Source organism: Paenibacillus sp. P13VS, from assembly GCF_015143645.1.
Classification (GTDB): Bacteria; Bacillota; Bacilli; order Paenibacillales; family Paenibacillaceae; genus Paenibacillus; species Paenibacillus xylanilyticus_A.
Genome location: NZ_WYEV01000003.1, coordinates 576,713 through 634,383 on the forward strand (window position 1 = coordinate 576,713; position 57,671 = coordinate 634,383).

Sequence of the window (57,671 nt, forward strand, 5' to 3'; positions counted from 1 at the left end):
CTTTTCTTCATACGGCTGAAGCCAGGTAAAATCGGGTTGGTTATCAGTGAATACGCCTGTCATTAATTCGATGTAAGGTCCGTCTTCATCCGTCAGACTTCGGTCCCAGGCTTGGCCGAACTCCCCGTTGCCCCACGTCCACTGCTTCTTGCCTGGGGAGATATGGTGGTTGGCTACATGCAGCAATCCTGCTTGTACGCCATGGTCGTAACCGCCTACAAAGTCGTAGTCGGATTTATATGCCATATAAGAAGTCGGGACCGGGATATTTTTATACCTGGAGATATCGACGCCTTCGGAATAATCCATTTTGTAATAAGTCCCTGTAGCAATCGGGAATTTGGATACATCCCTTTTTCCGTGATCAAAGACTGCTGTAACATCAGGTGGAAATACGGTCTGTGTATGATCATTAACAGCTACGGCCGGGTTGGCCCACCACAAAAAGGTTTGCGGCTCGGAGGTCCGGTTATACATTTGCGCCTTAATTTCGATATAGGCCTTACCTGGATGCAATGTGAAACCCGTCGTTACTTTTGTGCCGTACATGCGATCAATCTCACTAACCCATACGGTTGCGCTGCCGTCTTCATTCTCCGTTGCCGTGTGCTGTACAGGTCCAAACGTATTCGGTCGATGATGCTGCGGCCAGTTAAATTCGATACCTCCTGAAATCCATGGACCAGCAAGCCCAACGAGAGCCGGTTTGATAACACGATTGTAATACACGAAATCATAATTGTTTGTTTTATCTAATGCGCGGTAGATCCGCCCACCAATTTCAGGCATAATTTCGACGCGGACGTATTCGTTTTCAAGAATGGCCATGCAATAGGATTTGGATTTTTTCTCATCCAGGATTTTATCGATGACTGGATGCGGGTAGACTCGTCCGGAACTCCCCTGGTACACGCGTTTCTCCAGAAACATGGGGTTTTTGTCAGGTTTTCCTGTTTCGTAAGTGGGAATTTCAACCTGTACCTCCCATACCCGCACCTGATTAGAAACGGCTGATGAATCTGTTGTACTCATATCGAGATCCTCCTTTGTGTTATACGTTCAATGTAATGCCGCACCCCCTTTCATACAATTAACGAAAGTCGGTAGTTGATGGATTATCTTCTTAAACTTGATTGCACAAATGTGGGTAATGAAATAACCGCTCTATTCAATAGAGCGGTCTCTAATAAGTTAAATAACGATTAAATAGTGTGTTATTCTGAAGCCATGGCATCAGCTTTTGTTGGATGGACGGTGCCAAATGGATGTTGCGGTGGAGCGTAAATCACATAGACTTTAAGTGATTTGTTTCCTGTGTTCGTTATGTTATGCCACTTGCCAGCAGGTATCATGATTGCATAGTCTTCGAAGGCATTCACGACAAAATCGAGATTCTCTCTACGATCCCCCATCTGAACCAGTCCTTGACCTTCTTCAATCCGAATAAACTGATCTGTATTCGGATGAACTTCTAATCCGATATCTTCACCTACATTTATGTTCATAAGAGTTACTTGGAAGTGTTCCCCCGTCCATAAAGCTGTACGAAAATTATTATTAAGCTTAGTTACTTTTTCGATATCTACCACCAGAGGTCTCTTTCCGTAATCCTTTAGAAGCATCACTTGCTGGCCTGTATTTACCATACCCATATGAGATCCTTGGTCTAGTGAATGATTGTTTCTTTCTGTATAATTTGGATAATAATACGGATTATGTCCATTCGTGTATCCACCATATTGATGTGCTGGTGTGTGGTAGTAATACAATTTGCACCATCCCTTTACAAATATTATGCAGTCAGTATATGACTACATACGGGGAATGTGCCTAGCGAAACAAAGGGCTGAACTGGTTCCTCCGTTTTCATGGATACTTTTTTCGGCTGAAAATAGATTATCTGTATGATTCTCTAAATCTTAGAGAACCAGATTTCTCTCACACTGATTAATCAACGGAATCTTTGGGTCATCATTTCTTAAGTGGAGTAAAAGTTAAACACTCTAACCTCCATAGTTGCGCTGAAAAGGAGTGAGATTAATCGTATACAAAGCTTCTCCGTATGTACTTATGGTTGGTATTTTCATCATTATTTTGGACGGAATTTGGGTTGTGAAAACATATGATTCATATGATGTTTACCCGAAGGAGACATTTCTTCTTTTGCTTCTTGGCGCTTGTTTAATGATCCTTGCATATGGGACCTTATATATAAGGAGAAAGCATCTTACTCCAGACCTAAACAAGATAAAAGATACAGAAAGCGAAGAAGAGACCAATAGTCAGTTGTTTGTTAACCGGATGTGGGAGCAACGAGAGACAGTTGGAGGCAAATTACTTCTATTTGTTCTTACCTTCCTTGCCCTTTTGGCTATTTTTGATTGGGGTTTGGCTCTTAATATGCTGCAACCCATCCTATTTGTCGGAATGATTATATATTCATTTTTTTATATCATGCATGATGATACCGAGGATGCGAGTGAGGACGAGTTTCGACCTAAAAGTAATATTATGCTAATATTTTTGCGTCTAATAGATTACAGAACACATCCGTTTAGTATAGGACTTTTCTTGTTTACTGGTATAGTTCTGACACTTTTGCTTGCTAAACATTTTGATTTCAACCTAAGCCTTGAGACAGGTGGTAATCCCAGATATGTCATGAGTTTACCTACATCTGCTTTTATTTTGTCTGGTTTAACCGTAGCTTGTGGTTTGTTCTATATTAGTCAACAATGTCACTTTTTGGGACTGTCTCAGAAAAATAGGGGCACATACAAACTATTTCAGATTCATTTTTATGAAATCATTATTTGCGGAGCAACTTTTTTTATCTGGTTAACGGTAGTGGTTCTTACATGGGTTATCGGTTAAATAATCTTGAAATTACTAATGACAAAACCAAATGAGTTTCAATACAATTTTTAACTTATCATTCGTAACAAAAGCAGCCGATCATATGTGATTAGCTGCTTTCATTTTTATATCGCACTATTTTTTGTCTCTCAACAGTACCTAATATGAAATACCTACCCGTGTCTTGATATAAGAGTCATCTTTAATTTGCTTGTAGGTAAATTCAGCTGTATCACTCACGGATATCTCAGTCCCGCCTTCAGGCAAAACGTCACGCTCTACTCGGTATACGCCTAAATGTTCTCCGTCCGGTAAATACGTAGGACACACGATCGTCCAATCCAATGTTGATTCTTGAAGCAGAGAGTACACACGGTGATGCTCCTCGGCAGCGCGGGTGGATTTACGCCTCGATTCACTGGATTGATATCGTAGAATACTCGGAAAAAGCCTGCTTTGCAGAATACCCGCTGTCCCTACAGTAATAATTCGCTTTATCCCTTCTTCATACATTGCTTCAATGATTAATGGCATACTTTTGGATAGTGTATTGGTCCCGTCTGTGTTCAGTGCACTGAACACAACATCAGCTACATAGATAGCACGCTTAATATCTTCCTGATTCAAGACATTACCTTGAATGATTGTTAAATTTTCATCATTTACCTGACACTTTTCGGGTTGACGAACCAATACAGTTACATGATGCTTTTCCTTAAGTGCCCTGGCAACGATCTGAGTGCCTACTCGTCCAGTTGCACCCAATACTAGAATTTGCATAAAAGATTCACCCGCCCCTTTTTCTGAAAAATATGATGTTTCTCTTATGGCTCATTATTCTTCTTTCATTCGTTATGAAAGAAGAATAATGAGCCGCTTTTAAACGCTCTTATATAATTCCGAATAAATGTATATTATCATCAGCAGCCTTAATTTTGTAATTCGTCCAATGTTCCCGGCCGTCATCATGGCAAACTATATAGATGATACCACGTCTCTTAGAGAATTCTTAATCCATTCTTTTAATAAACAAACGAATCACGATGATTAGCATGGCAACATGATATAAGAATCCAATGCTAAAATAAATATACGAAGCGAAAAAATGACCCGATGTCCCTGTTAAAAAAACCAATGCTGGCCAATAGGTTGGAATCCACACCCCTACCCACAACCACGCATCTGGTACGAAAAAAACGATAATGGGGCCAACAATGAACAATAGCGAACCAATCTTATATAACGCTAACCCCTCTACTTTATTGGCTGAAAAAGCTGCAACCAAAAGTGCAAACCATGGTGCTTCCAAAGCCAACAACACTAACACAAACCCGATCTCCCAATAAAACCCCGTTAATCCTACAGATAAGATAAACATCGTTGTTAGTAGAGTACTTAAGATTGTAGGTAAAGTTAACCTGTAGGAAATATAGCCTCTTTTCATGAGTGGAGTTACAGCATAATAGGAGATGACATTCTCATCTCGTTCGTCCAGCATTAATAAACCTGTCATCATACCTAACAGCATGGGGATCGTTACCATAAGAAGAATTGCAGCAAAGTGTCTGTATACGGTCAGGTCGAAAGAGTAACTTGCCTCCAGCCACTGAGCTGTCATTGGAAATCCATATCGAGTAAGCAAGATCAACAGTATCGGTCCCAAAAAGCCAGCCATCAAGACCGGATCATGGCCTGCATGACGAATATCATTCAATAAAAGGACTCGGAATCGATTCAATTTCCAGTCCTCCCCTCTCCTATTCTTCCAAGAACATATTTCTTGAAAGAATGATCGGCCCAATTATACATTACGTAGTTCCAGATGAGCAGAATAAACAGAGCGTATATAGCCTCTCTCGCCGATAAGACAGAGAAAGCGGAACCTAAAAGAACTAATGTGCCTTCTGTTGGAAGAAGATACAACAGTCTAGAATTCCATAGCTCAAAAAAACCAAGCAAGGGAAGTAGTAAAGGAAGCGCAAAAACCTGAGACATCAGGATAAACCCGTTAATCGTCTGGTAACGAACGACTACCCCGATGGATAATAGTGTCATAAGACTCGAAGTTAACAGTACTCCAACTGAGAATAAAAGAGGAGATTGTGGAATTCCACTGGATGTTATATGAATTACCCAAGCAGCAGTTAGAGACAGAACCGATAATGAAGCCACTTTTGCTAACAGATAATCACGAGTACGGAGCGGCGTAACAAAAAGAGGATGATGAACTCCCTGGTCTCGCTCCAGAAGCAATATACCTCCAGCCAAGATCAACCCGAGTGCACTAGGATCACTAAACGTTAACAGAATGATGGCCTTTTCTAAATAATCGTTCGAAATAAAGTTCAGCAATATCCAATAACATGCACAAACCAGGGCATATACGATATAAAACCCATGACGCCACTGAAATTTGATGTCAAAGGCAAAAGCGGATAGGAATTTCATGTAAGCTCTCTCCCTGTAACTTCGATAAATATCTGCTCCAACGAAGCCTCCTGAGAATGGATGGTTTCAATCGTATGGGTTTTCAAAAGACTTAAAAATGAATCATTTTCGCCAAGTCCATGTTGGGGAAAAACGGCATGAACCAATTGCCCATCTTTACGGTACTCAATTTTAATTCGCTGTTGTCCCTTACGAAGCTTTAGCTCCCGCGGGGAATCGATCAGCTTGATTTGTCCATCGACGATAAAAGCTACCCGGTCACAAATATCCTCTGCGGCTTGCATGTTATGTGTTGTAATAAGAACCGTTTTGCCTTCATTCTTTTTTTCCAGGATCAGATCTTTCATCAGTTTGGCATTTACCGGGTCCAAACCTGAGGTTGGTTCGTCCAGAAAAAGAATATCCGGGTCATTCAGCAGGGCCCGACAAAAATTCAAACGCATCCTCATGCCTTTGGATAACTGGGATACCCTCAGATTTGCCGCTTTCTCCAAACCGACTTGTTCCAGCAACCTTTTTTGATCTACCGTTTTCCCTGTATACAGCGATCGAAAGAGATTTAAATTTTCCAAAACGGTAAACTTCGAGTAGAAGTTCGGAAATTCAAATGCCACTCCAATCCGCTCATAATAGTCAGGCCCGGTATCCTTGAGTTCTACGTGCGCCACTTGTACAGTGCCTTGATATCCCTTAAGTACACCAATCAATATTTTTTGCGTTGTACTTTTGCCAGCTCCTGAAGGACCCAGAAAGCCAAAAATTTCACCTTTTGGAATATAGAAATCCATGCTTCGAATCGTAGGCTCCCTTAGCCCCGGATAAGTAAAAGTAAGATTGCGCACATCGATCATAAAAAGTCCTCCCGTTTCGATTCCTATAATAAACGTATAATCTTGCGAAACACTGTTCCATCAGGCCACTCTCCAGACAGAAGATGTTCTTCTGTCCGACCTTCAAATACAAACCTCCTCTATAATGAGTGTTAACATCGCTGATAAGGGAAAAAAGACAAAAAGAGCCCGCAGTGTGCAGGCTCCTCCATGTAAACCATTTTTAATTTTCCATTTAATTACTGCTCTTAAGTTACCACGACCCAGATCATTTTGACAACATAAAATATAATTTACTTTGTTCATTATTTTCTATGAATTCACACTTCAGAAAATTCCAAGTTTTCACTTAATCACTGGATACGCCAAGCGCTTTGTTCCGTTCCTTAAGTCTCTCGTATAGAGGATGCAGCTCCGCAATATCAGGTCTTCTCTGAGCGAGCCATCCTGATGGAAAGGATCTATAACAATTAATTGGTGTTCTACTAAAAAGGACCAACATTTCAATCAGCCCCACCGTTCCTAAACTCAAGATATACGACTAACTTTGCTACATCATTCGAGTTTTTATTCCATTTTTCAACATCCATGTTAAAATCGATATAACTAAATAAACGCTAATAAGGAGTATATTTTTACATGAAAGCTATTCTTATTGACGATGAAGTTTTAGCGTTGTCTTATTTGGAGCTTCAACTACTTAAGATGGAAAACTTCAGCCTTGATATTATCGGTAAATTCACAAACCCTTACGATGCCTTGGATATCGTTGAACATGCCAAAGTGGATATAGCCTTTATTGATATAGAGTTACCTGAGATCAATGGTATTGAACTGGCGGAACGCTTGTTGGAGTATAACCCTGACCTGATGGTGGTATTTGTTACGGCCTATCAGGAATACGCTGTGGACGCTTTCGAATTAAACGCCATAGATTACATTGTGAAGCCGGTTCGCTTCGATCGGTTGTCCAAAACAATGAATCGCATATTGGGCAAGAGTACCGCCAGATTGGAGAACCCTGATCCCCATCAACCCCTCAGGATGACCATGTTCAAACAAGTCATGATTGAGGAGCCACAATCGCCTGGACAATTTACGTTGATGCAATGGAGAACCTTCAGAGCACAGGAGCTTTTCCTGTATCTGCTTCAGCATAGGGGACAGCTTGTTCGTAAATCGTTTATCGTTGACTTATTGTGGAGCAATACAGATGTGAACAAGGCCTACTCACAGTTATATACAACCATTTATCATATTCGCAAAACGCTTACTGCATATGGCAAGAGATTTCAGATTAAGAGTGCAAATGAAGGATATTTGTTGGAGCTGGACGATATCATTTTGGACGTATCACTATGGGAAGATTCGATGCAAACCATCGATATTTCAGAGGAGAACCTGGAGCTTCATCTGGAGAAGATAAACAGCTATACGGGTGAGTATTTGCAGGAATACGATTATTGGTGGGCAGAGGCAGAAAGACATAGACTTAAACAATTATGGCTAAACACAGCTCTAAGTGTCGGCAGTTGGTATGAGGATCAGCAGAGATTTGGCGATGCGTTGACTACATACTTGCAAATTCACCGCCTCTATTCATTAGAGGAAAAGTCTTCGTTTGCCTTAATGAAGCTGTATGACAAATTGAACGAGCCACAGAAAACGATAGAGTGTTATCAAGAACTCACGACACGACTAAAAGAAGAATACGATATTCTCCCAGGAAACGATATTCAACTATGGTTTAAGGAATGGCAAGAGAAACAACTGCCCTCTTAATCCGCATTTAAAATGTATAGCAAAAAGAGAGGCCTATTTACTAGCCCACTATAACGTATGACAAAGGATTGTTCATGTTGCCAACTTTCGCACCTATTAAGAAATTCATATCCAGACACAGGATGGCTTGGCTCATCCTCATATACTTAACAGCTTTAATTGGAGTAAGATTTTTCTGGTACACGGAGTTCTCCCCTCCGAATCAGCCACATGCAGCCCAGGGAGAACTTGATTTGTCCAACTTGAAATTTACGGATCAACAGACGATCACACTGAACGGGGAATGGAACTTTACTCCGGGTACCTTCATTCAGCCAAGCACATCCTTTCGTGATACATCACATTCTGCTCATTTGACAGAGGTTCCCGGTACTTTTAATGATACGAGTCCTGAATCCAATTTCGGAACGTATCGACTTCGTGTACTTTTGCCTACATCTAATGCGTCTTATGGCATTCATATTCCTGAAATTAAGACTGCGTATCGCTTATATGTTAATGGAAGCCTTCTATACGAATCAGGCCATCCTGATGACAACCCGGTTGGAACGATCTCTAAGGTTGTACCCTATACAGGTAACTTTACCGTGGAGCAGTCCACCATGGATATCGTCATTCATGTCAGTAATTTTCACTACCATAATAAAGGTGGCATTATTCAATCCATTAAATTTGGTACTCCATCTGCTATCTTGAATGAAATACATTTTAGCGAAGATATGCAGCTGCTCGTCGGAATTATTTTGCTGCTTCATATGTTATATATCGTTATTCTTCTTTTCGTAGGGCACCGACAGAAAGAGCTTCTTTATTTTGCCGGAATTATTTTGTTTGCCTTGCTGGTTACATTAATAGACGATGATAAAATGCTGCTTCAATGGTTACCAATCAACTTCGAATGGACAGTACGTATGAGGATTATTGGATACTCCGCCCTTTGTTACTGTCTAGTGTTATGTACAAAGCACCTGCTTGGCGTACATCGTTTTAAGAAACTGATTTTTATTTTCTCTATTTTCTTTTACACCTATGTATCCATTACACTTTTCTTTCCGATCAGTTGGCTGGATTATACCTCTAAGATTCTAGGAATTTTCATGGTTATAGCCATCTTACTCGTACCGATTATTTCAAGGCAGGCTGTGAGGAGTGGTCAAGAAGCTGCCACTTCAATATTACTTGCGGGCATTGCTGTATCATTTAATATAGCATTCAGTGGATTGTTCAAATCATGGTTTAATAAAGACCTGCCGTATTACCCAATTGACCTGATTGTAGCCTTTGTTGTGTTTGCATCCTTTTGGTTTGTACGCTTCACCAAAACAGCAATACGTGCCGAGAAACAAGCCGAAGCGCTCAAGAAAGTGGACAAACAAAAAGATGAGTTTCTCGCGAATACGTCACACGAGCTTCGTAATCCGCTCCATGCAATCATTAATATGGCCCAATCCATCATCATTCGGAAGAGCAGTAAGCTAGATACACCTGATCAAGAAGATTTGATGCTAATTACCAAAGTTGGACAACGCATGTCACATCTGCTCGATGACTTGATAGATATTACCCTACTGAAGGATAGCCGGATTACGCTAGAACCAACAAGTGTTTCTTTACCAGCAGTGGCCAAGGGAGTTGTCCATATGCTGAACTATATGACGGTAGATAAGAACGTGCAGCTGCAAAACGAGATTCCAGATACATTACCTAACGTAGCAGCTGACGAAAACCGACTTACCCAAATAATGTTCAACTTAGTGCACAATGCATTAAAATATACCAAGGAAGGCTGTGTTTCTCTTCGTGCGGAGATCCTGAATGAAGCTGTTTATGTTCATATAATAGATACGGGTATTGGAATTGACGAAGAACTGCAGCAGCGCATATTCTCCCCGTATGAACAAGCGGATTCCAGCATAACTTCTCCAGGCAGCGGCTTGGGTCTGGGACTCAGCATAAGCAAAAATTTAGTAGAACTTCATGGCGGAACACTGGAGCTGACGTCTAAAATTGGACAAGGATCCGTCTTCACATTTTCCTTACCTCTGGCAGAAGCCATACCGGCTGTTAAAGGTGTACAGAACCGTGAAGAAATGGAGTCTCATCTCAATCATATGGTATCCGATGTGATGGATGCAGCGATGGAAGCAGCTGTTTCTTCAGAGAATGGATACAAGGTGGATCATATCAAGGGGTCTATTCTTGTAGTGGATGACGATGCCGTCAATCTGAAGGTTATAAAATCATTGCTGGAGCTGGACAACTATGAGGTTACCGCTGTAAATAGTGCTGAAGAGGCCCTTAGACAAATTAACCATAAACAACAGTGGGATCTGGTCGTAACCGATGTGATGATGCCGGAAATGTCGGGATATACCCTGACTGAAATGATACGAAAGAAGTTTACCATTTTCGAGCTGCCTATACTGCTATTGACGGCTAGAATCAGACCAGAAGATATTCATACCGGGTTTCTTGCGGGTGCTAATGATTATTTAACAAAACCGGTTGATATGTTAGAGCTTCAATCCAGAATTCGCGCTTTAATCCATTTTAAACAGTCTGTAGACGAGCAATTACGTATGGAAGCTGCGTGGCTCCAAGCTCAGATTCAGCCTCACTTTTTGTTTAATACAATCAATTCCATTGCTTCGCTTAGTCTATTAGATCCAGATCGCATGATTACGCTGCTCGAAGCCTTCGGTGATTACTTAAAGGGAAGCTTTAATTCAAGGAACTTAGAGCGCCAGGTGCCTCTGTCCCATGAGCTTGATTTACTGCGAGCTTACTTATACATCGAAAAGGAGCGATTTGGAGAGCGATTGGAAATAGAGTGGAATCTGCCTGATCCGTTGGAGGCTAAACTTCCTCCACTTACGATCCAACCTATCGTAGAAAATGCCATCCGGCACGGAATATTGAACCGTACCAGTGGAGGAAAGCTTACTCTATCTGCTACAAAAGAAGCGGATTACATCCAATTCATCGTACATGATAACGGAGTGGGTATGGATGAGACCAAGCTGTCTTCCCTATTAGATCGTAACAAAAAAGCGGGGACCTCTGGTGTGGGATTAACGAATACCGATCGACGACTCAAAAAAATGTATGGACAAGGCTTAACGATTCAAAGTAAACCTGGTGAAGGAACGACGGTTTCCTTCATCGTACCGAACCCATAGCATAATAAAAGAAGGAGCGAGCATGATTTCATGCGGCTCCTTCTTTTATTATGCCAAAAGCTTGCCTTTTACGATATCGCTCGCCGAATGGCCCCATTGGATGCTTTCTTATAAGTGAACCATGTTAGATACGATAATCTCAGTTTACAACCTAGGATTACCTGGTTCCTCATTTCCTAAATACATCTCGGTTTTTTCTCCATTTAATAACTGCTGAATTTGCTTTCGCAATTTGGAAGGATACAATGGTTGTCTGATCAGGTTATCGATATCAAGCCATTCATAACGGACGTGATGTCCGTCACCTTGGATGAGTAAATGGTCCGTTGATCCTTTATATTTGCATAAAAACACAAAATCCACACGGTGAAACGCCTCGCCATATACGCCTTCAATGACAAATTCCAATGAATTAGGAATGATCTCTACTCCGATTTCTTCTGCGACTTCACGCTTTACGGCTTCAGTTAATGTCTCCCCCGCACTTTGGCTTCCACCAGGCAGTATATAAAAAGCATCGCCATCATCGTCTATTTTAATTGCTAACATTTTTCTGTCTTCAATAATTAAGGCCTTTACAGAATTTCTTATCCTTCTCTCCATCTTGTCTACTATCCCCTATATTCCTATTGATTTGATCCTCAGGTTCAGTTGCGTTTAAAACTAAGTTAGCATATCAGTCTCAACAAATTCTGAACACCTCTAATATATTTTTCGTCAGTATTAGCGTACAGATTTAGTCAACGGGCAAGAAAATAATACTGGTAATATTTACTCATTAAACAGTGTTCACATCTTTGTTACAGTGGATAAGCATTATGAAGACATAGACAGGAGTTTTAATAGACATGAACGTTCGTACCAAATCCATCATTGGTCTGCTTTGCGTGACAACATTAGCAGGCGCGTATTTCAGCTATACGGAACATCAGAATAATCGACAATGGGAGCGGCAGCAACAGAGCAGTACGCAATACTGGTCGAATATACAATCAATCTACCTGCGTGATTTTGACTATGCGCTTGCGGAATCCCTTGCGGCATCTACGATTGCAGATCGGCAAAAAGCACTTCAATCAGCGATTGAACATGCCAATATTATCTCGGAATATGTTAGGATCGGATCGATCACAATGAACTTTCAATTTTCGTCCTCGTATGAGTGGTTCATCACGGAAGGCCGCCACTACTTGGCCTATCCCGCTAGTGAGAAGGGAAGGTCGCTCACCCCGGACCAATTAGAACAAATTCAGCGCTTGAGAACGTTCGCGAGGACCGCTCTACCGTATCTTGAGCAGATGAGAAAGAAAGCCTTTGATTCCTCTTCTTCAGATATACAACAGATTTCTACCGAAATGGAAGTGGCCTTGTCTGAGCTCAACCCATTCTTCACGGCCGGCTATAAAGCCTATAATGAATTCCGGTACAACCAGAATCCTTACATACCTCTGAAGCCAGGGACCGTTTTCGCCGGTGAAACCACGTATACGGCTACGGAGCTTGCGGCCAAAGCAAAGATTTTCATGGGCGAGGCTTGGAATAAAGGGGCAGGTAAACAAATCGTCCACATGGCCTCTGGCGGGAGCAGTTCAGAGTTCGGAGAAGTCATGAATTTCAGTTTATCGGACACCGATGGAAAACCAACCAGCTCCTATACCGTAACACTAAGTAAAAGCGGACACGTGCTCCAAGTGAAACGCAAGGGCTCGATCTCCAAAGATGCAGCTGTAGAGCAAAATATGGACTTAAAGCAGTTTATCGAAGTTGCGGACGCCTGGATGACTCGCTGGTCTGACGAACATCTGACATTAACAGCGAAAGACATAAAAGAAACTTCCATTTATCTCGTCTATATTCCAGTCCGGGAGCAAATCTCCATTCCGCAGATGAAAGTCGTATGGCGATTTGATCGCCGTACCGGTGCGTTGATGAGCTTTGATGCGTCTAATTATTTTTCACATTATAACAAAAACTTCCCCCTTCACCCGAAGCTGACAGCGGAGCAAGCCTCTGCGAAGCTTGGCCCATACGTAAACGTTTCGGGTAAGCCAAAGCTGAAGCTCCACAACGACAAACTCGTTTATGCATTTCCCGTCACCGGGATTGAAGGCGTTAATCACGTATACATTAATGCTCGCACAGGCGCTGGCGAAGGCATTGACTACAAACTGTAAGCAAAAAGAGGCAGCCCCGCGAATACCATCGCTCTGGAATGCCTCTTTTTTTTGTGCTGCTGTCACATTAGATTACATCTCACGAAAACACATTCTGGCTCTTTCTAAAGATCACGCTTGCCGTTCATCCGTAGCACAATGAGCTGAATATTCTGCTTCTTCTGAAGCAGATCGATTTATTAATACGATCATTGGGTTTGTGACAATATTTCAGACGATGTCGGTGTAAATGTATACGTTCCGCCAGCTTCTGCGTCGAAAGAAATCGGCTTAAGGCCAGGACCTTCCAACTGACAACGTCCAGCAATTGTACTTTTTACGGTGACTTCAGTAATTTCCGCTTTCGCCCACGAAAATCCAATGGTATATCCGCCTCGGGCCCTGAGCCCCTCCACACTCCCTTCACACCAGTTGTCTGGTAAGGCAGGCAGAAGCCGGATCACATCGGTGTGGCTCTGCAATAACATCTCAGCAATTCCGGAGGATCCTCCGAAGTTGCCGTCAATCTGAAACGGAGGATGATTGTCAAAAAGATTGGGCAACGTGGAGTGCTCCAGGAGAGCTCTTACATTTTCATAAGCCTTCTCCCCATCCTGAAGTCTTGCCCAGAAGTGAATGATCCAGGCCCGGCTCCATCCGGTATGCCCCCCACCATTCTCCAATCTACGTTCGAGCGTTGTACGTGCGGCTTTTGCAAGTTCCGGCGTGTGTTCTGGAGTGAAGCTTTCTCCAGGGTACAAACCAAATAGATGTGAGATGTGCCGGTGCCCCGGTTCCACTTCTTCGTAATCCTCCATCCATTCCTGGATTTGTCCGTATTTGCCGATTTGAGTCTTGGGAATTCGCTTCAGAGCAGCAGCAAGTTCTTCCCTGAAGGTATGGTCCCTTCCGATCAACTCGGCACTTTGAATGCATGCAGTGAACAGAGCTTCAATAATCTGAAAATCCATTGAAGCGCCAGCGCATAGCACCCCAACCTCACCATTTGGTAGTCTGTAACTGTTCTCTGGAGAGACGGATGGACAGGTAATTAGACGCCCATCTGCATCCTCAATCAGATAATCAAGGAGAAATTGCGCCGATTCCTTCATCGTTTCGTATGCTTCTTCCAGAAAAATGAGATTCTGACTATAGCGATAATGCTCCCATAAATGCAGGCATAACCAGGCAGCACCCAGCGGCCAGAAGGAAGCAGGCAGGTAGGTATCCTGAGGGGCCGTGTCTGCCCAGATATCCGTATTATGATGCGCGGTAAACCCTCGGCAGTCATACATCTTTTGTGCGGTAATTCTGCCAGGCTCCCGCATTCGCTCAATCAGATCGAACAATGGCTCATGGCACTCGGCTAGATTGCAGTTTTCGGCGAGCCAGTAGTTCATTTGGGCGTTAATGTTGATCGTAAATTTGCTGTCCCATGGCGGAGTGAAACTGTCATTCCATATCCCTTGAAGATTAGCAGGCAGGGAGCCTGGCCGGCTTGAGGATATCAGCAAATAACGACCAAACTGAAAATAGGTTTCGATCAATTCGGGGTCTTCTTCTCCCCTTTGGAACTGTTGTAATCTCTCATCCGTCGGACCATCATGACGATCAGAACGTTTGGACAGGTTCAACGAAACCCGGCTGAACAGTTCATCATAATCCGATGTATGCCGTACAAGCAGTGTTTCATAAGGAATCCGGCTGAGCTCTTCCATACGAAGTGTAGTGTATAATTCCGGATCTTCCTGGCGGAAAGTCGTTTCCGCAGCAAGCAGCAGTGTGACCGAGCTCGCGTCCTTCACCAGCAAATACTCGCCAAGGAGCTGACAGGCACCTCCTTCTGGTATCGCATTCAACACAGCCGCGAAAGAGCTGCCGTCTGTACCACCGCATTCACCAAGCATAATGAGTCCGCTCTGCTCCCACTTCTTGGTTTTCTCCAGGTATCTCCAATTCTGTCGATTGAATCGGGCTTTCATGGACAAGGTATTCTTCTTGTCTGCTGTTATTCGGATGATGATGGCTTGATCCGGATGACTGGCAAACAGCTCACGAGTATAACGGGTACCATTAACGGTATAACTAACCGTGGAGATGCCCCGGTCCAGATCCAGCTCACGTACATAGTCTTCCACAGGACCATCATGATTGCTGAATGATAACTGCAGCTCGCCAAGTGGCACATAATGTCTTTGGGCTTCAGGAAGCCCGGCCATCGTCATGCTGGCCATCTCTTCAGCCTCTCGAAGTTTCCCTTCCATGATTAATTTGCGGATATGGGGCAGATGGGGCAGTGCATCTTCGTTATTCCGATCCCGGGGACCCCCATACCACATCGAGTCTTCGTTTAACTTCAATCGCTCCTCCGCCACGCCTCCAAATATCATTGCTCCAAGCCGACCGTTCCCGATTGGCAAGGCCTCGTTCCATATCTCTGCCGGTTTGCTGTACCACATGCGATGATTGTTCCGATTAGATTCTTTCATTCTGAACCTCCACTATGAATTTCAATGAATGATAAGAGATTAATCTCATAATAACATCGTAACAAAGAATAAAAATAACGTATTCATGCAGATCCATACTCTTTCATGATATGGGAATCGAAAAGATCATGTATTGGAGTGTTTCTTCGATAAAACTCAATGAAATTGGTGGCTGCCTGCCATAAAAGATTACGGACCTGATTCGCAAGAATGCGAACCGGCCCGTGTTTAATAGTTGGTTGATTTATCGCCCAGGATGGGTATAAACCTCCTCATTCTCCCTACTTGGAAATGGATGAAGAATCATACGCTGCCTGCATAATTTCCAGATAACGCTGGATGTTGAGACCTTCCAGTCCTTTCACATAATCGTCCCAATCCTTTTCCAGACTCTTTGCTCCAGTGATGAATTGCAGGGCATTCTGGTCAATATAATCCTTGAGGTTCGTCTGCATCATGCTTGTTTCGTCCGCATTGGCCGGGTCCACCCATAGTGCCCAATGCGGAAAAACTTCCTTGGGTTCTTTGCCTTCCATCAAGAGTGTTGCCTCATAAAGTCGGCGCTCATATCCGTCACCTGCATAGATGTCCTTGCCTTGTACTTCGGCATCACGGTATGCCCTGTGGTGATTATACTGACTCAGCGCCCCCCAGCTGTCATTACGAGGTTCCGCTCCTGTGGGGAGGGGGATGGCTTTGTAGAGCGGCTCTACCTGATCATTAAGGGCCACGTCGCCTTCCTCCGGCTTGCGCCAGCTGGTGCCCTCCTCACCCAGATATGCACTCATAGCTCCCTCTTGTGTATAGAGATAATCCAGCATTTTTATGGCTGCAATCTGTGTCTCTTCACTTGCCTTGTTTGTGAGGACAAACGATGCTCCAGGGTCAATTGGATAGTTATAGGTTGCATAATTGGCATGAGGCCCTTTCAAAGGAGCAATCGGATTATAATCCTTACCATACGGAGCACCTTCAGCTGTATTTACAAAAAGAGATGGGTGCATGGCTGCACCTGCGCCAAGAAGCTGCGCATCCGCATTATCTCCGATTTTTTTAAAGGCCCCCACATTTTGTGTGAACGCACCAGGGTCAATCAAACCTTCATCATACAGAGACTTGATATAGGCCAGTCCTTCCTTCCACTCCGGTTTGTTGGCAACCGTATCAACCCGGCTATCCTTAGCAATGAGATAGGTTCTGTCATCGTCGTAGATAAACCCGTTCATCAAATAGGGAATGATGTGCACGCCGAAGTTTTCAATGGAACCGCTCAGAGGCACTTCATCTGCTTTGCCATTGCCGTTCGGGTCCTTGGTTTTGAACGCCTTTAGCACTTCCTTAAATTCTTCCGTCGTTGTAGGCTCGGATAAACCAAGCTGCTCTAGCCATTTCGTATTCATCCACATTTTGTTCGGATAGGAGCAGTGGAAACATTCATTCAAGCCCGTCAGACCGTAAATATTGCCGTCGGGTGCAGTGTTCATTGCTTTATAATACTCACTGCTGTCCAGTACCTTTTTGATATTCGGTGCGTATTGCTCAATAAGATCATTGAGCGGCACAATGACACCTTGCTGACCAAATTTCAACAAGTCCGTTTGAGAAAAACGGTCCACCCATGGAATGAGCAAATACAGATCCGGGTAGTCCCCTGAAGCCAATGATATTTGTCTTTTTTCAGCAGCGCCGTCAAAAGGAACGGTCGTCCAGTTGATCTTCACATTAAACTTCTCTTCCATCTTTTTCGTAAACTTGTTCGTTTGAAGGTTGGTATCTGAACTTTGATGAGCAAACACATTCATGGTCACGTTGTCCCCCGATGAAGGGTCGCTCCCCTCTTCTCCGCTGCCACCATTAGAGGATGAACATCCCGCAAGTGCTATAGACAGGAGCAGTATACAAGCAAGTACGAATGACCCTGTTTTTCTCAAATAGACCCTCTCCCTTATGAATAATTGTAGTGAATTAGCCCTTGACGGAGCCAATCAACATGCCCTGAACGAAATATCGCTGCACAAACGGATAAATGACGAGTACCGGCAAGCTGGCCATTACAATGAGTGAGAACTTCATCAGCTCGGCCATTTGCTGCTGCTTCACCATCTCTCCCACATCCATATTTCCCGTGGTGTTACTCAGGATCAGAATGCTGCGGAGAATCAACTGAAGCGGATAGAGCGATTGCGTTTTTAAATAAATCAGGGCATCAAAATACGCATTCCACTGCCCCACGGCATACATCAATGACAAAACAGCGATGATGGGTTTGGCGAGCGGCAAAATGACGCTGAAAATGAAACGGATATCACTGCATCCGTCAATATCTGCTGCCTCGGACAGCTCTTCCGGGATGGAATTCTGAAAAAAAGTACGTGCGATAATCACCTGCCACACCCAGATGGCATTAGGAATCAACAGAGCCCAGCGTGTATCAATCAGACCCATGGATTTAACCACCAGGTAAGTTGGAATTAATCCGCCTGAGAATAGCATGGTGAATGTAATAAACATCATGAGAGGGCTGCGCCCAACAAAGGTTTTTTTGGAAAGCGGATAAGCAATCATAATGGTCAGCGCTACACTTATGATTGTTCCTAGTGTGGTGTAAAATAACGAATTGGCGTATCCCATGATAACCTGATCGTTACGCAATACAGACTTATAGCCGTCGAGTGTCATATCAACAGGCCACAGCCAGACTTTTCCGGATGTAACTGCTGCCGGGCTGCTCAGAGAAGAGCTTACGATATAGATCAGTGGATAGAGTACTGCAATCAAGACAACCGTCAGAATGAGGTAGATGATGGTTATAAACACCCGCTCCCCAAAAGATTCTCTGATGGTGCTCCTCTGACTAACCGCTGAGCCGGCTTGGGATTGCAACTTGCTCATCTGATTCCCCCCTTTCCTTTTGCCGCATTACCACAAGCTTGTATTGGACAGACGCTTGGCAGCAGCATTGACCGTTAACAACAGAATCAGGTTAATAAGCGAATTAAAGAGGCCAACTGCGGTAGCAAAGCTGTAATTGGCATTTAGCAAACCCATTTTGTACACATAGGTGGAGATAATCTCGGAAGCCGATAAGTTCAACGGATTTTGCAGCAAATAAATTTTTTCAAATCCGACGGCCATGATATTGCCAACGCTCAGAATCAGGATAATGACTGCCGCTGGCAGTAGGCCGGGCAGATCGATGTTCACCATTTTCTGAAACCGGTTAGCTCCATCAACCTTGGCCGCCTCGTACAATGAAGGATCAATACCTGCAAGTGCTGCCAAATAGATGACTGCGGAATATCCCATGCTCTGCCAGACATCTGAAAATACATAGATGGAACGAAACAGCCCAGGCTCTCCAAGGAAATTGACCGCTTCAAAACCAAGCGTCCCTGCAATTGTGTTCACAATGCCCAGGCGCGGCGATAGGAAAAGCATGATGATGGATACCATGACCACCGTTGAAATAAAGTAAGGTGCATAAGTAACCATCTGTACCGTTTTTTTGAATTTGGCATTCTTGACTTCGTTCAACGCCAGTGCTAGAAGGATGGGGACTGGAAAACCCACGACCAAACTGTAAAACGAAATATACAGTGTGTTTTTGATCAGGGTAGCGAACGCCGGGTTTTGGAAAAGCAGTTCAAAATATTTGGTGCCTACCCACGGACTTCCCCAGATCCCCTTGATCACGTTGTAATCCTTGAAAGCGAGCACTGCATTAACCATAGGCACATACTTGAAAATAATGAAGTACGCGACGGGAGGAATCATCAACAGATAGAGCTGCCAATGTCTCCTCCAGCTTCTGGACAAGGCCAGTTTCATTGCAGACCGCCTGCCTTGTTTTACTACCGTTTTGCCATTCGAGATTGTTGTTCTCAGAGTCATCCCCCCAGGAGGTAGCCTATTGATTAAGGCCCTCTTTTTTTGATAGCGCTTTCTTGTTCGTAATCATAAGAGGGTTTCCTCAGTCACGTAAAGGTACACTTTACTCAATGAGGTACGATTCAAGGACAACAAGGCCGAGAAGCCTGATATAGCTTTAATTTTGCAGTGATTTTTTTGATGTTTCTGGTTGGATTGATCATCATGATTGTCCCAGCTTCATTACATTTCATTCTCCATCTGGCGAAATGAACTAGGCAAAACCCCACGGACTCGCTTGAAGGCTCTCCGGAATGAATGCGCGCTGTTGTATCCGGTGGTCAGAGCAATCTCATCGATCGTTCGCTCAGTCTCACGGAGCAATTCAGCAGCTTTGTTAATTCGCACCTTCTCCACATAGTCGGAAAGGTTCTCTCCGGTATACTCCTTGAATAACTGCGAGATATATTTTTCCGGCTTACCCATTTGTTCTGCAATGCGATATACCGTTAAGGTTGCATCGGCATAGCGTTCCTGAATGTAAGCCATCGTTTCGTTAACAATTTCAGCATGTAAATTGGATTTTTTGCGTTGTATGTCCAGACATACGTCTTTTGCCAGTTGATGAAACTTGTCCCGGAGTACGGTAACACTGTCCGTTGCCTGAATAGCCGCAATCCGGTTCTTAAACTCATCGACAAGCGCTTCGTCCAGCATGATCTTGGGTTCCAGCTTCAGAAATGTTCCCTTCAATTCCACAACGAACTGCTGTGTCATGTCATAAGACAGCTCCCGCTCGGTAAAATTGCGGTGGAACAACTGATCCAGAACCCGATCCGATTCTTCCATTTCACCCGCCTTCAGCGTATTGAGCAGACGCTGTTCGGACTCCATCGGATAGTAATACAATTCGGTTTCCTTGACGGTGTCCTCGAATCTCACCAGATGCTCTGTTCCCATATGAATGGCATATTCCAATGCTTGTCTGGCCTCGTTAAATGAACGGCCAACATCATTCCACACCTCATAAGAAGCACCCATTCCAACAGTGGTCGACACCCGGTATTCCCCGTAAACTGCATCCATCCGTTTGCTCAGTTCGGAAACCGTTGTGTGCATGGCTATATCCGAGGGTTCAACAGTAAGCGGTTGTATAAAAGCAATCTGATCTGTTCCCCAGTCGGTTATCAATACCTCTGAATTCCATGCCGTCAAGGCTTCATGCACAATAAGCCTGGCGACGCTTAGTTCTTGAATAATTTCTTCGCTATCCGGACTTCCATAACCGTCTACCTTCACTATTCCTACAACCCCTCGGCTCGTATGAAGAGGTATATCGGTCTGGGAAGAGAGCGCCTCCAACTCGGGGATGGTGTAAAACTCACCTGTCAGCAGACGTTTGATAAATCCATCCCGTAACATGGGAATCTGTTCGTTTAATGCATTCTTAAGTACATGGTTATTGGTAATGAGGCTGGTGATATTGCTTGCCAAAAAATCATATTCGTTGCTTGTCTTTCCGGGCAGCCCTATATCCTGTTCCCGGAAGACCGACAGAAGCCGGTGAATCGGTGCGCTGTGTCGGTAAGCCAGCATTAGCCCAATCAATAATCCAATACCAAGTGTTGCTAGCGTAAACGTTAAGGTAACCTGCTTGATCTGATCGGCCTTTACCATAAGCGCACCTTCGGGGATGCCAGCCATGTAATTCCAGCCATTTTGATTGGAGTGAATGGAAATAAGTAGCCGCCCGTCGTCCATAGGCATCACTTCATCGTTCTTGTTAGCGGGCATACCTTTCAAGTTTTCCGCCTCGGCTTCATCTATACCACGCGAAAAAATAATATCCCCATTCGAATCTGTCACCAATGTCCACCCCCCATATTGCTCCACAATATGTTGAGTCAAACTCGCCATCTGATTCTCATCAATCATGACGCCAATGGTAGCCTGCGGCTTGTTGAAGCTGTTCAAAGGAAGCGACTGAAGAAACGTGATAGCTGGAGCGTCCTCAAACACACCACTGAGAATCTCCTTCTTATAATTTTGTAGGAGAATAATTTCGTTTAAATGAGGCTTTTTTAATACATTCTCTTTCCACTCTGCAAACGTGATGCCTTCCAGGCGGTTGGCAGCAAAATAATGCTCAGGTCGGTAGTAAACCGTCGTAGGCGTAATAATGACATTATAGTTGGGGATATAGATGAAAAAACGAGACAAATAATCATTCGTACTGCTGTACATGGACAGGCTGCGCTGCATGCGGCTCAAACCATAGACATTATTAACGTCATGCGGCTTGGGATCAGCTATTAGACGGTTTAAATCCTGGTTAATGGCCAGTTGTCTCGTGAAATCCTCAACCAGCATCAGATTTCGTTCAATAATCTCCTTGCTCAGGTTGAGCGATTTGAGGCTGTTCTCAATCGAGCTGGTCCTCGCTGCTTCAATGGATGTTCGATAGGAAGCATATCCGGCAATTTGAGGAATCATGAGAACAATAAGATACGAAATCATGAATTTGCGAAACAAAGGCGAGAATTTGGACCATAAGCGCTGCATATGTACCCCCTTCTTTCGTAAGCGTTTACAAAACTGTTTTGTTAATGATACACCTATCATTTGCACAAGGTGAAGGTACAACTTCGGCTTTGGGGTACAAATCCTTAAATTCCTACCTACGGCCGAAATCATTCACTGAAATTCCTTGCTAATTCCAACCTGTTGGTTCGTCCTTTAGCTTAGTCATGTATCAAACAAACTCAATTAACTTCCTATCTATTTCTGCGATGTCACCAATCTCCGATGAACCATCCCAAAGAACAATTGAAGAAGCTTCATCGTTTTCAACAAACTCATGAAGTTCGCACAGTTCCCCCATAAACAGAGCCCCATATTCTGTCCGTTCAGGTCCATGGAAACTTGGCTGAAGTTTAAACTTCATTAACCCTTTAAATTCAGCCGTGTCCATAGGTTGGTTGGTTTCCTCTAACAATTCTCGAATGACACATTGTTCAGCGGTCTCACCAGGTTCAATCACACCTCCTGGCAGTTCCCAGTTGTTTCTCCACTTATTATGCATAAGGAGGAACTTCCCTTGGCACTTCACCACAATTAGGGCATGGGTTAGTGGAGCATCCAGCGTCATCGTAATGAGCTTTTCATACTTGATAGGATTAAATTCCAAAAATATGTTGCCTTTTGAATCCGTCATGATTGCCATGCACACATCCTCCATTTCTGTTATAAAAAAATAAAAAACGCGCCAGACCGAAGTCCTGCGCGTTGTATATCGCAGGATGGGAAGCGCGAATAGCGTTAACCCATCCCTCTTTTTTCAAGGAACAGATTAACGCTCTCCATGATGATGACGTTGTTTTAATTCTAAAATATACATCATCCATTCTCCTACTCACTGACGTATGGAAATAATACCCACCATTGTGCTTTTGAGTCAAGTATAAGTTTTGATAATCTAAATTTTCTTTACGATGACCCAAATATATGTTAGCTTTTATAACATTACCATTACGAAAGCGAGTGGATTGAAGATGGATCTCCAGCATTTATTGACTATCCCCATTCTATCCAAAGCAAAAGTTATCGCCGGGCATCACGGCCTCAATCGCTTGGTACAATCCATTAACATTATGGATGCACCAGACATTGTACAATTCCTGAAACCAGGAGATATGCTGCTTACGAACGGCTATATACTGAAAGACCGCCCCGATGCTCATCTTGCATTCATTACGGATATGCATGCGATTGGATGTGCGGCACTTGCGATCAAGACACAGCGCTTCTCTTTTGAATTATCTCCGCAACTGCTCGAGACAGCCGACAAGCTGGGGTTCCCGATTATCGAACTGTCCGAAATCGACAATACACTCGGTGAAATATTCCAGCATTCGATCAGCTCCATCCTTCAAAACAAAACTCATGAGCTCCACTACGCCTTGTCTATTCACAAGCAATTTTCCACGATGGTTATGCAAGGAAAAGGCATTCCATCTATTGTCGATACGTTGTCCCAGCTGTTATCTTCACCTGTATTGCTTCTGGATTCGAAGAAGCAGATTACGGCAATCTCCCATCATGCACAACATATAGATCCCTATTCTCTCGCTGAGCCTATACTGACATTTATACATGAGTACCCTTCCTTCCAGATTGCTTCCTCTATCTGCCTGCTTAATACCGATAAATATAGGCATATCGAGCTGCATCCCATCTTCACCGACCGGCACGAGGGCTATTTGATTGCGCTGTACGACAGCTCTGCAGCCTCGAAGCTCTCCAGTCTGGCGTTAGAGCAAGCCGTTAATGTCATCGGTCTCGAATTAACCAAGAAACAGGCGGTCAAGGAGCGTTCACGCCGGTACAAGAATGAATATTTCTCCGATCTCATTCAGGGTTTCTTTCGTTCTGAACAAGAGGCGCTCCATCGCGGCAAAAAATACGGACTGAAGGCACAAGAGAGTTCGGTTCTCATCCTTGCCAAGATGGACGAATCTCTAGCGGCCAGGCCTAATCCGAACCTTGCTCCTATCAAGGAAGAGCGATACATCTCGGAACGAGACGCTTATTATGAGCTGATTAAACAGGCGTTCGCCAGACTGAATCTCACCTTCGTCATGTTTACGAAGAACGATCAGTTCGGCATTCTCGTTTTTTTGGGTGAGTCGTCTTGGGATGAACAAACGGTTGTCCAGCAGCTTGAGAAATTAGCGAGTAATCTGTATACGGATTCGCAGCTCAGCGTTTCATTCGGAATAGGCAACCCCTACACAAACGTATTGGATATCGGACTCTCCTATAAAGAGGCAGTTAAGGCACTCCAATCCGGCTATCAGCTGAAAAAGACCCGCTTCGTTCATTCCTATCAAACCATGGATATAAGCCGGTTGCTGCGCATGATTCCTTATGATGAGATTCTCCAGTTTCATCAAGAAACCTTCAAACCCTTCGCCGGACGGGATTCAAACGAACGCAGTGAACTTATGAAAACCTTGTCCTCCTTCTATGAGAATCATTGCCAAATCGGCGATACAGCCAAAGAGTTGTACGTCCATCGCAATACGGTTATCTATAGGCTGGAGAAATGTGAGAAACTGACCGGCAGGAACATTAAGGACCCGATGGAAAGTCTGCGCTTTCGCCTCGCCTTTGCACTTGAATCAGTGTTGAATGCTAACCCATCCCCTAACGAAGCTCCCCATACATTTTGAATGGATAGCGTGTCATTTATAATGACACGTTTATTTTTGTTTTTCTCATTTCACTGTTCACTCTCTGTGCATTTTAACTGATTTAATTCTATTTTTATGTTTAACATGACTAATGACAATTGATTCGACAATCTTTATGATAAGAATACATCCAATGATGTTATATTAACTAACACAAAAAAAGAATCATTCATCAACGCTGGAGGAAAGGGGCTGCCCATTATGGCTATTCAAATACAAAGCGTCTCCAAATCATTCGTCAATGCAAACGGAGAAGATATTCAGGTACTGGCTGAGGTTTCAATGCAAATTAAGAAGCAGGAGTTCTTCAGTATCGTTGGGCCGAGCGGATGCGGCAAGAGCACCATTTTCAATATTATTGCGGGTCTGCTCCAGCCAACGAACGGCAAGGTTATCGTCTGCGGTCAAGAGATCGATCAGACAACCGGACATGTCGGCTATATGATGCAAAAAGATCTTCTGCTTCCTTGGAGGAGCATTCTGGACAATGTCACGCTAGGCTTGGAAGTGAAAGGCATGCCCAAAAAGGATCGCGACGGTATTGCCATGGATTATCTGGATCGTTACGGCCTGGCTTCATTCGCCGGTGCCTATCCCTCCACATTGTCCGGGGGAATGCGCCAGCGTGTAGCCCTTATACGTACTCTCGTTACCCAGCCGGATATTATATTACTGGATGAGCCCTTCTCCGCACTGGATTATCAGACCAGACTCATTCTGGAAGACGAAATCTTATCTATCCTGAAATCCGAAGGCAAGACCGGAGTTCTTATCACTCATGACATCGAGGAAGCGATCGCCATCTCCGACCGCATCGCTGTCATGAGCAAAAGACCCACAACAGTGAAGCAAGTGTATGACATCGGTCTCGCTTCGCAGTACGGTTCAGCACTAAAAGCCCGTTCCGACCCCAAGTTCAAGCAGTATTTTGAATCAATCTGGTCGGAGCTCGATATTCAAATGGGGAGGATCAGCTAATGAAGAGTACATCACCTGAAATGTCCCTAACGAAGGACCATACTGGGGTTGCGAAAAATAAAACCAAACGCAAACAATCGCCTTTCACCAAAGAATGGACGATGACGATGATATGGCGGTTCATTATTGTTTCAATCATCCTGGTGATATGGGAAGCAGCAGTCCACCTTAAGCTGATAAACGGTTTCCTGATGGGATCGCCGAGTGCCATTCTTGATGCGGCTATCACCATGTTCAGCTCAGGTCAACTTTTTACAGATGTTCTAGCCACGGTTAATGCTACCATTATCGGATTTGTGGCGGGAAGTCTATTTGGCTCTTTGGCAGGACTACTCATGTGGTACTCCAAGACCGTCGCCAGGGTGCTTGATCCGTTTATTGTAGCGCTGAACGGCATCCCGAAGATTGCTCTAGCTCCCATGATTATCATCTGGTTCGGTTCAGGCATCTTTTCCAAGATTGTTCTTGCCTCTGTGGCAACGTTTATTGTAGCGCTGTTATCCGCTTACCAAGCAACTCACCAAATTGATGAGTCCCAGATTAATCTCATGAAATCCTTCGGAGCGAAGAAATCACAAATTTTCCGCAAAATTATTATTCCCTCCTCTCTGCCATGGATTATCTCCGCCTTCCGTATCAATATTGGATTGGCACTCGTGTCTGTCGTTGGCGGAGAATTCATTTCTTCAGACAAAGGCCTCGGCCATATGGTATTTGTCGAAGGCAACCTGTTCAACCTTCCGGCTGTGTGGGTCGGTGTGTTCATGCTTATGCTGGTTGCCATGCTGCTCTACACCTGTGTCAGTTATATCGAGTCACGCCTCCTTCCATGGAATGACAATAAAAACAGCAGCAAGTCCACCTCCGTATAAACAACTTACACCATAAAAGGAGCCTGATGACCAATGCGTATTTTCAAAAAGATAGCTATTCTATCAACGATGACCCTTTTATTGACTGCACTACTCAGTGCATGTGGAAGCAATGCGAAGTCTGTAAATGGAACAGACACTATGGCGAGCGGAGGGCAAGAAGATACCAAAGTGGATACGATCATGGTTTCCGAGGTGTATCACAACCTGCTCTACCTTCCACTGTATGTAGCAAACAATCAAGGATTCCTAGAGCAGAATCGTATTGAGCTATCCTCGATCCGCGCTGCCGGAAGTGGGCCAACTGCCTTGTCTTCGGTCATTTCAGGCGAATCTGCCTTCTCCTTTCATGGTCCTGAGCATGTCGCATTCGCTAATGCAAAAGGTGGAGATGCTCGCTCACTGGTCCTTCTATCGGGCAGCGCTCCTGTATGGGCGGTTGCGCGTGAAGGTGTATCCGTGAGCTCGCCAGAGGACTTTAAAGGCAAAACCATCGTTGTCGGCTTGGCACCCACAAGTTCCAACAGCTTAATGCGAAAGCTGTTCGAAGACAATAACATTGATATCGACAAGGATGTCACGATCACGGAGGTTCAGAATGGCTCCGAACTTGGTGCCGTATTAGCCGGCAAAGCTGACATTGCATTCGTTTATGAGCCTCAGCTTGATCAAGGAATTGCTGAGGGACTGCACATTGTCCATGATTTTACGAAGGATTATCCTGACTTTGCTTTTGCAACAATGAACACAACCACAAGCTTCATGGAGAAAAATCCGGATCTCACCCAGCGCTTCGTCACCTCTATAGAGCAAGCATTGGACTACATTCACTCGAATCCTGAGGGTGCCAAGGCAGTCGCGGTGAAGGAATTCCCGAATCTGGACAAGAAAGTCGTGGAGCAAGCCGTACAACGCATGATTGACAGTAAGGTATACCCCGCTGACGGGCATATCAATGAATCAGCCTTTGAGGCCGCGATCGGTATGCAGCGCTTCATTGGCAATCTGAAGGAAGGCCTCGCTTACGAGGATATTATCGATGCAAGCTTCACCAAATAGAGAGAGAAAGGTTGATTATTCTGAATCAGGACGACTATCTCACCCACCAATGTACTGAAAACGCCAAATATGCGAATGGAGTTATTACGAGCGAGGAGCTTGCCCTATTCACAGCAGACTTGGAATTGATTCGCAGCTTCAAGCTGCCTGAAGAAACAGGACCCAATCCCCCTTACAGGAGAGTGCCTCTGCGATGATAACGAAACCACTTAACGAGCTGTCGATCACCGAAGCGGCTGAACTGATTAAGAACAAGATGATATCTCCTGTCGAGCTCACACAGTCCTATTTGAAACGGATTGAAGAGATGGAGCCTGCTGTGCAAGCCTTTGTTACTATTACTGCTGAGCAAGCCTTGCAGGCCGCAAAAGAATCGGAACACAAGCTGATGAATGGCGATTATCTCGGTCCACTGCATGGCATCCCATACGGAGCCAAGGACATTATCCATACTGCTGGCATACGCACCTCGGCTGGATCAAGCACTTATCCAGACTTCATACCTGAGACCAATGCAACGGTGATTGATAAATTACAGACGGCTGGCGCTATCTTACTCGGCAAGACCACAACGACAGAATATGCCTTTCAGGGGGGAGAGCCGCCAACTCGCAATCCATGGAATGTGGAACATACCCCGGGCGGTTCCAGCTCCGGCTCCGCTGCTGCAGTAGCGGCTGGTATGGCTTCCTTCACACTCGGAACTCAGACCTTCGGCTCTCTGCTTAGACCCGCATCTTACAACGGGTTAACCTGTATGAAACCCACCTATGGCAGGGTTAGCCGTAACGGTGTCATAACAGCAAGTTGGAGCCTTGACCATGTGGGCGCCTTCACTCGATCGGCACAAGATAATGCAATTGTTCTTGAAGCCTTAGCCGGACAAGATGAGATGGACCCCTTCTCGCTGCCCCACAGCAAGCCAGATTTAACAAGCACTCTTATGCATCCTATTTCAGGAATGGTTATCGGTTTGCCAAGCAGCTTTTTTCACACAGATGAACCGGCGATCATGCTAGCCGTTGAGTCGGCAATAGCTGTACTTGAGAAGATGGGCATGCACACGAAGAAGGTTGATCTGCCTCCTTATATGGAAGAGACTTTTGCTGCTCACCGTACGGTGATGCGGGCAGAAGCTGCCGCCTTTCATCAGGAACGCTACGCAGAAGCAGCTGATCGTTACGGACCTACGATGCGGGAGCAGCTTGAGCTCGGCTACCAGACGAGTGCCGTTGATTATTTGCAGGCACAACGCATCCGAACGTTATTCCGCAGCGAGATGATGATGCTTTTCGATGAGGTCGATGTTCTATTAACGCCATCAACTCCGTATGTGGCTCCCTATGGCTACAAGACAGGCAGCCCGATCTTTAACGGACCCTTTACCAATACCGGTCTACCGTCCATCACCGTTCCTATCGGATTTGATTCAACCTCCGGGAAGCACCTGCCTATCGGCATGCAGCTCTCTGGCCCACACATGAGAGAAGACCGTTTGTTGTCCATCGCTCATCATTATCAGCAAGCTACGGAATGGCATCTCGCAACGCCAAGCCTAAACTCCCACTAGGAAAGGATTGATCGCTACGATGTCTACCATCATACACACAAGCGCAGCACCTCAATTCCCGCTCCCCTTCTCACACGCTGTCCGCGCAGGAGATTTTGTCTACGTCGCAGGTCAGGTAGGCGTTGATCCGCAGACGCTTGATCCAATTGGCGGCATTAAGGAGCAGACGGAACAGTGCATTCGTAATATTGAAGTTATCCTCCAGGAAGCGGGCCTCACACTCGACCACATCATTAAGGCGACCACTCATCTGGCTCGAGTAGAAGATCAGGCAGAATACAACGAAGTATACAGGCGAATGATGAAAGAGCCCTATCCTGCCCGTATTACCGTATTCAGCGGATTAGGCCCTTACTTGATTGAGATGGAAGTGTTGGCGTATGCCCCTTCGGTGCGGGGTGAGTAGTATACCGCCCAGAGATGCCTCGAAATCTTCACATTCAATTTAGAAAAAGAAAAAATAAAGAAGGATTTAAAAAGGGACGAAGCAGTGTTCTAAGCTGCTTCGTCCCTTTCACGATATACGAAAATTCAGTTTGGCGCTCATCTAAGCTATACGTTTCTATAGATATGAATATCTATTCCAGTATTCGAAGGTATGCCTTCGCCCATTAGTTTATCATTGTTCAAATAGGACAGCGCTTCGCTGTTCGTGATGATTTTAGGAGAGGTTCGAAACAATACATTCTCCAGTTTCTCATCGAACATTCCATTATTCTCGATATACATTTTACAAGCTTCCCCTGTATAATCCTTACCTTGAAGCATGTATCTTGCAGATAAGCTATGCCGACCGCCATTCGGGCCAATAATTTGAGTATCTACCCCTCCAGGAAGAATGTCACCTTCGAAATATTTTCCTGTGACATGGCCACCAAAAGAAATCATGACTACGGAGTCGCCATCATTATTGTTGGAGAGATCCGTAGTATCCCCTATTGCAACATGTACCGTGAATACTTTTTCCCATGCCATGAAATTCACCTGCTTTTTAAGTATAGAGTCATCTACAATTTAATCGTTAATGAGCATAAATTATAATTTCTGTTTCTCCACCATCTTGTAATAAACCCCCTTTTGAAGCTGCAAATCAATCGGGCTGCCTTGCTCTACAATTCGTCCCTTTTCAATCACCAGGATGTAATCAGCATTCTTTACGGTGGAGAGTCGGTGTGCTATGACCAATATCGTTTGCTTCCCCTTCAGGTTCAACAAGGTATCATTCAAGTCACTCTCCGTCATAGCATCCAGAGCAGAGGTGTACTCATCCAGCATCAGGATTCGAGATTCATTCATGAATGCCCTGGCTAATAAAATTCGTTGGATTTCTCCACCAGAAAGATTGTCTCCGTGGCTCTCCACCTTCTTGTCATATTGCTCAGGCATGGCTTGAACAAATGATTGAACATGAGCCATTTCAACAGCACTATTAAACCTGAACCAAGATTCTTCATCCATTTCTTCTTTTTCCAGCGGATAAATAATGTTTTCTATAATAGACTTGTTCCACAGCCATCCCTTTTGCGGAGAGTAGCCAACATATTTTCTTAATTCATGTATATCCAGTTCTTTAATTGAGACTCCGTCCAGTAAGATCTCCCCTTCATCTGGCTCTATGTACCTGTGGATAAGTTCAAAGATAGTAGATTTCCCTGAGCCACTTAATCCAACAATACCGACGAAATCTCCTGGTTCAATATTCAAATTGAAGTTGGAAATACCGAAGGAGTCCTCGGTGGCATAACGATACGATACATTTCTCAACTGAAGGCGCGGGATTCGGGTATAATCCGGAACTTCAGCTCCTGATTTGGTCTTTTCTAATTCAATTATTTCATTTAAGTTATCCACGATCACTTTCATACGGCTCATATCGATATTTAACGTAAAAAGCGTCTTGAATATGCCATATAACCTTGGAAGTATAACAATAAATGCCAGCAACGTACCTGGTGAAATTTGACCGTTCAGAATCAGGTACAGACTATAGCCATAAATGATACCTGTAACCAAAGAAATAACCGTGTCAGCAACAAGGTTTATGATCATATGATGGAAAACCCTGGACTGCTTTGAAACCTTCCAGGCTTCGTCATTCCAGTTGCTCCACCTCTTTTTCTCCGCCTGATGCCCGTTAGACATATGTACCGCTTTTAGATTGTGAAAAAGATCATTCAAATAACGTATTCCCTTTTCCAAAATGTCATAATAATGCTTATCCAGCCTCTCCGTCTTGTTTCTGAAACGCTTGAAGCCATACATAAACACAGGAAATGAAATCATTGCAACTAACGTTAGTTCAACACTCATAGAGAGCATAATCCACAAAGTAGCGATTAACAATATGCCATTTGATACGATCGACATGATGGTGTCTACCACATAAATTTCACATAATACCCCCACTTGTGAGGTAATCCGGTTAATAACTTCTCCCCTTCCGATCCTATCCACATTTCTTGGTCGGGTCTGCAGTAATTGAGAAAACAGGCGGAGGCGAAGGTTCTTGGATAAATGATTCCCCAACTCATTGTTATAATATGAGGTAACGCCGTTCAAAGCGGCAAATACAATGGGAATGAGCATAAGCAGCACAATATAGAGTGCAGCCTTCCCGATTTGCTTTCCTAGTAGGATACTGTCAAATAAATCTTTAAAAAGGAGCGGTTGAGCGATGGAGACTACTGAAGCTGAGATATTGAACAATAAAATTAAAAAAATCGTTCTTTTACTTTTAAACAATATCTCAATAATCTCTGTCCGAGTTGGATTCATAGGCTAGCCCCCTATTGGTGGATTGCTGCCTTATAATGATGCAAAAGTCACTTTAAATCTTAGTAAAACCTTCTATTAAAACAAACAATACTGGCTTGCTTCATAAGAGGTCTTAGAATCGGGCTAATGATCTCCTTTCTTCCTTAGCTCAAAGACTCCGTAATAGAAATTAGCCAATCACGGCTGCTATCTTCAGCCACGACTTCATACTGTAATGCCTTGCCCCTAGTCGGTCCTACCTCCGCCCAAATCAATCTCTGTGATTCATTGTCTCCGATGTAAACGGCTTCGTTGGAACGAATTGTTAACTTCTCAATCGTTTGTTTCTCTATATCAGGTACCTGAATACGACTTTTCGTTGTTCCGAAAATCCGGAATTGAAATAGCGTTTCATCTTTACAATATAATAAACTGACACCAACGAACGTATCATTTGGTTTCAGATCTCTCACAACGTCTTTGCCGGTTTCTGAACTCTCCCTAGCCATTTCATCGATTTCTTCCTCTGTCAGATTGTCAAATCCATAATAAACCTGAATATCCATCACATTAGCATCGGCAGGAATTACGGGCTCCCATGGTGATAGTCTTGCCATTAACTCTGTAACACCTCCCGACCAGTTCACTGCTCCGTAATTTGTTTGCTGACTGATTTTTTTATCAGCGGCTAGATATATCCCTTTTCCCATCCCAGGTTTTAATTGGCGAACAATGCGATCAATGGTATTCTCCTCTTGAAATGAATCGATATTTACAATGGCTAACACTTCTCCCTCTTCATTCCTCATTTCCAAAGTCTACACTCTCCTTGTAAGGTAGTAAGCACGCAGCTTCAAAATCATGAGTAACCCCCATCCCAGGAACCGATTAGCGGTTCAAAAGCAGGACGGGGGCTTGGCTAATTATTCTCTACATTGTTATAACGGTACACTTATTGGACTGCAGTGACATTGATGTTATCAATATTTGGCCCTTCTGTACCGGTTGTGACCACTTTAATCGTATTCGTTCCAGCGTTCATGGGGACCTGAATGGTTTTTTCACTCCAGGTCGACCAGCTGCCTGTCGCCGGGAAAGGTTCGTTGCTGATGACTTTGGTTCCGTTAACGAAAATGTCGAGATTACGCGTTCCGCTTTCCTGGGCGTAACGAAATTTCACGTTTTTGGTACCTGTTATCGTGTTATTGATGGCATTCCATTGAATGGCCGAACCTGTATACGCATTAAAGTTCACGTATCCGGTCCCAGTGTATCCCGGGTAGAGAGTCTCGATCACGGCATCGGTAAGTGTAGTGCCCGTTTCCGCTTCGTACGTAGTTCCGCTGCCTGGAGTGACACTACCACCGGTAATGTTGGCTACAAACGTTGTTACGCTTTGGGCTGGCAGTTGTGCTGTAAAGGCTCCACCTGACATCGTAATCGGCGCTCCGCTTGCCAGGTTTCGGCTGCTATCCGTAACCCAAGAGGATACAGTAGAAGCGTTACCATTCTGAAGAACGAATTTTTGGCTTACAGCCGAGGTGCCGCGATTAATCGCCACAATGACTGCCTTATTATCACCTTTATAGGCTGAGACGAAGGTATTGGTATCCGGATTTTTGGTTGCATCGACACGGTAATAGCCTGGTCGCACAAATTTGGAGAAATGGGCCATATTGTAACCACGTTTGCTAATAGTCCCGTTCTCATTCATCGGACCGTACTGTCTCCGAATATACCACCATACGTAAGCCTGAAAATCTCCTTCAACCATGGCATTATGCATATGGTAAGATACGTCCAATGCCTCAGGCCAACGGTCCGACGAGTTGTTATCGCTGTTCGGGTAATACACTTCTGTCATCCACAGTTCTTTGCCGGCTCCCTTTTGCTTAAAGAGCGGGTATGCGAAATCTTTGAACTGTGTCCCGTACGTATGAGCTCCCAGAATGTCCATATTGGCGAGTGCCTGAGGATCATTCAGAATCGGGTCAGACATGTTTTTCAAATACTGGAACGATTCAGGTGCCATGACTTTGGTATTCTGAATGGATCCCGCATTCTCCTTCATGAAACGAAGGATCTCCTGCGGAGTCCACCAGGTCCATTCATGGGCATAATCCGGCTCATTTTGTACCGAAATGGCATACAGATCCACACCGTTATTTTTCATATAACTGACAAAGTCGTTCAGATGCTGCGCGTACGCAGCATATTTGTCGTATCTCAATCGTTTGGCGTTCGTATCCCCGTTCCGATTGAAGGTTTCGACCATGTCACTTGGTGGATTCCAGGGAGAAGCGAATACGATGGCACCTTGCTCTATGGCTCTTTTGGCAGTAGCCACCTCCCTGTACCAGTTGTTTGGATTTTCATCGACATAGATTCTTAGTATGGAAAAACCAAGCTGGTTCGCTCCGTTGCCAAAGGCTGTTTCACGCTGAGCTGCCGTCAAGTCGCCAATCCAGGCTGGGTGGTTAATACCTCCAAACCCCTTGATAAGCTGTTTTTCGGAGGACAAATTAATGTTGGCATCACTTGCTGCTGATACGTGTGTCGGCGTTAACATGAGAGGCAGGGCTGTTAAACAGGCCAACAGAACATGAACCGATTTTTTTAAATTCATCTTAAATTTCAATATCTTCACCTTCCTCAAATTATTGTAAATTGAAAGCGGATACAAGAAAATCAACTTGTCCAGCAGCGAATAAAAATTCACGTACCAACCCCTTTCACATCAAAAACAAAAACTAGATTTTATTTGTAAATCTTACTATATTATTCATTCAGCTAAAACCTGACAAATTATAGGATATTTCTCGCAGCATAAGTTGCAGATATAATAAATCTCCAGATCAGCAGCTTGGCAGATGTCAAAGCTATAAAAAAAATGACCCCTGAAGAATACAGGAGCCATCTGTTAAGTACTTTACAACCTCAAGGTTAGTCCTCGAAATGTTTACTACAAAGGTCTTAATTCAGCATTGAATCGGTTTTTATGTCGTTTCGTTGTTTGTTTTCTTATATAAAAAGTAATCAAAATCAGCATGCTTGCGGGTACCGCCAAGATCCTGCACACAGAGACCAATATAAGTTCCTGTAAACCGGATGTATTCCGGAGATTCATCGGACAGATGTGTGACATCCAACCATCCACCTGCAGGATACCAGGATGGGTCATCATCGCATGCAAAGTAAAAGCAGGCACGGTCGTACTCATACGCCACCTTCAACCGAATCCGACTCACTGATTTCAATGGAATATCCTCCAACAGTTCATCGTATAATCCGTATCTCGACTGAAGAATTCCCAAGCACGTTCCCTTCTCTTCATGATAGGTGACACGTAAATAGAGATAGTCTTTGGTATCGTAGTACAGTATTAGCCCTGCCATTTGCTGTGGATGGTCCGGGGCAAATTCCAGGCAAGTTTCAGCTTCACAGCTGAAATCCTGAAGCCTCCGGGCGACCATGCTTTGTCTGTGTGTCGAGCTCATGGACTCCATCCCGCGCAAGCGCAAGTAACTTGGACGTTCCGTCAGGCTGAGCCAAGATGGATCGGGTGGAATTCGGAGGGTATTCCAATCGTTCCGGAGCTCTGATTGATCGAAATGGTCCATTTCCGGTACCGGTTCAAATGGAACCGACGAGATTTTCGGTGCAGGCACCGAAACCTCCGGATGCCGACCACCGTTTGAAAGCTTCAGCCAGCCATCATCGCTCCACGTACACGGTTGAAGAGCAGTCTCACGTCCCAGGATGCAAAATTTCTCTTGAACTGGCCTTCCGACCAGATGAGCCATATACCATTCACCCGTGTGAGTTTCCACCAGACTGCCGTGACCAGCCTTCTGCAGATCTAAATCCGGTCTGCCGTATGAAGTGAGAATTGGATTAGCAGGATCCACCTCATAAGGGCCTTGCAGGGAACGAGAGCGGGCAACCGTAACGGCATGTTCATAGCCCGTGCCGCCTTCAGCCGTAATCAAGTAATAATAGTCTTTGTATTTATATAGATGAGGCGCTTCTGTCAGCCCCAGTTCTGTTCCCTTAAAAATGTTAACAGCAGGTCCGATCAGCTTTTGGTCCTGAACAGAGTATTCCTGCAGCACGATGCCTGCAAATCGATTTTTGCCCTTCCGATGATCCCAGATCATGTTAACCAGCCACTTGCGACCATCTTCATCGTGAAACAAGGAAGGATCGAAGCCGCTGCTGTTCAGAAAAACCGGTTCGGACCATGGTCCTTCAATATCTGTTGCGGTAACAAGGTAATTGTGAGTATCTTTGAAAGCCCCTACACGGCTTTTGACATCTGTGTAGATCAGGTAAAATACACCGTTGTCAAAGCTAAGGCATGGCGCCCATACCCCTCCGGAATTAATGTTTCCTTCCATGTTCAACTGAGTGCTGCGGGTCAGCGGAGAAGTTATCGGCCGCCAATGAATCAGGTCCCGGGAATGGTGAATTCGTACACCCGGGAACCACTCGAAGGTGGAAGTGGCGATATAGTAATCTTCCCTCGCCCGGCATATGGACGGATCGGGATGGAAACCGGGAAGAATGGGGTTGGTAATCATATTCATTATAGAAGCAACCTCCGGTATTAAATTAATGGCAGATACAACAAATGATAAGAATGCATCACCATGCCAGCGCTTTTTTGCCGGCTTCCAGGGCAGTTATGATCCGGTCTACATCATATATATTCCCTCTCCATGTTCCGCCGCTGACAGCTTGCAGCGCAGCCCACAGCCTGGTATCATCTGGCAAATTTTCATCAGGACGCATATCTGGATGGAAGGTCCTTTGAGCCAGAATGATAGCTCCTTCTTCCGGCGAAAACTCCGTATCTCCTTCACCAATGAAGTTCACGCTGCCCTCCAGCTTGCTCCGATCCACAACGATGTCAATCAAGTCGCCGTTTCGGAGTTTGCCAATGGGCCCCCCTGCCAGTGCTTCGGGCCCAACATGGCCAATACATGCTCCGGTTGAAACTCCCGAGAAGCGGGCATCGGTGATGAGCGAAACATACTTCCCAAAAGACAAATGCTTGAGCGCAGAAGTAAGCTGATACGTTTCCTCCATCCCGGTTCCTGAAGGTCCACGACCGAGCAATACAACAACGTCCCCAGCCAGAACCCCGCCAGTCTTAATGGCACGGATTGCCTCTCGTTCAGTTGTAAATACCTTGGCCCGGCCACGATGCCGATACACGCCATGTTCATCCAGCACATCAGGATCAATGGATGTGGATTTGATGACAGAGCCTTCTGGCGCGATATTCCCGGTTGGAAAGGTCACGGTCGAAGAAATCCCAAGACGCTGCGAGTGCTCTCTGCTCATGATCACACTGTCCGGATCAATCCCGTCCTTCTCTTCCAATTGCTTGCGTATGACATGACGACGTTCTGACGATTCCCACCAATCCAGCACTTCACCCAGTGAAGCACCTGTTACTGTAAGTACAGATTCATCCAGCAGGCCAAGCTGTCTAAGGTGAAGCATAACTTCGGGAACACCTCCGGCCTGAAAAACCCGTATGGTCGGATGGAAGATCGGTCCGTTCGGCAGAGCGCTAACCAATCTTGGAACGTTTTTGTTCACCTGTATCCAGTCCTGTACTGTTGGCACAGTTAAACCCGCTGCATGGGCAGCAGCCGGGATGTGAAGAAGCAGATTGGTAGATCCCCCGAACGCGGCATGAACGACCATGGCATTTCGAATGGACGCATCTGTAACAATGTCTGCCATCTTAATCCCTTGGGACTCCATATTGATCAGTGCACGCGAAGATTGGCGCGCCATCTCGAACCAGATGGGCTGCCCTGAAGGTGCCAGAGCGGCATGCGGCACCGTCATGCCCATTGCCTCTGCTACCACCTGGGCGGTTGCCGCGGTCCCTAGAAACTGACAGCCGCCGCCCGGTGTAGCGCAGGCCCGGCACCCTAGCTCCGATGCCATTTCAAGAGAGAGCTCTCCATTTGCGTACCTTGCACCAATGGTTTGAATTTTACCTGCATCCTCCCCATCCGTAGGCGGAAGCGTAACGCCGCCGGGAACAATAACTCCTGGCAGCTGCGGCATACCTGCAAGGGCAAGCATCATGGCGGGCAATCCCTTATCACAAGTTGCAACGCCGAGCACGCCTTTTCGCGTGGGTAGGGATCGAATCAATCTGCGGAATACCATCGCGGCATCGTTCCGGTACGGCAGTGAGTCGAACATGCCGGTTGTTCCTTGAGACCTTCCGTCGCAAGGGTCGCTGACATAGCCAGCAAACGGGATTCCTCCGTGGCTCGAGATTTCTTCTGCGGCAGCTTTCATCAGCAAGCCGACTTCCCAGTGTCCCGTATGGTACCCAAGAGCTGCGGGACTGCCATCTTCATTGCGGATACCACCCTGCGTACTTAAGATCAGAAACTGTTTTCCGTTCAATTCTCCAGGCTTCCAGCCCATTCCGACATTCTGGGACATGCCGAACAAGTCGCCGCTTGGAGCATTCCGCAGCAAATCATCGGTTAAAGGCAGACGTCCTGTTGCCCCTGGAGCATGCGCTATAATATCATAGCTGCTTGACTCCTTCTCCCCCATAATCGAACTAATCTGTTCGTACATGGTAGCCTCCCACAGTTTATGACTTCACAAAGACTGTTTTGATCGCCGTAAAAAACTCGATGGCCGCTTGCCCCTGTTCTCTGGAGTGCGAGCTTGACATCTTCATTCCACCGAACGGTGCCTGCAGTTCTACGCCGGCAGTTTCCGCATTAATTCGTACGAGTCCGGCATCCATATCCCGGATGAAGGACAGCATGGCCCCGACATTTTGTGTATAGATTGAAGCACTCAAACCATAATCGCTGTCATTTGCCGACGCGATGGCCTCTTCCAAGGAATCCACCGGAATCAAGGCGAGGACTGGGCCGAATATTTCTTCCCGGGCAATGGTCATGTGTGATTCGACACCTTCAAATACCGTCGGCTGTACATAAAATCCTTCTGAAAGCTCAGGATTGTCCGGTCTTTTTCCTCCGGCGAGCAGTACGGCACCTTCATCCTGTCCTTTTTGAATGTAACCAAGCACGGTACTCAGCTGGCTTTCACTCGCACATGGACCCATCCAGCTTCCAGAAGACATCCCGTCACCCAGACGGATTTCCTGGATTTGTGACAGCAGTTTTTCTTTAAAGGCATCATATACTTTTCGTTCAATAATGACCTTGCTGGTGGCTGTGCATTTTTGGCCAGTTGATTTCAAGCCGCCGCTGATGGTGGCCTCAACAGCCAAATTCAAATCAGCATCTGCCGCGATGATAATCGGGTTTTTGCCACCCATTTCAAGCTGATACTTGGCTCCACGAGCAAGTGCTGCAGCGCCGACACGCTTCCCGACTTCATTGGAACCAGTAAATGTTATTCCGTTTACATCGGGGTGCTCAGCAAGTGCGGAGCCGATTACCGAGCCTTTTCCGCACACGAGATTGAGAACACCAGCCGGGATGCCGGCTTCCTCAAAGCATTCCAAAACCTTGGCTGCCGTAACAGCCGTTTCCTGAGCTGGCTTCAATACAACGGTGTTGCCATAGATCAAAGCCGGTGCTGTTTTCCAGATGGGAATAGCCACGGGGAAGTTCCAAGGTGCGATGACACCTACGACGCCAAGCGGCACACGGGTCGTGAACATTAGTGCCTCCCGATCTGTGGAGGGAATCACATCACCCGTTTTTCGCATGCCTTCCCCTGCGTAATATCTCAAAATAGCGACGCCGCGCATCGTTTCTCCCTTGGCTTCCGGGAATGTCTTCCCCATTTCTCTGGTCATGGCTTCCGCCACCTCGTCGGCCCGGCGCTCCAGCACATTAGCAGCTTGAAAAAGATAATTCCCCCGTTCCGCACCCGTTAAGTTCCGCCAGGACTTCGCCGCTTCTTTTGCCGCTGCGACTGCATTGTTCAGGTCCTCTACACCCGAGGCTGGCACATAACCCACGATTTCTTTGCGATTTGCCGGATTAATGCTTGGCTCCGTCTTTCCGGACGTTGGTTCTACCCATTCCCCGTTAATAAAATTGTTATAGGTCTGCTCTAACTGAAATGCACTCATCGCATTCATCCTCCTTCTAAACTAGTTTGAAATGACAGGATTGATCAGTGTCCCGATATCACTTATGGATATTTCAATGCGGTCTCCTGGTTCAAGGGTGAAATCATTCGGAGGCACGATGCTGGTGCCTGTCAAAAGTACCGTACCGTCATACACATCGTTATCCCTTGCCAAAAAGGAAACCAGTTCATCCAGCTTGCGGTTTAATTCACTCGTACTCGCTTCACTTTTCACAACCATTGATTCATCCCGATAGATCTGGCAGACGATGCTGAACTCATAGGGATTCTTCACCGTTTCCGCTAGTCGAATAGCTGGGCCTATGGAACAGGAATTGCGCCATATTTTAGCTTGTGGCAGATACAACGGGTTTTCCCCCTCGATATCGCGGCAGCTCATGTCATTCCCGGCGATGTATCCCACAATGCTGCCATCTGCGGCAAGCACCAGTCCCAGCTCAGGCTCCGGGATCTGCCAAGTAGAATCGCTGCGCAGCGTGACAGCCTCATTCGGCCCGACAGTCCGGGCTGCAGTGGATTTAAAGAAGATCTCCGGTCTCTCTGCGTCATAGACCTTATCGTAGAAGGTTTCCACATCCAACTTTCCATCCGTAGCTTCATAATTCCGCGCTTCCCGGCTCCGCTGATATGTCACACCTGCTGCCCACACTTCCGGTGCATCAACTGGTGTGATCAGGTGCAGAGAAGTCCAATCATCGGTCAGCTTGTTTACCGGTTTAAGAGCGCTTTCAATCCATTGAACCGGAGTAACACCCTTCTCCCTCGCCTGATAGATTAAAGTCATAAAATCTGCTTGCGGCAAACGATACGCTTGTTCATCATCCGTAACGGCTGCCAACCACTTCTGTTGTCCATCCAAAAATCGAATAATTCTCATTCCAGCTTGCCCCCTATCTCCCTACCGGGTTGATAACATTACCATAGCACCAGCGATGTTTCATGACGATGTACTTATCACTCCGACGACTTACCCTTTTCACGCATTATTTTTCTGTTAAAATAAATCTAATCGCATTTGGAATACAGAGCGTTACGAGGAGGTAGCTGTGACCAAACTTTCAGAAGCCGTATATTTAGGCCGTCTGCCCGATGTTCGCATGTCTTTTCAATTGCTCGGACTGCATGCAAGACAAGTAGATTCCAACTGGACGTATCCGTCTCATGAGCATTCCATGTATGAAATTCACTGGATGTTGGACGGCGAGATGAACATGGTGGTCAACGGTCAGTCGTACAGTCAATCGATTGGAGACCTTCTGTTTATTCGTCCGGGTATGACTCACTCCTGCACAGGTGCCGGACCGCAGGGTTTCACATACTTTTCCGTTCATTTCAGCGTACACGATACCTCCTTCTGCAGAGAACTCAACCGCTGCAAGGACATTTATTATCCGGCAGATTCGAGCCTGGCTTCAGGACTGTCCTCTTCACTGTGCACCTTGTATGACCTGGCCACAGAACACTTATCCATGCCGTTGTCTTCTTCCAAACAGATGAAAGTCCATGCCGCCGTATTTGAACTGCTCGGCTCCCTGGTTGGCCAGTTATCTCAGAACGCATCCGTTACCTTATCGAGAAAAGAAACCATCGCCCACCAAATTGCCGAGCACATTGAGGACTCCGTAAGATATATCCATCTTCATGGTGACGTTCGGGAGAGCGAACGAACCTGGATCCAAGATATCGCGAAGTCACTGAACATTAGCCCTTCACAGATCAACCGGATCTTTCGGGAGGTATATGGTACAGCCCCGCGCAAGTTTTTATCAGAAACCCTTCTGAACGAAGCCCAGCGGCTGTTAAAACAAACAGACCTGAACATTGACCATATCGCGATGATGCTGGGATACAAGACCAATGCGCATTTCAGCCGTCAGTTCAAGCGATGGACGGGCATCACGCCAAGCGAATTTCGTATCCACTCCCAGCGGACTGCTGCAGCGGAGCATCTCGGTGATTGAAGTACTTTTCCACATGAAATAAGCAGCTGCCGGGTTACCAGCAGCTGCTTTGCTTTGTCTTAACGGTGTGTCATTCAAACTGTGTATCCGTTATGCTAATGTAAAAGAAGCCAGGCTAGCGCCTCCTGCTCCCCTGTAAGTCAAATACAAAGCCTGTCTGCCGTCTGGAATGGTAATGTCCGCCGTATATTTTTTCCATTCATTTGTAAAATGTACCGGGATCGTTCCCAGTACAGGACCGTCCCATGCGGTTTTAATCTCAAATTCTCCATTGCAATATCCCCGGACCTTTACCGTGACCTGGCGAATCCCATCACAATTGAAATATTTAAAACCTGCTGTGGCTGAATCTACCATATTGGCAATATATCCGACCTCTTCATCACCGTCTCGCCCATCCTGGGTAATCTTCGGAAAACGGCTGTCCAGCCAAGCGCCCCCTCCAAAACCACCGGTATACATTTGATCATCTTTTGCAAAAAGATTACATGCAAGGTATGCGGGATATTCCCCTTTTCCTACAAGTGGGCCCCCATTCACGCCGCAGGAAGTCATTTCTACCTGAGATATCATTCCATGCTCATCAAAAGAGATGCGTTCAATGCAGCCCTGACGGTTAAATGCGTCCGCATTGGTATGGCGATGATAGAATATGTACCAGTCTCCCTTGATCTCAACGATGCTGCCGTGATTGTTTCCGCCATAATACATCGGCTTGTCAGCTGGTTTATAGGAATCAATATGTAGATCGCAGTTGCTTATGATTACACCTTGATATTCAAACCCTTTGTTAGGAAATTTGCTGGTCGCATAACATAATTCATGCATGACAATGGAGGAGTAAACCAAGTAGTAGGTATCCCCTCTTTTCCGGATGGAAGGGGCCTCGAAAAATTCATGTCCTTCGAATCCGCTGCCTTCGCTGTATGGCTGACTCGGCGCTATGAATACGGGCTCATCCACAATCGTCAGCATGTCAGGACCAAGCACCGTTGCCATCGCACCGTGTCTCGATCGGTCTCCGGGCGCACAGAATCCGGTATATAGATACGTACGCTCTCCTTCGGTCAGCACACCTGGGTCGAATTGGGGCTCGTCCCCTTCTCTTTCCCCCAAGCGAGTGCCATCCGCATATTTCACGTATCCGTAGAATTCAAACTTTCCTGCAGGTGAATCGCTTACAGCCACAGAAACAACCGGCACTTTATCCAGTACATAATAAAGATAATATCGTCCGTCAGGACCAAGCGTAACGTCTGGGGCGTAAAGGCACATACTGCCGTCCGGATTAAGCGGATCATCTGCCTTTTGGTAGATTACACCTTCATTGCGCCAATTTCCGAGGTCGTCCACAGGCGCGGACCAACATACGTAGTCGTTTAGACAAAAGACATGTCCGTTAAACCGGTCATGCGATCCGTACACATAAACTCTATCCTCAAATACATAAGGCTCACCATCAGGGACGTACTCCCATGATGGAAGATATGGATTTAACCCCTGTTTTTTCATAAAAACTACACTCCTCGTCAAAGTAATTAAGCAATATGAATCGAAAATGAATTCGGTATAATAGAACAATAGTCCGTCTGACAAACTTACATGATATAGGTGAAAATCAATGACAAATATATTTTACGTTGAATATGACGCAGCACATCATAGCAATTTTGTTTTTGATATTCCCCAAGGACATCCCTGCTGGCTCTTGGTCATTACACAGACTCCCGCTCAGTTCTGGGTAGATGGAAATATCAAGGAATACCCTCCTCATTGTGCTGTTCTTTTCGAGCCCCATCAAAAAATTTACTACCGAGCTTCCGCAGGGAATTATATTAATGACTGGATCCGCTTTGAAAGCGATGAACCTTACGTAACCGAAACCTCGCTTCCCTATGGCAAGCCTTTTCCTTTGGATGATCCTGAATATTGCCACAAGCTGTTCCAGCTGCTCGTCGTAGAGAATTCATTCAATAAGGACTACAGAGAATCCTCCATTGATTGTCTGCTCCGAACCCTGTTCAACAAGCTGCTGGAGTCTTACTTCCAAGAGGAAATTAGTCCTCAGCACTACAACCTTTTAAAGCTTCGTGCGGCCATCCATAACAATCCAAGCCACCCCTGGACCATATCGGAAATGGCTAAAATTATTAGCATCAGTCCGGGGTACCTGCAGTTGATTTACAAAAAATTGTTTGGCCTCTCGTGTATGGATGATGTTATTCACAGCCGGATTCGCTTAGCCAAAGAATATCTCAGGCATGATCAGTATACGGTTGCGGAGATTGCAGACCGGTGCGGTTACCGCAATGTGGAGCATTTTTGCAGACAGTTCAAACAAATGACCGGTTCATCACCCAAGAAATTCCACAAACGTACGAGTAACTTAATTCCCGGCCCAGCAGATTCCGAAAAGGTCATCCTTTGATTCCGGTCATTGTAATCCCCTGAATAAAATATCTCTGTCCGATGAAGAAGAGGATCAGCACAGGAATAACGGTAATTAAAGAAACGGCCATCAGCATCTGTATTTGAGAGGAGCCAAAAGAATTCTGGAAGAACTGCAAACCGATAGCGAGGGTGAAATTCTGATCGCTGTTCAGATAAATCAGCGGAGACATGTAATCATTCCAATGAAAAGTTATCGACATGAGACCGACCGTAATTAAAGCAGGTTTGATTGCAGGCAGCAGTATTTTGTAATAAATCTGAAATGCATTGGCACCATCGATATATGCGGCTTCATCCAAATCTTTCGGAATCGTTTTGAAGAATTGCCGCAGCAGGAAAATGTTAAACGCACCTCCCCCAAAAAAAGACGGAACGATAAGAGGCATCAAGGTATCGAGCCAACCAAGCTTGGTGAACAAGAGGTACGTAGGAACGAGAGTGACCTGACTGGGGAGCATCATGGTAGCAAGCACGACCGTAAATAACAATCCGCTGTATCGAGATTTAAACCGCGCAAAGCCATAGGCTACGAATGAAGCGGAAAGAACCGTTCCAATTGTCGCAAGTCCTGTTACGATTAAGGTATTCCATGTATACCGGGTGAAATCCGCGTATTGCCAGCCCTGAATGAAGTTATCCCAAGTAAATGTTTCCGGGATGATTTTGGGAGGCAGCGTATAGGCTTCCGAAGGGATTTTAAAGGCGGTTGAAAGCATCCATATAAACGGAAAAATAAACACGACTGCAATGATCGTCAATATCACATAACTCAGGCTGACTTTAATCCGGGCGCTGTTTTTTTTACTTTTGTAATAAGCCTCCATGGTTGCACCTCCCCAATTTTAGTTATCGTAATAAACCCAGTGTCGGGAAGTCCGGTTTACGATGAGTGTGATGATCATAATAACGACGAACAATAACCAGGCCAGCGTTGACGCATAACCCATTTCGTTGTATTTAAATCCGCTGTTATAAATATGCATCATGTACGTGTAGGTGGAGTAGCTGGGGCCACCCTCAGTCAGAATGTACGGCTGCATAAAGATTTGGAAACCACCAATGATCCCCATAACCAGATTAAAATAAAGCGTTGGCGTGATCAGGGGCAGGGTAATCTGCGTAATTTTAACGAAACTGCTCGCTCCATCAATCTCAGCGCTCTCATATAAGGCTTCCGGAATATCCTGCAGCCCCGCCAGTGTAATGATGATGGAATTCCCGATGGTCCAGATCCCCATAATAATAATCGCCGGCATGGCCCATTTCGTATCGCTTAACCAGTTAGGACCGGTAATACCGAACAGAGAAAGGAAATAGTTGATAAAACCAAACTGGGCATTAAAAATCCAGCCCCAAAGCAAGGTAACCGCAACCCCTGATGTGATATACGGGATATAGAAGCTGGTCCTGAAAAAACCAACTCCCTTTATTTTTTGATTGAGCAGAAGAGCAATCAGAAACGACAGGAGTAAACTGGCCGGAACAGAAACCAACACAAAATATAATGTGTTTAACAAAGAACGGTAAAAAAGCGGATCCTGTGTAAAGGCCCTGACGATATTATCGAAGCCGACAAATTGGCCTGAGCCGGTCATATCCATATCGGTGAAAACCAAAAAGATAGAATAACCCATTGGATATAAGGTGAATATGAGAAAACCTAAAAGCCATGGCGAGGTAAAAAGGAAGAATTGTTTCTCCTCCCTGTTTGCAATGCGGTTGTTTCGTGCCTTCATTCTTTCGCCTCCAAAGCTGCCTCCTATTGAGACCGGATTAGGATAGAAGAGGGAAGATCGCTCCCCCCTCGTTGTAACCAGGTGTTCATTATTCGTTTATTTACTTTGATGAATGGAGTCGAGAGCGGACTGAATTTGGGATGTATAGGCTTTGGCCGCTTCCTCTGCGGATTTCCCTTGAACGGTGACCTGCTGCCAGGTTTGCTCATAGAGGTCCCCCGCCTTTGCAATGGAGCCACCCCACGGGAAAGTTATGGCATCCTGCAGCCCTGTTACGAAATCCACCATGGAGATATCAGTGCCTTCAATTTTCAAGTTGGCAAACGTACTATCTGCCGATTCTTTGGCCGCAGGAAGGTTTACCTTACTGTACAGATCTCCGACCTCTTTATTCAGAGAGACGGTTTTAATATAAGCCCACGCTGCTTCTTTATTTTTGGAATCCTTGTTCATGGCGAAGCCTGTCTGGAATTTAATGTTGACGGTTTTACCGGATGGATCTTTTGGAGGCATCACGATACCCCATTGAAAATTGGAACCGATATTTTTGGCAATCGTCGAAGCTTCAAACACACCCAGCGGATACATCGCAGCTCTGCCTGCAGCGAACATTTGGTCCATAGGCATGCTCTTGGCCGCTGCATCATCCGGCATTGCTTTTGCATTCACCAGGTCTCCGAACAACTGGTACCCCTTCAGAGTGTTGGGATCATCCAGAGTCTGTTTGCTCCAATCTTCGTTATAGGGCATCCCGCCGTATATATAAGGCGCAAAGCTTTGCAAGATCCAGTGGGACACAATACCATAGACCCGGTTGGCACCTTCACCCGAGGAGACCTGTTTGGCTGTTGTCGAAAAATCATCCCAAGTCCAGTCATTCGTTGGGTACGGGATCCCTGCCTTATCAAAAATGTCTTTATTATAAGCAATCATAAAATCCGAAGCAGTTGTCGGCATGCCTTCGCGTTTTCCGTCCGCATCGACATATCCCCCATCAACCCCCTGTGTTAACAATGCCTCAAGGTCCAGTTGATCCTTCTCAATATAAGGGTTTAAATCTTCGAACCATTTGGATCTCAACCCTTTCCAGTCTGGAGACATCATGATCACATCTCCGGCATTTCCTGCAGCCAGAGCTGCATCCAGCTTGACATCAATGTTATCTGCCGGGAGCCAAACTTCATGCACCTTCACTTTTGGATACAATTTTTTGAAAATTTTAGTTGCTTCCTTTCGAGACTGGAGCTCCTCGCCGCCACCCCAACCAAATACGGTAAGGTCACCGGAAATTTCTCCATTACCCGATGAATTTTCCGCTGCCTGATCACTGTTTGCCGAGCAGGCGGTGATCACTGTTACGAATATTCCGATAAGCAGAATGATTGCAAATTTTCTCATAGTTATCCTCCCTTTTATACTTAGGCGAGCGACTGGTGTCGTAACCCGATAAATGAATTTGGATTCTCAAGTGGCAATCGAATAAAAAGGAAATACTAATCTATCCTCATGTAACACCAAGGATCTACAACCTTTCAAACCTGAATTTGTCATTACATTGCAAGGTGAAATTACAGTTAGCGCATATCATAACACCACTCTTTCTGCCTTGTTAGCGTTTCCATAGTTATTTAAAAGTAAGGTTTCTTCGTGCTCGATACAATGACATATCCTTAAGAATTATTGATGAATAATCTTATTCTGAATTTGAAATCCAGGGCTTCAATTCAATGAATGCCAAAAAAGACGACTCTGATCACCGCTGTTCAAAAACGGTTAGAGTCGCCCTTTTCTCTTTCTATTTCTTTCATTTTGTTGGGAACTATGATGTGCGATAACGGCTTGAATAGTCCAGAGTAAGAAGGCTATCGGCAGACGCCTTGGCCTTTTCTGCATCAAGCAGACGGCGGAACAGGAACACCAGATTTAGCAGCAGCAAGTTTTCGGTTTCTTTAAGCGGAATACCTATGAGCCGTTCCAACTTCTCCAGTCGGTAAGCTGCTGTATTGCGGTGAATGTACAACCTGGAGGACATTTCATTGATGTGGCCATTACAGATTGCGTACGTTTCCAGTGTCTGTAGAAGCTCAGGATCATAACCTTCTACTGTAAGCAGACTGCCAATATAGCGGTCGACATATTGTTGCATTTGCTCTCGCGGAATATCTTGAACCAATCGGAGAAGATCTTCCTGAACGGCAGACAATCTACCAGCTTTTGCGGTCATGGCTTTCCCTCCTTGAAATGGGACCTACTCTTTTCAAGATTAAGCATGACTAGCTACTTATGTTCACCTCTCCTGGGCAGACAACATTGAATTCCCTGCCGGTACCATGGTTAGGAAATGGCGACGCTTCACTATACGTCAACTGGCCTCGCAGCAGTGTCATCTTAACTTTACAGCCAAAGCTGCGGCCAATGTAAGGGGAATGACGATGCTTCTGATAGAGGTCTGATGCTTTAAGTGTGTAGGGAGCATTCAGGTCAACCAGGGCCAGGTCGGCATCGCAGTTCAATGCAATACGTCCCTTCGCCTGATCCAGTCCGAATCGTTCGGCTGGGGCACCAGACAACAGACGCGCCAGCATTGGAAGAGGAACTCCCCTTTTCAAATATCCTTCATCCAGCATCAACTCCAACGTGCTCTGTACACCGGCAATGCCGCCCCACGTTTCAAACATATCATCCCCTGTCTTCAGCAGTTGCACTTGAGCGCACCGCATAGGCATGATTCTCACCAAAGCGAGAGAGTGATTGGACGACTGCTTTAACAACATCGGAAGGAATGGCTGCTTCCAAGATAACCTGTTGGATCTCTTTACGGATTTCATTAACCCGTTCTCGATCTTCTGCCTTAAGCTCAGACAGCTGATCCGTCTTTAAGTGGGAAAAGAACGACTCAATACAAGCATTGTCATAGCAGTTTCCACGCCGGGAATGACTTCCTGTAAGCTTCTTCTCTTCCAGTAACTTGGCATAGGTTTGTGTTGTATACTCAAACCCTTGGTCCGAGTGGAGCAAGGAAGGTCCACATTTCAGTTTCTTCACTGTGTCCGTAACGAGTTTTAAGTCATTTCGCTCAGAGAGTTCCCATGCTACAATTCATTGTTGTACAAATCCATCACCACGGAGAGATAAGCAAAATCATGCCCAATCCGGACATACGTAATATCCGTCACGAGCTTCTGCACAGGAGATATCGCTGAGAATTCCCGATTTAGGACATTACGGAACAGAACAGACGGTTTCCGGCCAGCAAATGGGCGTTTCTTTCGAATCACGGAACGAATCTGAAGTTCTCTCATTAAGCGGCGTACCTTTTTGTGATTCACTACAAGGCCTTCTTTGCCTAACGCGGTTCGCATACATTTGTAGCCGAAATAAGGACGAAGCCGATGAATGCCTAAAATATGTGCTTTTATATCCGCATCCCGATCTGCTCGTTTTTCTCTAAGGGCAGCATTTTTCTTCCATTGTAGTAACCCGCTCGCGAAATTTCAGCCATTTTACACAGCCAAACCACAGGTGCCCACTTGCTTATTTCTCGAACGGACTGGCACCGGGCTTCGAAATCCAGCTTCCCTCTCCGTGCAAATTTGGATTGAGCTTTTTTAGATATTCTACCTGTGCTTTCAGATAACCATTTTCTTCTTCTGCACTACTAAAATGCTTCTTCGTTCAACGTCCACGGTAATCCTCGAAACTCTCTCCATTTTGGCTTTTACGAACCCATGTGATAATCTGGCTCTCACTCTTAATCTCAAGCTTCGTCATGATCCGACTGTACGCCCAGCCTTCTTCCACTCGCAGACGAACGGCTTCTTTCTTCGTTTCTTCGCTATATCGATTAAAGGTTTGGCCTTTCTTCGCTGACATAACAAAAATCCCCTCCGGTATCCAGTGTTTGAGTTCATTGTATCATGACCTCTTTTTTCACTGTCTACCATGAGGGGATAATACCAGGGAATCATCTCTTTTTTTACGTAACAGCCTGAATAACTTAGCAAACTTTATATGTATTAAAGAATAGATGGCCAGGAAAAATATAAATGGATCTATTAAACAAATGCACAAAACAGAACCAGGAGATCTCACCATCTCCTGTATTTGACCTCAACTCCAACTTCTTAAAAAAAGGAACCGCCGTATTAGCAGTTCCTTTTTTTATATTGCAGGCGAACCTCCGAAACTCCGCTAGCCATACCAATTACGCTTAAGGCACAGTTAGTTTTGAAGGTTTACGAGTTCTTTTCTCAGCACTACCTGCAGCTTATTCAGAGATCATTACACCAAGAAAGCTTTGGAGATGATGACCAACAGGATAAAAAGTACCAGAATAGCACCAGTGGACGTAAAACCACCATATCCCCCACCAATTCCTCCTACGTTATCATTGCCGTATCCAACTGAACTCATATTTCTTCCCCCTCTTCTGTGGTATGTGTTAGATTATTCAGAAATGCATTTTTTGACAAGGCTATATACAAAAAGGGCTTATACCTATGCTGCCCCATTATCTACAAACACGCTACTTTGTAAAGGAAATTAACATTCGAGCATCAACTTGGGTTGTATCCTTTTTTCGTTTGTTTCAGCAATGGCAGGAGACGTTTGGACTAAGGATTCGGAGGTGTTGGTATGGCTGGTTCTCCTTCGCGGCCAAGCCGCCGGCTTGCCGTTTCTTTACGCCCCGTTGCCGGAACGTGGGCTCCTGCTTTTGCCAATCCATAAGTCGGCATATTGTTGTAAACACATTCATATTGCCCTTCAGGAACCAGATAGGTTTCGTGGAAAATCCCTACATCTCCCCCAGTTCCAACTTTGCGATTGAAATCCCTCCATGCCTTCAGGTGGTTAGCACCATGTCGGGCATAGTGCTCCAGATGTTCAAAGCTCCTCCAATATTGAATGAGTGTAAGTCCACGGCCTGAAAAATGATAGGAACCATCCATGAACCCTAGCTCCTCCTTGTTTCGATACAGCTCCTGAAGCATAGGGGACATGGAATTCATAACTGGCAGCCATTTATGTACCGCCCACCATTTGTTAATCCGAAAACCAATCACGAAAACTACGAAGGAACCCTCCATCTGTGCGGTATAACGACCTGCGATCACTTTAGCCATACTTACTCACTCCTTCTCCTATATTTCAAGCAGACCCAGATGCGTATCATAAAAGCGGCTAATATCCGCTGAATTGTACAGTTGAGCCGTCAGAAACGCACCATAGAAAATGGTGAAGCAGATCTGTACTGATTGCTCCAAGGTGAGAGAGTTGTTGAGCTTACCCACTTGTTGTTCTTCCTTCATGAACTGTTGAAATAAAACGAACATATTAGGCGATTGACTCCCCGCTTCCTCGTGACCTGGAAAGAGAAGTGATACTTCCGCTTGACTCAGTTCAGGCATACAAGGCTGCATGTTCTGTTCGGCAAGAAAGGAAATCAAACTCGGCATCATCCCCGGCCTTACTTGATGCTCCTTAGCAACCTTGGACAGCAAATGGCGGAATGCCTGAAATCCTTTTTTATCTTCCTGTTCGATCTCGATCATTCGTTCAGTAAGCCATACCCGCATAAAATAAATCAGCAAATCCTCTTTACGTTGATAAAACTTGAAAAATGTGACCTTGGATATTTCAGCAGTCTTGCAGATGTCCTCGATCATAACCTGACTGAACATTCGATCCTTCATTAAGGATAATCCCGCTTCATACAGCGCGATTTTGTTCTTGGCTTTTTTTAATTCCCTTAGTGAGATATCCTGATTCATATTAAATGCATCTCCTCGAAGTTAACTACAGTAAATAAATTAACACGAGTTAACTTATTTAGTCAATACAGTTAAACATACAGACTAAATACCCCTAACATTCGCTACACAGAGATGCAGGGGTACAGAGCCCTATTGAAATAATCTTCATTCCATTGGGACGTATATTGAATTGTTGTACTGATAAAAAAAGCCGTTTATCACGGCTTCAACATTTCATTTTCCATATTCCCTTTTACGATCTCGATAGGTTTCACATTAAATGTGTAGTGCAGTTATACACCGAACAGTCCCATCGAGGTTGTGCTGTATGCAGTATCGTGACAGATGTATTCATTAAACTTTCTGTCATGTCGATATGCGGGATAAGTCTCTTCAATGTCATTCCTAGGAATGCACCGTGACTCACGATTAATATATTCTCGTCTGGGTGTCTGTCTGATATGTCGGCAAGGCACTCCTTGCCTCTTTTAACAATCTCATCGTCTGATTCGATGCCGAGATCCAGTCTAAACCAACCATACCCCCATCGATTGACACGTTCTTGTTCTGTTGTCCCTTCTATAAGCCCACAGTTCATTTCTCTCAAGCGTGGGTCGGTTCTTACTTCAATATTCTTGAATTTGCCGATGATTTCCGCTGTTTCAAGTGCTCTGGATAAATCACTAGAATAAATATAATCCCACTGTTCTGTGCCAATTCTTCGGGACAAGAGTTCAGCTTGTTGTCGCCCCTTTTCATTGAGCGGGATATCTGAATGGCCTTGTGTCCGATATTCGTCATTCCAATCCGTTACTCCGTGTCGGATCAATCCTAACGTTGTCATTAGTATCCTTCTTTCCCTTGGAATTATGTAGTTCGGTCAAGAGAAAACCTTCTGTTTATTCAACGAATGTTTCCCTTAGACCATTGATTCTTAGCTCCGTTTCCTTTTCTTCTTTGCTCTCATTATGACGACGGCACTCACCACAAGGATTATTGCAAGAACGATATACAAATCAAAATCCTGTTCCATCATAAACCACATTTTGGATTCCAGATTGACTTGTTGTTTTGGCTCAAATCCCTCACCAAATTGTTTAGTTGCTTGATTAAGGTTATTCATTTCAATGGTCGTGCTGCACGGACTACTGCTTAATTCGCCATCCATTTCACTTATAAATATGAAGTATTTACTGCCTTCCTTGAAGTTAAAACCCCAAGTGTAGTCGGTTGCGACAATGACTTGAGAATCAACTTCCGTTTTCCAGCCTCGCTCAACTTCCACTAGTATATATCTAACTTTCTCTTTTGTGCCCGTGATCCCTTCTTGCTTCAGATCAACTTTAATATTCTTTATTTCACCGTAAACAGCATCCGTAGACCCGTCTAACTCTTCTTGAAGGCTTCCCTTCTCAGCACAGGATAGAGCTTTGACATCTTGACCATTCGCAAAAAAGAATATGGCTGTGAAAAGAAAAATGATCGTGAGTAAACGATGTTTCAGTTTCTTCACCTACTTCTCATCATATTGTTACGTACATCTTACCCCTTATTGACTTTCTCAGCAGACGAAATGTTGCACTCATGCCTCAGCTGCCAATTTAGTTCCATAAGACAAAAAAGCCGCTAATTTAGCGACTTTGAATGGAACATTATTTGTCCTGCGACAATTATTATACTTATCCCCTCAATAGCTTCATCTACTTGGAAAACCAACAGTCATTACATAACAGGATACAGTGAAACAGTCGTAGATCAAGCGTGCATGTTCTAATTCTTCTCCTATGTCTCTACCTAATTAACTGTCGTCTTATGTGAGGTATCGATATAAGAGACTATTCCTGCTGTATCAGTAACCATACCGAAATACGTATCCACTGTTTTCAGCGTCATATCATGTTCTGCTTGTGAAAAAGCGGCGCAGGCATCTTGTATTAGTACAATGTGATAATCAAGCATAAAACCTTCCCTCGCTGTAGACTCAACACACAAATTCGTGCTAACCCCTGTCATGATGAGGGTTTCTATTTTGAGCGTTTGCAGAACGGTCTCCAATCGGGTGTGAACGAACCCGCTGTAACGATGCTTTTTGACAATGATATCATTCGCCTGTGGTGACACTTCGTAAAACTCTGCGCCCCAGCTTCCTGTGCGACAAATAGGATTTACACCATCCGGAAAACGTGAAAGCCATACCTCGGAGTCCGTGGCATCTTCATGGTTGGTTTGCAAAAAAATGACGGGTATTGAGCTTCTTCTTGCAGCTTCCAACAAAAAGTGCAAATGAGGCATCATTTGTTTTACTGAGCTCACATCAATTCCGCTTTTGGAGATCGCCCCATCTGGATGACAGTAATCGTTTTGAACATCGACGACAATTAAAGCTGTATTTTTTCCCTCAAGATGAATTTTCATTTTATCCATTCGTACACCCCCGGAACTTAGTATTTAGTAGGGTGCAGTCTTTTATACAAAAAATGAAGTTACAGACCCAATCATTGACAGACGCTTTTATTTCTGGTTAGATGAAATACTTAAAAAAAGAACTTTGTGATTGATTTTCCAATTCTTTCACTCGCTCTTTTTCTAATGTTTATCTGGATGTATCCCAAATGGAATATTCGAGGTATTGCAATCGCAGGAGGTTCGGTATTTATATATTTTCTATAGCTATGGCTAGATACGTCATGTGGCTTCCTTTGGCATTCATCGTCCTAGGGTACTTCTTAATTAAGCGTAAATATGATGAACATAAATTAAGAAATCTACTGTTTGGGATGATTGTGGGATGGGTCGTTAGTTATCTAATGGTACTTGGCAAACGAGTGTTTCAAAATTCGCTAACCTCATATTTCAACTTCGATCTAGCTGAGCAAAAGTTTGTTTTTAGTGCTATCGCATTCTTCGGGATTATAGGGTGGTTATTCGGAAAATATAGCAAACGTCCCTTAACATAAATGTAATGACTCCTAGTAGTCATTGGATTAAGTTAACCGCCTTTCAATGGGCGGTTAACTTTTGGTATGAGCTCCCCAGCACAGCTATTGCATAAATAAGGCACTGAAAATAAGAACATCCTGCAAGAAATGAATCGTCAGCGCCCAGAAGAAACCTTTCGTCTCTAACATTGATTTGGCTAAAAACCATCCGATAAACGCTGCCATGATTACACCCGCTATCCCGCCTGGATGTCCAAAATAATGAACGGCGCCAAAGATTGCAGCCGCCAGTCCTTGAGCTACATACGGGGACAAACCATATTTGCCTACAACAGCAACAAATGAAAACCGAAAGATGATTTCTTCAGAAAAAGCATTCATTAGTGCAAACACAAGGATGAGGATAACACCGGGATACAGCTCCAGTCTCACGGTTTCCCCGTGCACCACTTGGAAGTAGATAACGACAGCCGTTACCAACGTAATGATGACCGCAAAGTTTAGACCCAAGTGTTTCCATGTCTCTGTTTCCTTCGGCTTAACGCCGATCCACGGTTCGGGCCGAATTTTTCCGTCTCGCTTTTTCAGATTTAAGTACCTAAGTCCCCCCTTACCGGCTAACCCGTATACAATTCCAATCACAATAACAGCTAATAACAACACCGTAATCTGATAACTAATCTCCAGGTTGAATACATCGCTTTCGAAGACCTTTAATTTGAGAAGTGGACTGCTTCTAAACCATAATAGGAGAGGTGCGCATGCAACCACCACGATCGTGATCAATAGGATGGGAATAAGAGTGTATCGTTTTTTATCCATTTTAATCTCCCCTATTTGGATGACTTAACGTTTCCAGTGCATGCTGACACCATTCCATGGTCATCCGAAGATATCTCTCCCCATAGTCCAGAGTTAACAACCAGAGCTGGGCCTGCTTGCTTTCCCCTTTGGGAACACTCGCTTTAATTCCTGCCAACATCGTGATGAGCTGCTCATTAGTTGTTAATTCTTCTTTAAGAAAAGTGATGAGTTGCGGGATATGACGTTCATCGGAGACAAAGAGCTTCATTAACAGTTCGTTTCTCATAACGGGTTCTTCAGGTGGCAGAGCCAGCCAGGAATCAAGTTGGTCACATCCTTGCTCTGTAATGCCGTAGACAATTTTACGTCTCCCCGTCTCTGCTTCTTCCACCACCGAAACTGAGCCTTCTAACTGCAATTGTTTGATACTCTTATGAATATGTCCATACGATTCGTTCCAGAAAAGGCCGATGCTCTCCTTAGAAAACTTAACCAGCTCATAGGCGCTCATGGGCTTCAACCGAAGCAAGCCTAGAATCGCAAAGTGGGTGGTATTGATTCTTTTCATATGCCCTCCCCGTTCACAATGTATCTTTGAGATATATACAATTAGCATATTACTCCATTAAGATAAAGATTACAATTCATTTCTAGCTATCTTTAATTCTGTTCTCCAATGCAAAAAAAAGGAGTCATTACCATAAGGTAACACCCCTTTCGAGCTATAATAACGCAATATGCCTATAATCATTTTTGAGTGCTGCTTAAACCTTTTAATTCCATGCCTCGTGTAAAGAACACAATTCCAATAGCAGCAAACGTTACATAGTTACTGATCTTGGCTATAACTTCTTCATCATCCTCATAATTAATCCAGAACAGTAAAACGAACGGTGAAATTATCATTAACACTTTCATAGCTAACATAAATACATAATGGACTCTTTGTTTACGCAAGTTACCTTGGTTTGAGTTAATTCTAAAGCTAACTTTAGAAGAGTCATAGATCGTTATTAATAGTGCGATGATGCTTGAGTATGCCGTTATTTTCAAACCAATTTCAATCCACGGAACAAATGCTGCAATTGCGATACCCAGATAAATCCCAGCAGCTACGTAAAAAAGGTTAATCTTGATCTTTCTGTGCAAAATCTCTCGCCCCTATCAGTTCACCTGTATATTTTACCATCATTATACAACAATAAGTGTTTGTTTACCTTTGTTTTATGAATCACTGTAGATGGGACATATTCAGCGTCTCTACTTGTGAAGAATCCATTTCTATGCAAATGCCACTTTTGGTTTTACCAATTCTATTAGCCCAGTGTTGAGCACAATGGACGAGTTCGTTTACACAGATTTCCATCGCTCAAAGACTTCATTTTGCCCCCTCTTTTTTCGATATATTAGGTACAGATTTAATTCAAATTTTAACTATCAGGTTCTGAGTTAGATCTGTAGATTGACATACTTAGGGGGAACTGAAGTGAAAACAAAGATAGGATCCATTCTAAAAATGAGAACGTTAAGGGCCAAGTTAGTCTCTTTGTGCCTGGTTATACTTATCGTGCCCACAATCGTAATAGGGTTCAGTTCTTATACCGTTTCAAAAAATGAAATGAATGAATCCGGCAAGGCCGCACTTGAAAATAGTGTACGAATGGTCATTGGTATGATTAATCTCCTCAACGAGCAGGTAGAGAACGGAAGTTTAACATTGGAGCAAGCGCAGGAAAAGCTCCGCGTAGAACTGCTCGGTGAAAAGAATGCAGATAATAAACGGCCTGTAAAAAGTGAATATACTGTAGGGGAAACAG

The 57,671-nt window shown here is 44.7% G+C and carries 53 protein-coding genes (2 of these 53 running past the window's edge); 14 read left to right on the top strand and 39 right to left on the bottom strand.

All coding sequences use genetic code 11. From position 1 onward, the window contains the following. Together GUA98_RS07580 and GUA98_RS07585 are read right to left on the bottom strand one after the other, a co-directional pair. Positions 1–1,032, bottom strand: the beginning of a protein-coding gene (locus tag GUA98_RS07580; protein WP_193722605.1) for a DUF5107 domain-containing protein. The gene continues 2,319 nt to the left of window position 1, outside the view; 1,032 of the gene's 3,351 nt are visible here — the first part of the coding sequence; its start codon is at positions 1,030–1,032; the stop codon falls past the left edge of the window. A 182-nt stretch (positions 1,033–1,214) separates the two neighbouring features. Then, positions 1,215–1,769 carry a cupin domain-containing protein gene (locus GUA98_RS07585; protein ID WP_227779477.1) on the bottom strand — a complete coding sequence of 185 codons (555 nt, stop codon included), beginning with the start codon at positions 1,767–1,769 and terminating at the stop codon, positions 1,215–1,217. A gap of 262 nt (positions 1,770–2,031) precedes the next feature. Here GUA98_RS07585 and GUA98_RS07590 point away from each other — a divergent pair, with 262 nt between their 5' ends. Then, entirely contained in the window at positions 2,032–2,874 is an 843-nt protein-coding gene (locus GUA98_RS07590) for a hypothetical protein (protein WP_227779478.1), read from the top strand. Between the two features lie 141 nt (positions 2,875–3,015). Here GUA98_RS07590 and GUA98_RS07595 read toward each other — a convergent pair whose 3' ends face one another. The 4 genes from GUA98_RS07595 to GUA98_RS07610 all read right to left on the bottom strand — a co-directional run bounded on the left by GUA98_RS07595 (position 3,016) and on the right by GUA98_RS07610 (position 6,155). Beyond that, positions 3,016–3,636 carry an NAD(P)-dependent oxidoreductase gene (locus GUA98_RS07595; RefSeq protein WP_193722607.1) on the bottom strand — a complete coding sequence of 207 codons (621 nt, stop codon included), beginning with the start codon at positions 3,634–3,636 and terminating at the stop codon, positions 3,016–3,018. Between the two features lie 229 nt (positions 3,637–3,865). Further along, the gene (locus GUA98_RS07600; RefSeq protein WP_227779479.1) at positions 3,866–4,570 is read right to left on the bottom strand and encodes a hypothetical protein; all 705 of its coding nucleotides are present in this window, start codon (positions 4,568–4,570) and stop codon (positions 3,866–3,868) included. 20 nt (positions 4,571–4,590) lie between these two features. After that, positions 4,591–5,304, bottom strand: a complete 714-nt coding sequence (locus GUA98_RS07605; RefSeq protein ID WP_153978730.1) for an ABC transporter permease — start codon at positions 5,302–5,304, stop codon at positions 4,591–4,593. Then, entirely contained in the window at positions 5,301–6,155 is an 855-nt protein-coding gene (locus GUA98_RS07610) for an ABC transporter ATP-binding protein (protein WP_153978731.1), read from the bottom strand. Before GUA98_RS07610 ends, GUA98_RS07605 begins: the two co-directional genes overlap by 4 nt. Positions 6,156–6,773: 618 nt before the next feature. Here GUA98_RS07610 and GUA98_RS07615 point away from each other — a divergent pair. Together GUA98_RS07615 and GUA98_RS07620 are read left to right on the top strand one after the other, a co-directional pair. Then, positions 6,774–7,916, top strand: coding sequence for a response regulator (locus GUA98_RS07615; protein WP_193722608.1), 1,143 nt, complete (start codon positions 6,774–6,776; stop codon positions 7,914–7,916). A gap of 233 nt (positions 7,917–8,149) precedes the next feature. Next, positions 8,150–11,095: an ATP-binding protein gene (locus GUA98_RS07620; protein WP_227779480.1), complete on the top strand. Its 2,946-nt coding sequence runs from the start codon at positions 8,150–8,152 to the stop codon at positions 11,093–11,095. A gap of 144 nt (positions 11,096–11,239) precedes the next feature. On the opposite strand, the gene GUA98_RS07625 is transcribed toward GUA98_RS07620, so the two are convergent. After that, on the bottom strand, positions 11,240–11,698 hold the full coding sequence (locus GUA98_RS07625) for an NUDIX domain-containing protein (protein WP_193722610.1): 459 nt from the start codon (positions 11,696–11,698) through the stop codon (positions 11,240–11,242). A gap of 245 nt (positions 11,699–11,943) precedes the next feature. Between GUA98_RS07625 and GUA98_RS07630 the strand changes: the two genes are divergently transcribed. After that, the gene (locus GUA98_RS07630; protein ID WP_193722611.1) at positions 11,944–13,269 is read left to right on the top strand and encodes a hypothetical protein; all 1,326 of its coding nucleotides are present in this window, start codon (positions 11,944–11,946) and stop codon (positions 13,267–13,269) included. A gap of 188 nt (positions 13,270–13,457) precedes the next feature. Here the strand turns inward: GUA98_RS07630 and GUA98_RS07635 are convergent, their stop codons facing one another. The 6 genes from GUA98_RS07635 to GUA98_RS07660 form a co-directional block, all read right to left on the bottom strand. Beyond that, positions 13,458–15,737 (bottom strand): glycosyl hydrolase family 95 catalytic domain-containing protein, encoded by a 2,280-nt coding sequence (locus GUA98_RS07635; RefSeq protein WP_193722612.1) that lies wholly within the window; start codon positions 15,735–15,737, stop codon positions 13,458–13,460. Positions 15,738–16,018: 281 nt separating this feature from the next. Then, entirely contained in the window at positions 16,019–17,668 is a 1,650-nt protein-coding gene (locus GUA98_RS07640; RefSeq protein WP_193722613.1) for an ABC transporter substrate-binding protein, read from the bottom strand. A 34-nt stretch (positions 17,669–17,702) separates the two neighbouring features. Further along, on the bottom strand, positions 17,703–18,629 hold the full coding sequence (locus GUA98_RS07645) for a carbohydrate ABC transporter permease (RefSeq protein WP_193722614.1): 927 nt from the start codon (positions 18,627–18,629) through the stop codon (positions 17,703–17,705). Positions 18,630–18,656: 27 nt separating this feature from the next. Beyond that, positions 18,657–19,511 carry an ABC transporter permease gene (locus tag GUA98_RS07650; protein ID WP_095357726.1) on the bottom strand — a complete coding sequence of 285 codons (855 nt, stop codon included), beginning with the start codon at positions 19,509–19,511 and terminating at the stop codon, positions 18,657–18,659. Positions 19,512–19,847: 336 nt separating this feature from the next. Next, the gene (locus tag GUA98_RS07655) at positions 19,848–22,166 is read right to left on the bottom strand and encodes a helix-turn-helix domain-containing protein (RefSeq protein ID WP_193722615.1); all 2,319 of its coding nucleotides are present in this window, start codon (positions 22,164–22,166) and stop codon (positions 19,848–19,850) included. A gap of 190 nt (positions 22,167–22,356) precedes the next feature. Then, the gene (locus GUA98_RS07660; protein WP_162009944.1) at positions 22,357–22,827 is read right to left on the bottom strand and encodes an NUDIX domain-containing protein; all 471 of its coding nucleotides are present in this window, start codon (positions 22,825–22,827) and stop codon (positions 22,357–22,359) included. 268 nt (positions 22,828–23,095) lie between these two features. Here GUA98_RS07660 and GUA98_RS07665 point away from each other — a divergent pair, with 268 nt between their 5' ends. The 7 genes from GUA98_RS07665 (at position 23,096) to GUA98_RS07695 (ending at position 29,741) form a co-directional block, all read left to right on the top strand. After that, positions 23,096–24,835 carry a PucR family transcriptional regulator gene (locus GUA98_RS07665; RefSeq protein WP_227779481.1) on the top strand — a complete coding sequence of 580 codons (1,740 nt, stop codon included), beginning with the start codon at positions 23,096–23,098 and terminating at the stop codon, positions 24,833–24,835. A gap of 222 nt (positions 24,836–25,057) precedes the next feature. Then, positions 25,058–25,834: an ABC transporter ATP-binding protein gene (locus tag GUA98_RS07670; protein ID WP_153978741.1), complete on the top strand. Its 777-nt coding sequence runs from the start codon at positions 25,058–25,060 to the stop codon at positions 25,832–25,834. Beyond that, complete coding sequence (locus tag GUA98_RS07675; protein ID WP_153978742.1) at positions 25,834–26,706, top strand: ABC transporter permease; 873 nt, start codon at positions 25,834–25,836, stop codon at positions 26,704–26,706. The genes GUA98_RS07670 and GUA98_RS07675 overlap by 1 nt, the downstream gene beginning before the upstream one ends. 33 nt (positions 26,707–26,739) lie before the next feature. Further along, positions 26,740–27,765: an ABC transporter substrate-binding protein gene (locus GUA98_RS07680; protein ID WP_153978743.1), complete on the top strand. Its 1,026-nt coding sequence runs from the start codon at positions 26,740–26,742 to the stop codon at positions 27,763–27,765. Between the two features lie 11 nt (positions 27,766–27,776). Then, on the top strand, positions 27,777–27,962 hold the full coding sequence (locus GUA98_RS07685; protein ID WP_153978744.1) for a hypothetical protein: 186 nt from the start codon (positions 27,777–27,779) through the stop codon (positions 27,960–27,962). Continuing rightward, positions 27,959–29,335 (top strand): amidase, encoded by a 1,377-nt coding sequence (locus GUA98_RS07690; RefSeq protein WP_153978745.1) that lies wholly within the window; start codon positions 27,959–27,961, stop codon positions 29,333–29,335. Before GUA98_RS07685 ends, GUA98_RS07690 begins: the two co-directional genes overlap by 4 nt. 19 nt (positions 29,336–29,354) lie before the next feature. Next, positions 29,355–29,741, top strand: coding sequence for a RidA family protein (locus tag GUA98_RS07695; RefSeq protein ID WP_193722616.1), 387 nt, complete (start codon positions 29,355–29,357; stop codon positions 29,739–29,741). A gap of 146 nt (positions 29,742–29,887) precedes the next feature. Here the strand turns inward: GUA98_RS07695 and GUA98_RS07700 are convergent, their stop codons facing one another. The 8 genes from GUA98_RS07700 to GUA98_RS07735 all read right to left on the bottom strand — a co-directional run bounded on the left by GUA98_RS07700 (position 29,888) and on the right by GUA98_RS07735 (position 41,087). Further along, the gene (locus GUA98_RS07700; RefSeq protein ID WP_153978747.1) at positions 29,888–30,310 is read right to left on the bottom strand and encodes a DUF3237 family protein; all 423 of its coding nucleotides are present in this window, start codon (positions 30,308–30,310) and stop codon (positions 29,888–29,890) included. Between the two features lie 60 nt (positions 30,311–30,370). Then, positions 30,371–32,110, bottom strand: coding sequence for an ABC transporter ATP-binding protein (locus tag GUA98_RS07705; protein ID WP_153978748.1), 1,740 nt, complete (start codon positions 32,108–32,110; stop codon positions 30,371–30,373). Positions 32,111–32,253: 143 nt separating this feature from the next. Continuing rightward, a complete protein-coding gene (locus GUA98_RS07710; RefSeq protein ID WP_153978749.1) occupies positions 32,254–32,904 on the bottom strand; it encodes a hypothetical protein in 651 nt (216 codons plus the stop codon). A gap of 137 nt (positions 32,905–33,041) precedes the next feature. Beyond that, positions 33,042–34,715: a carbohydrate-binding protein gene (locus tag GUA98_RS07715; protein ID WP_193722866.1), complete on the bottom strand. Its 1,674-nt coding sequence runs from the start codon at positions 34,713–34,715 to the stop codon at positions 33,042–33,044. 370 nt (positions 34,716–35,085) lie between these two features. Then, positions 35,086–36,675, bottom strand: a complete 1,590-nt coding sequence (locus GUA98_RS07720; RefSeq protein ID WP_193722617.1) for a glycoside hydrolase family 43 protein — start codon at positions 36,673–36,675, stop codon at positions 35,086–35,088. 58 nt (positions 36,676–36,733) lie between these two features. After that, positions 36,734–38,707 (bottom strand): YjhG/YagF family D-xylonate dehydratase, encoded by a 1,974-nt coding sequence (locus GUA98_RS07725; protein ID WP_321573843.1) that lies wholly within the window; start codon positions 38,705–38,707, stop codon positions 36,734–36,736. 16 nt (positions 38,708–38,723) lie between these two features. Next, on the bottom strand, positions 38,724–40,190 hold the full coding sequence (gene gucD, locus GUA98_RS07730) for an alpha-ketoglutaric semialdehyde dehydrogenase GucD (protein WP_193722618.1): 1,467 nt from the start codon (positions 40,188–40,190) through the stop codon (positions 38,724–38,726). 21 nt (positions 40,191–40,211) lie between these two features. Continuing rightward, positions 40,212–41,087 (bottom strand): fumarylacetoacetate hydrolase family protein, encoded by an 876-nt coding sequence (locus tag GUA98_RS07735; RefSeq protein ID WP_193722619.1) that lies wholly within the window; start codon positions 41,085–41,087, stop codon positions 40,212–40,214. Between the two features lie 169 nt (positions 41,088–41,256). On the opposite strand from GUA98_RS07735, the gene GUA98_RS07740 reads away from it, so the two are divergent. Next, positions 41,257–42,171 (top strand): helix-turn-helix domain-containing protein, encoded by a 915-nt coding sequence (locus GUA98_RS07740; RefSeq protein ID WP_153978753.1) that lies wholly within the window; start codon positions 41,257–41,259, stop codon positions 42,169–42,171. 90 nt (positions 42,172–42,261) lie between these two features. Here GUA98_RS07740 and GUA98_RS07745 read toward each other — a convergent pair whose 3' ends face one another. Continuing rightward, positions 42,262–43,683 (bottom strand): family 43 glycosylhydrolase, encoded by a 1,422-nt coding sequence (locus tag GUA98_RS07745; RefSeq protein WP_193722620.1) that lies wholly within the window; start codon positions 43,681–43,683, stop codon positions 42,262–42,264. A gap of 109 nt (positions 43,684–43,792) precedes the next feature. Here GUA98_RS07745 and GUA98_RS07750 point away from each other — a divergent pair, with 109 nt between their 5' ends. After that, positions 43,793–44,599, top strand: coding sequence for a helix-turn-helix transcriptional regulator (locus tag GUA98_RS07750; protein ID WP_193722621.1), 807 nt, complete (start codon positions 43,793–43,795; stop codon positions 44,597–44,599). Here GUA98_RS07750 and GUA98_RS07755 read toward each other — a convergent pair. The 17 genes from GUA98_RS07755 to GUA98_RS07820 form a co-directional block, all read right to left on the bottom strand. Next, positions 44,589–45,446 carry a carbohydrate ABC transporter permease gene (locus tag GUA98_RS07755; RefSeq protein WP_153978756.1) on the bottom strand — a complete coding sequence of 286 codons (858 nt, stop codon included), beginning with the start codon at positions 45,444–45,446 and terminating at the stop codon, positions 44,589–44,591. The two genes, GUA98_RS07750 and GUA98_RS07755, sit on opposite strands and share 11 nt — an antisense overlap. An 18-nt stretch (positions 45,447–45,464) precedes the next feature. Beyond that, positions 45,465–46,358, bottom strand: coding sequence for a carbohydrate ABC transporter permease (locus GUA98_RS07760; protein WP_193722622.1), 894 nt, complete (start codon positions 46,356–46,358; stop codon positions 45,465–45,467). Positions 46,359–46,454: 96 nt separating this feature from the next. After that, the gene (locus tag GUA98_RS07765; RefSeq protein ID WP_193722623.1) at positions 46,455–47,756 is read right to left on the bottom strand and encodes an ABC transporter substrate-binding protein; all 1,302 of its coding nucleotides are present in this window, start codon (positions 47,754–47,756) and stop codon (positions 46,455–46,457) included. Between the two features lie 421 nt (positions 47,757–48,177). Further along, on the bottom strand, positions 48,178–48,582 hold the full coding sequence (locus GUA98_RS07770) for a PucR family transcriptional regulator (RefSeq protein ID WP_193722624.1): 405 nt from the start codon (positions 48,580–48,582) through the stop codon (positions 48,178–48,180). 49 nt (positions 48,583–48,631) lie between these two features. Further along, positions 48,632–49,036: an amidohydrolase family protein gene (locus GUA98_RS07775; RefSeq protein ID WP_227779482.1), complete on the bottom strand. Its 405-nt coding sequence runs from the start codon at positions 49,034–49,036 to the stop codon at positions 48,632–48,634. A 1-nt stretch (position 49,037) separates the two neighbouring features. Further along, positions 49,038–49,403 carry a PEP/pyruvate-binding domain-containing protein gene (locus GUA98_RS30255; protein WP_415753001.1) on the bottom strand — a complete coding sequence of 122 codons (366 nt, stop codon included), beginning with the start codon at positions 49,401–49,403 and terminating at the stop codon, positions 49,038–49,040. A gap of 47 nt (positions 49,404–49,450) precedes the next feature. Further along, positions 49,451–49,777 carry an IS3 family transposase gene (locus GUA98_RS30260; RefSeq protein WP_415753009.1) on the bottom strand — a complete coding sequence of 109 codons (327 nt, stop codon included), beginning with the start codon at positions 49,775–49,777 and terminating at the stop codon, positions 49,451–49,453. Between the two features lie 256 nt (positions 49,778–50,033). Next, entirely contained in the window at positions 50,034–50,231 is a 198-nt protein-coding gene (locus GUA98_RS30265; protein ID WP_415753002.1) for a transposase, read from the bottom strand. Between the two features lie 408 nt (positions 50,232–50,639). Then, positions 50,640–50,771 (bottom strand): YjcZ family sporulation protein, encoded by a 132-nt coding sequence (locus tag GUA98_RS29460; RefSeq protein WP_221804554.1) that lies wholly within the window; start codon positions 50,769–50,771, stop codon positions 50,640–50,642. A gap of 200 nt (positions 50,772–50,971) precedes the next feature. Then, positions 50,972–51,481 carry a DUF4188 domain-containing protein gene (locus GUA98_RS07785; protein WP_193722626.1) on the bottom strand — a complete coding sequence of 170 codons (510 nt, stop codon included), beginning with the start codon at positions 51,479–51,481 and terminating at the stop codon, positions 50,972–50,974. Positions 51,482–51,499: 18 nt separating this feature from the next. Further along, complete coding sequence (locus GUA98_RS07790) at positions 51,500–52,129, bottom strand: TetR/AcrR family transcriptional regulator (RefSeq protein ID WP_193722627.1); 630 nt, start codon at positions 52,127–52,129, stop codon at positions 51,500–51,502. Positions 52,130–52,382: 253 nt separating this feature from the next. Beyond that, positions 52,383–52,955: a histidine phosphatase family protein gene (locus GUA98_RS07795; RefSeq protein ID WP_193722628.1), complete on the bottom strand. Its 573-nt coding sequence runs from the start codon at positions 52,953–52,955 to the stop codon at positions 52,383–52,385. Between the two features lie 90 nt (positions 52,956–53,045). Continuing rightward, the gene (locus GUA98_RS07800; protein WP_193722629.1) at positions 53,046–53,624 is read right to left on the bottom strand and encodes a hypothetical protein; all 579 of its coding nucleotides are present in this window, start codon (positions 53,622–53,624) and stop codon (positions 53,046–53,048) included. Between the two features lie 281 nt (positions 53,625–53,905). Then, on the bottom strand, positions 53,906–54,535 hold the full coding sequence (locus GUA98_RS07805; RefSeq protein ID WP_193722630.1) for a cysteine hydrolase family protein: 630 nt from the start codon (positions 54,533–54,535) through the stop codon (positions 53,906–53,908). Between the two features lie 617 nt (positions 54,536–55,152). Next, a complete protein-coding gene (locus GUA98_RS07810; protein ID WP_193722631.1) occupies positions 55,153–55,872 on the bottom strand; it encodes a CPBP family intramembrane glutamic endopeptidase in 720 nt (239 codons plus the stop codon). Position 55,873: 1 nt separating this feature from the next. Next, positions 55,874–56,422, bottom strand: a complete 549-nt coding sequence (locus GUA98_RS07815) for a PadR family transcriptional regulator (RefSeq protein WP_193722632.1) — start codon at positions 56,420–56,422, stop codon at positions 55,874–55,876. Positions 56,423–56,601: 179 nt separating this feature from the next. Continuing rightward, positions 56,602–57,003, bottom strand: a complete 402-nt coding sequence (locus GUA98_RS07820; RefSeq protein ID WP_193722633.1) for a hypothetical protein — start codon at positions 57,001–57,003, stop codon at positions 56,602–56,604. Positions 57,004–57,340: 337 nt separating this feature from the next. Between GUA98_RS07820 and GUA98_RS07825 the strand changes: the two genes are divergently transcribed. After that, positions 57,341–57,671 carry the beginning of a methyl-accepting chemotaxis protein gene (locus tag GUA98_RS07825; RefSeq protein ID WP_193722634.1) on the top strand. Its footprint extends 1,430 nt past the window's final position, so 331 of the gene's 1,761 nt are visible here — the first part of the coding sequence; its start codon is at positions 57,341–57,343; the stop codon falls past the right edge of the window.

Bases quoted from the DNA above. Each gene is read 5' to 3' on its own strand.
- GUA98_RS07595 (WP_193722607.1), bottom strand. From the start codon at position 3,636: ATGCAAATTCTAGTATTGGGTGCAACTGGACGAGTAGGCACTCAGATC.
- GUA98_RS07605 (WP_153978730.1), bottom strand. From the start codon at position 5,304: ATGAAATTCCTATCCGCTTTTGCCTTTGACATCAAATTTCAGTGGCGT.
- GUA98_RS07610 (WP_153978731.1), bottom strand. From the start codon at position 6,155: ATGATCGATGTGCGCAATCTTACTTTTACTTATCCGGGGCTAAGGGAG.
- GUA98_RS07615 (WP_193722608.1), top strand. From the start codon at position 6,774: ATGAAAGCTATTCTTATTGACGATGAAGTTTTAGCGTTGTCTTATTTG.
- GUA98_RS07625 (WP_193722610.1), bottom strand. From the start codon at position 11,698: ATGGAGAGAAGGATAAGAAATTCTGTAAAGGCCTTAATTATTGAAGAC.
- GUA98_RS07630 (WP_193722611.1), top strand. From the start codon at position 11,944: ATGAACGTTCGTACCAAATCCATCATTGGTCTGCTTTGCGTGACAACA.
- GUA98_RS07635 (WP_193722612.1), bottom strand. From the start codon at position 15,737: ATGAAAGAATCTAATCGGAACAATCATCGCATGTGGTACAGCAAACCG.
- GUA98_RS07645 (WP_193722614.1), bottom strand. From the start codon at position 18,629: ATGAGCAAGTTGCAATCCCAAGCCGGCTCAGCGGTTAGTCAGAGGAGC.
- GUA98_RS07650 (WP_095357726.1), bottom strand. From the start codon at position 19,511: ATGATTCCTCCCGTCGCGTACTTCATTATTTTCAAGTATGTGCCTATG.
- GUA98_RS07655 (WP_193722615.1), bottom strand. From the start codon at position 22,166: ATGCAGCGCTTATGGTCCAAATTCTCGCCTTTGTTTCGCAAATTCATG.
- GUA98_RS07660 (WP_162009944.1), bottom strand. From the start codon at position 22,827: ATGGCAATCATGACGGATTCAAAAGGCAACATATTTTTGGAATTTAAT.
- GUA98_RS07665 (WP_227779481.1), top strand. From the start codon at position 23,096: ATGACCCAAATATATGTTAGCTTTTATAACATTACCATTACGAAAGCG.
- GUA98_RS07670 (WP_153978741.1), top strand. From the start codon at position 25,058: ATGGCTATTCAAATACAAAGCGTCTCCAAATCATTCGTCAATGCAAAC.
- GUA98_RS07675 (WP_153978742.1), top strand. From the start codon at position 25,834: ATGAAGAGTACATCACCTGAAATGTCCCTAACGAAGGACCATACTGGG.
- GUA98_RS07680 (WP_153978743.1), top strand. From the start codon at position 26,740: ATGCGTATTTTCAAAAAGATAGCTATTCTATCAACGATGACCCTTTTA.
- GUA98_RS07690 (WP_153978745.1), top strand. From the start codon at position 27,959: ATGATAACGAAACCACTTAACGAGCTGTCGATCACCGAAGCGGCTGAA.
- GUA98_RS07695 (WP_193722616.1), top strand. From the start codon at position 29,355: ATGTCTACCATCATACACACAAGCGCAGCACCTCAATTCCCGCTCCCC.
- GUA98_RS07700 (WP_153978747.1), bottom strand. From the start codon at position 30,310: ATGGCATGGGAAAAAGTATTCACGGTACATGTTGCAATAGGGGATACT.
- GUA98_RS07705 (WP_153978748.1), bottom strand. From the start codon at position 32,110: ATGAATCCAACTCGGACAGAGATTATTGAGATATTGTTTAAAAGTAAA.
- GUA98_RS07715 (WP_193722866.1), bottom strand. From the start codon at position 34,715: ATGAATTTAAAAAAATCGGTTCATGTTCTGTTGGCCTGTTTAACAGCC.
- GUA98_RS07720 (WP_193722617.1), bottom strand. From the start codon at position 36,675: ATGAATATGATTACCAACCCCATTCTTCCCGGTTTCCATCCCGATCCG.
- GUA98_RS07725 (WP_321573843.1), bottom strand. From the start codon at position 38,707: ATGTACGAACAGATTAGTTCGATTATGGGGGAGAAGGAGTCAAGCAGC.
- gucD (WP_193722618.1), bottom strand. From the start codon at position 40,190: ATGAGTGCATTTCAGTTAGAGCAGACCTATAACAATTTTATTAACGGG.
- GUA98_RS07735 (WP_193722619.1), bottom strand. From the start codon at position 41,087: ATGAGAATTATTCGATTTTTGGATGGACAACAGAAGTGGTTGGCAGCC.
- GUA98_RS07745 (WP_193722620.1), bottom strand. From the start codon at position 43,683: ATGAAAAAACAGGGGTTAAATCCATATCTTCCATCATGGGAGTACGTC.
- GUA98_RS07750 (WP_193722621.1), top strand. From the start codon at position 43,793: ATGACAAATATATTTTACGTTGAATATGACGCAGCACATCATAGCAAT.
- GUA98_RS07755 (WP_153978756.1), bottom strand. From the start codon at position 45,446: ATGGAGGCTTATTACAAAAGTAAAAAAAACAGCGCCCGGATTAAAGTC.
- GUA98_RS07760 (WP_193722622.1), bottom strand. From the start codon at position 46,358: ATGAAGGCACGAAACAACCGCATTGCAAACAGGGAGGAGAAACAATTC.
- GUA98_RS07765 (WP_193722623.1), bottom strand. From the start codon at position 47,756: ATGAGAAAATTTGCAATCATTCTGCTTATCGGAATATTCGTAACAGTG.
- GUA98_RS07770 (WP_193722624.1), bottom strand. From the start codon at position 48,582: ATGACCGCAAAAGCTGGTAGATTGTCTGCCGTTCAGGAAGATCTTCTC.
- GUA98_RS07775 (WP_227779482.1), bottom strand. From the start codon at position 49,036: ATGTTTGAAACGTGGGGCGGCATTGCCGGTGTACAGAGCACGTTGGAG.
- GUA98_RS30265 (WP_415753002.1), bottom strand. From the start codon at position 50,231: ATGTCAGCGAAGAAAGGCCAAACCTTTAATCGATATAGCGAAGAAACG.
- GUA98_RS29460 (WP_221804554.1), bottom strand. From the start codon at position 50,771: ATGAGTTCAGTTGGATACGGCAATGATAACGTAGGAGGAATTGGTGGG.
- GUA98_RS07785 (WP_193722626.1), bottom strand. From the start codon at position 51,481: ATGGCTAAAGTGATCGCAGGTCGTTATACCGCACAGATGGAGGGTTCC.
- GUA98_RS07790 (WP_193722627.1), bottom strand. From the start codon at position 52,129: ATGAATCAGGATATCTCACTAAGGGAATTAAAAAAAGCCAAGAACAAA.
- GUA98_RS07795 (WP_193722628.1), bottom strand. From the start codon at position 52,955: ATGACAACGTTAGGATTGATCCGACACGGAGTAACGGATTGGAATGAC.
- GUA98_RS07805 (WP_193722630.1), bottom strand. From the start codon at position 54,535: ATGGATAAAATGAAAATTCATCTTGAGGGAAAAAATACAGCTTTAATT.
- GUA98_RS07810 (WP_193722631.1), bottom strand. From the start codon at position 55,872: ATGGATAAAAAACGATACACTCTTATTCCCATCCTATTGATCACGATC.
- GUA98_RS07815 (WP_193722632.1), bottom strand. From the start codon at position 56,422: ATGAAAAGAATCAATACCACCCACTTTGCGATTCTAGGCTTGCTTCGG.